Origin of the sequence: Paenibacillus shenyangensis (assembly GCF_000346635.1) — a bacterium.
Taxonomy (GTDB): domain Bacteria; phylum Bacillota; class Bacilli; order Paenibacillales; family Paenibacillaceae; genus Saccharibacillus; species Saccharibacillus dauci.
Genome location: NZ_AOIG01000021.1, coordinates 1 through 57,671 on the forward strand (window position 1 = coordinate 1; position 57,671 = coordinate 57,671).

Consider the following 57,671-nt stretch of genomic DNA (forward strand, 5'->3'; position numbering starts at 1 on the left):
CTTATTACGCGGACGTGGCTCAGCGGTAGAGCATCGCCTTGCCAAGGCGAGGGTCGCGGGTTCGATTCCCGTCGTCCGCTCCAATACGCGCCCTTAGCTCAGCTGGATAGAGCGTTTGACTACGAATCAAAAGGTCAGGAGTTCGAATCTCTTAGGGCGCGCCATTTTTTATTATAATGTATATCGGGATGTAGCTCAGCTTGGTAGAGCACCTGGTTTGGGACCAGGGGGTCGCATGTTCAAATCGTGTCATCCCGATTGATGCGGGTGTAGTTCAATGGTAGAACTTCAGCCTTCCAAGCTGATAGCGTGGGTTCGATTCCCATCACCCGCTCCAATATGTGAATGAAGACCGGTAACGGTCTTTTTTTGCTATATACAGATTTATAAAAAGAGGTAATAAAACAGAGGCTCTGCTTTAATAGTTACTAATCTTATTATTTTCTCTATGAAAATAATAAGGCTTTTAAAAGGATAAGAAGTAATAATACTTTGTCGAGAATGTAGAATGTAGAATGTAGAATGTAGAATGTAGAATGTAGAATGTAGAATGTAGAATGTAGAATGTAGAAGTGGAACGGAATATTTTCTGTGAGACTTCATACAATAGGTATGGAAAAAGTATAGTATAATATTTTTGCGCAATAACGCTGTGAAGCATTATGAATGAATGATAGAATGTTTGCATAATTAATCATATTACTCAAATTAATTAAAGTAATCATTCCGGCTTTGTTGTATGATGTTAAGAAGATGTGAACCTTTAAATAGAATGAACCACCGGGAACGATAGGAGGAAGAGCATGTCTGAGTTGACAGTCAATGTGAGTAAAAATCATTCTAATAATTTGCTTCGGCGTGATGTACGTTTTTTGGGCAATATCCTGGGAGAGGTACTCGTACACCAGGGGGGCCAGGAGCTGCTGGATATCGTCGAAAAAATTCGTGAGCTGAGCAAATCGTTGCGGGCAGTTTCTTTGCCTGAGGTATTTGAAGAATTCAAAACGTTAATCAAGCATCTGGATTCGGACAACAGGCATCAGGTCATACGTGCTTTTGCGGTTTATTTTCAACTTGTCAATATTGCAGAGCAAAATCATCGTATTCGTCGTAAACGTGATTATGAACGTTCTGCTGGTGAAAATGTACAATCCGGAACGATGGAGAATGCAGTTCAGGAACTAAAAAACAATAACTTTACTGCTGAAGAAGTTGAAGCGATCTTTGCAGATCTTTCACTGGAACTGGTTATGACGGCTCATCCAACTGAAGCAATGCGCCGGGCTATTTTGGATATCCATAAGCGTATTTCTGAAGATGTCAAACTGCTGGATAATCCGACCCTAACTTTCCGTGAACGGGAACAACTGCGTGAGAAGTTGCTGAACGAGGTTATTACTCTCTGGCAAACAGACGAGCTGCGTGATCGCAAACCAACGGTACTGGACGAAGTACGTAACGGGATGTATTACTTCCACGAGACGCTGTTTGATGTACTGCCTGAGTTGTATCAGGAGCTGGAGCGTTCGCTGTCCAAACATTATCCTGAGCACGACTGGCATGTACCGGGCTTCCTTCGCTTTGGTTCTTGGATTGGTGGAGACCGCGATGGTAATCCATCCGTTACAGCAGAAGTGACTTGGAAGACTCTGCAGATGCAGCGGAAGCTGGCTATTCGTGAATACCAGCGTATCCTGCGTGAAATGATGCAATCATTGAGCTTTAGCACAACGATTATTGATGTATCAGAAGAACTGTTATCTTCTATTCAAAAAGATCGTCTGCATGTCACTATCGATAAAATCTACAGTTGGAATAATGAAAACGAGCCTTATCGGATCAAGATCGCTTATATGCTGCGCAAGCTGAGCAATATTGGGGATGATTCCAAGCAGGGTACTACAGAGCGTTACAATGATGTATCTGAACTGCTGGAAGATCTGAAAGTGATTGATAAGAGCCTTCGTCATCATTATGCTGATTATGTAGCGGATACATATGTGAAAAAAATGATCCGCCAGGTCGAGCTGTTCGGGTTCCATACGGCTACACTGGATGTTCGCCAGCATAGCCAGGAACACGAGAACTCGCTCAAAGAAATTCTCGCTAACATGGAGATTGTGGAGGATTACTCCAAACTTCAGGAAGAGGAGAAGATTGAGCTGCTCGGCAAACTGCTAAGCGATCCAAGACCAATTACCTCACCTTATTTCAAATATAGCGAGAGTACCGAAGAATGTCTGGCCGTCTATCGTACGATCCATAAAGCGCAGCAGGAGTTTGGTACTAACTGTATCTCCAGCTACCTGATCAGTATGACACAGGGAGCCAGTGATATTCTGGAAGTCATGGTGTTCGCCAAAGAGATGGGATTGTTCCGTCAATTAGCTGATGGCAGTGTACAATGTACATTGCAAGCAGTTCCGTTGTTCGAGACGATTGACGATCTGCACGAAGCACCACGGATTATGCGTCAGGTACTTGATTTGCCTGCTTATCGTAAAGCGGTCGCTGCGATGAATGATCTGCATGAGATTATGCTTGGTTATTCGGACAGTAACAAAGACGGCGGCGTGGTTACGGCGAACTGGGAATTGCGTCTTGCCCTTAACAACATTACGGCGATGGGCCAGGAATACGGCATCAAGCTGAAATTTTTCCATGGTCGTGGTGGAGCACTCGGTCGCGGAGGTATGTCGCTGGATCGCAGTATTCTCGCACAACCGCCTCATACAATTGGCGGCGGGATCAAGATTACCGAGCAGGGTGAAGTATTATCTTCCCGTTATTCTCTGCAAGGAATTGCCTATCGCAGTCTGGAGCAGGCTATCTCCGCGCTGATTCGTTCGGCTACTATTGCCAAGACCGGAGCACCTGCAGGTGAAGGAAATGAAGAGTGGGAAGAAATTATCCGTGGTATTTCGGAAGTGTCGCTGGATAAATATCAGCAGTTGATTTTCCGTGATCCGGACTTTATGAGTTTCTTCAAGCAATCGACACCTTTACCGGAAGTAGGCGAGCTGAATATTGGCTCTCGTCCTTCCAAACGTAAAAACAGTGATCGATTTGAGGATTTGCGGGCGATTCCGTGGGTATTTGCATGGACACAGAGTCGTTATCTGCTGCCAGCATGGTATGCTGCCGGTACGGGACTACAACATTTTTATCAGAATCAGCCAGAAAACATGGCTGTTCTGCAAAGAATGTACAAAGAATTCCCGTTCTTTACCACACTGATTGATACGCTACAGATGGCTATTGCCAAAGCGGATCTGACTATTGCCAGGGAATATGCAGGAATGTGTCAGGACGACGACTCTCGTACACGCATCTTTGGATTAATCGAATCCGAGTTTAACCTCACTCGTGATCTGGTACTGCAAATTACCGGACAGCAGGATATTTTGGATAATGTTCCTGTTATTCAGGAGTCGGTACGTCTTCGTAACCCGTATGTAGATCCTCTGAGCTATTTGCAGGTTCAACTGCTCAGTGAACTGCGCCAGATTCGTGAAGAAGGCGCAGATGATCCTGAATTGCTGCGTGAAGTATTGTTGACGATCAACGGTATTGCAGCAGGGTTGAGAAATACGGGCTGATATCACTAGTATTTGTTTAGAAGCCGAGTAGACTATCCGGATAGCAGATAGCAGATAGCAGATAGCAGATAGCAGATAGCCAAACAGAATTGATTTGATTTGGTTTAAGTTAATGGCTATCATCATGAATCTCTCAAATTATAAAAACAGTATGATAAATATCTCCATATAGACTGTATACATCTCTGGTTGTATCAAGACCGGAGAGTGGATACAACTCAAAAGGCTGACATTATTGTTTGGAAATAATGTCAGCCTTTTATTATGGAGAAAAATTAGTACGCACAGAAGATCATTAGCATGGAGAAGATCATTATGGAAAAGACTAAACTGATTTGTAGAAGATTTGCGGATGTTTATTTTACTATTTCCCAAGAAATAAAAGAAGTTTGAAAGAAACAGACGATTAAGATTGCAATTTAAGGTATCATCCAGTACGATTTTAATTGGATTGTAAAATGGTTTTACAGAATACTATACATACCGGGAACTGAGTCTGGGGGAGTGATGGTGGATAATCTGGATACGAGATTAGTCAAATTGGCGCTAAAAGGTGATCAGCGTGCATTTGCCGAAATCGTTGATTTATACAAAGACAAGATATTTCATTTGGGTTACCGTATGCTGAGTAATCGTCATGAAGCGGAAGATGTGGTACAAGAGACATTTTTGCGAGTCTACAAGAGTCTTGATCGTTATGATCCAAAGCAAAAATTCTCGACCTGGATTTACCGGATTGCTACCAATCTGTGTATTGACCGGCTGCGTAAGCGCAAACCGAGCTTTTCACTGGATGCGGAATTGAATGACCAGGATAGTGCAGACGGCTATGCCCTGATCCCGGGCGATGAGCGTACACCTGAGAGTGAATACCTGCTTACAGAGACACAGCAGCTGATTCATCAGGCAATCGATTCTTTGCCGGATAAATATAAAACGGTCATGATTCTGCGTTATCTGCAGGAATTGTCTCTGCAGGAAATCAGTGACGTTATGGATATGCCGGTAACGACAATCAAAACGCGTGTCCATCGTGGCCGGGAATTTCTTCGCAAAAAATTGGAATCCAAGCTGTAAAATTAAAAGTGCAATAAAAATGCTAAGCTGGATTTCAAGTCGAGATGAGTATAAAAGCAGGAAAATGGGCAGTATTGCATACATCGTGTAAAACAGGATGATGGACTATTTAAATCAATAGCAGGACCTCTCCAAATGTTCTTACATTTTTTATGATGTTTGTATGCAATAAGGCGTGTATAATGATTTATCAGTGTAACTGTTGGATCATCTTCGATAGGAATATCTTGTGATTCTTTCATCAACTGCTATAGAATGGATCTGGAGTCCGGGTACCGGCAGCAGCCGGTATTTTGGACTGTTTGCATGCCTGAATAGCATAAAATGATAAGGTGAGATTGTTTATAAGGCGATTGACTGAGTTTATGATTTGCACAGATTAGCGAGGATGTTCTATTTGCCTGGTATCAAGAAGTCCCATTATTTTTAAAAATTGTTATGAAAATCAAAAAAAGCTTCAGGTTTATGAAACGGTTTGAAACCTACAGCGTATTTAACAGAGTAATCGCAGTTCCAGACATGGTCCGGCTGTGATATGATGCTGGAATAATTATATACAAGAAAGGAATGGCTCATATGGATTGCAAACTGGCCGTCTCATTTATACATGAGTACCTGGACGGCGACTTACCTGATGAACAGGCAAATGAGCTCAAGCAGCATATGGCTGAGTGCTCAGAGTGCCGTGCAGTTTTTAAAGAATTGGAGCAGACTGAATTGCTTCTGTTTGCCGTCAATCACCGCAAGCCGCCAGTATCTGATGAGCTCACCGACCGGATTATGCAGGCTCTTCCCAAAAAGAAACAGCCTCCTGCCTGGACGACCTGGTTAAAGAGACATCCGGCGCTAACGGCAGCAGCAGCATTTTTCGTGATTCTGCTCGGTACACTTCCATTCTGGAATGAAGGTCCTGAAATGATCGTCAAAGGGCAGAATCTGGATCAGGTTGTGATTGAAGGAAATACGGTGATTGTACCGGAAGGCAAGACGATTGCCGGTAATTTAACGATAGAAAAAGGACAAGCCAAGATTTATGGCGATGTGGAAGGCGATGTAACAGTTATCGACGGCAGCATATTCCAAGCAAGTACAGCCCATATCTCCGGACAGGTTCAAACGGTAGATCAAGCAGTAGGCTGGCTCTGGTACAAAATTTCAACTGCATTCTCGGAAGTCGCCTCTACTAATTAAATGACTTTTTGTAAGGCGCCTCTTATTTAGAAGGCGTCTTTTTTGCATGTTCACGGATAAAACGTGTAAAATAAGGCAGTGGACTTCGATCAACATAAATAGCAGTCTGCAGCAGTCAGATGAAAAGTTATAGGTGTTTTGTGAAAAAAGGTAGTAAATTTAAGGGCAGGTTAGGGTAATATTATATATTATACTGCTAATAAGTACGGGAATGGTGTGAGTGTTCATAGTACGCGTAGTCCTGGCCAATGATGCAATATAGCATATACAGTACACTAACAGCCTGAAGCGAGTCTGTACGCATTAAAAGATACAGGCAGCGGATATGCCAGGTTAAGGGTCCACCAGATAGAACATAACGGGGGTTGCAGTATGGAGTATTTTGCGGACTTGACTTGGAAAGATTCCATTAAAGATATAATCGACATATTGATTGTAACGTACATTATTTATCAGCTTATTCTTCTGGTACGTGGTACCCGGGCAGTACAGCTGCTAAAGGGTATTCTCGTGCTTGTCGTCATCTGGGCGCTCAGCACCTGGTTTGACTTGTATACATTAAAGTGGCTGATGAACCAGGCATTTACTTTTGGAGTACTGGCCGTGTTTATCATTTTCCAGCCGGAACTTCGCCGGGGGCTGGAGCAGCTGGGACGTGGTAAAATATTTGGACGCACGATAGCGGAAGACGAAGAAATTACCCGGATGATTAACGAGGTGATCAAGTCTGTCAATTATCTATCCAGACGAAAAATTGGCGCGTTGATCGTATTTGAACGGACTACAGGGTTGAATGAGTACACCGAGTCTGGCATCAAAATGCAATCTGTCGTCAGTTCGGAGCTTCTGATTAATATTTTCATACCGAATACGCCGCTGCATGATGGCGCAGTGATTATACAGGGACAGCAGATTTCTGCAGCAGCCTGCTATCTTCCGCTGTCCGAGAATCCTTTTATCAGCAAAGAACTTGGAACACGTCATAGAGCAGCAATCGGCATCAGTGAAGTGGGCGATGCGCTGTCGCTGATTGTATCCGAGGAGACCGGACAGGTATCCCTTGCAATGAATGGACAGGTTATTCGTGATATTAACGAAGAATCTCTAATCTCCAAACTGCATGAAGCTCTCAAACCCAATGTAACCACCAAGGAGAAAAAGGGCCTGTTCTGGAAGCGAAAGGGGGATAACAAGGATGATGGACAAATGGATTAGTAATAACACGGTAGCCAAAGTGCTAGCATTGGTTGTAAGCATACTGCTGTGGATTATGGTCCATATGGATAACAATACTCTTCCTATGCAATCCTCAGCCTCTCAGGTCGGCACCAGTGTCATTAATGATGTGCAAGTGCAGCCATATGGATTTGATGAAGACAAATATGTATTGAAATCGATTGAGCCTTCGACAGTCAGTATTGAAGTCAGAGGTACGCGCCCGGATCTTTTGCCTTCGGACAGTTATAAGGCAAAGGTCGATCTGAGCCAGATCAAAGGAGCAGGAACGGTTAGTCTTCCGCTGATCACCGATACACCGGCTAGCGTACAATATGTCTCTTCTACACCCAGTGTGGTCAAAGTAACGATTGAAGAGAAGACTTCTAATGCCTTTGTTCCTGAGATTATCACGCAAGGGGAGCCTGCTGCAGGTTATCAGAAGGGTACACCGGTTATTACGGATGGAACAGACAAGGTTAGTGTTACACTGCCGCAGAGCCGCCTTGAGGACGTGCAGAAGGTGCAGGGTGTAATCAGTGTGGCAGATGCAACCGATACCGTATCCAAAACAGTAGCGCTGGCTGTCTACGATAAGGCAGGAAATGTAATGAAGGATGCTGTTATTTCTCCTTCTTCTGTCAAGGCAGAAGTACCGATTGGAGCAGCCACCCGAACGCTGCCGCTCAATCTTAGTTATACCGGTCAGCTGCCGAATAGCCTGGTGCTGGCTGGGACAGAAGTGAGTGCAGATCAGATTACCGTATATGGCTCCGAGTCTGCACTTGCTGCACTCGGTGATTCGATTACCGCTTCTGTGGATCTAAGCTCTATCGAACAGGCAGGAACGGTAACATTGACTGCCAAGCTGGATCTTCCAGAGGGAACTGAACGTATCTCGCCTTCTTCCGTACAAGTGAAGATCACTACAGAAGAATTCTCCGAACGGGTTATCCAGAATGTACCGATTGGTCTGGTAGGAACAGGTTCAAATCTGGAAGCAGTAATTACGAAGCCGCAGAGCAAGCAGGTCAGTCTGAATATCAAGGGTTCCCCAGAAGCACTTCAGGCTGTGAAGCCCGAAGATATTAAAGCGACAGCCAATCTAAATGGCCGTGGCCCGGGTACCTACACGATTCCGGTGCAGATTGTACTGCCGGAAACGGTCAGCCTGACCGACCCGGGAATCAAGCTGAATGTAACGGTCACTATTACAGAGAGTGCCAACAGTTCAGGAGCAGGCAATGGTACTGGAGACAATGGACAAAGTAATGGGGCTGGTACTACAGAAGAGGGGGAGGCTGAGTCAGGTGCAGGAACAGGTACTGCTGTACCTGACTCCTCCAACCCGGAAGAACAGCCTGGCACAAACTCTGGTACAGGTAATGAACAGCAACCGGACACACCTCCAGCAGAAGGAGAACAGCCGGAAGCGGGGACTCCACCTGTATCCAGTAATGAACCGACAACACCGGCTACTCCATCTACAGAAGAGAATACCGAGCAAAAGCAGGGTGCTGTAAGCAAGAATGGCGAGACGACAACAAGCGCCAAAGCGGTTTTTTCCACAACTTATCATTAATTTGGTATAAATGATCCGAATAGCTATTGACAGTAAGGTAGGGAAGACGTATAAAGAAATGGTTGTCTGATGCAGTCCGGTCGGCGATAAAGATAGCAGAGTCGCCGCTGCCGGGCTGCTTTTAGACTGTCCAAACAACAATTTAATTTATTATTAATATCATAAGGGAGCACAATTATGGGTAAATATTTCGGAACAGACGGTGTACGTGGTGTAGCAAACAAGGAATTAACAGCAGAAATGGCGTATCAGATTGGCCGCTGTGGAGGTTATGTACTAACACATGGCGCAGAGAAGCCAACAGTAGTGATCGGAATGGATACCCGTATCTCCGGTCTGATGCTGGAATCGGCGTTGATCGCCGGTATGCTGTCCATTGGCGCTCATATTATTCGTCTGGGTGTAGTAAGTACACCAGCGGTAGCGTACATTACCCGTTTGCTTAAAGCAGATGCAGGTGTGATGATTTCTGCTTCACATAATCCGGTAGAAGATAACGGCATCAAATTCTTTGGTGGCGACGGATTCAAGTTGTCCGATGAAACCGAATTGCAGATCGAAGCACTTATGGATGCAGAAGTTGACCAGCTGCCACGTCCGGTAGGAGCAGATCTGGGAACGATCGTTAACGATGATACATCCAAATACAAATATCTGGAGCATCTCAAGTCTACTCTTACGCACTCTTTTGAAGGTGTAAAAATTGTAATGGATTGTGCCAACGGTGCAGCCTATGAACTGGCGCCTGCTTTCTTCAAGGAACTGGGTGCGGAAGTTATCGCTATTGGAGCAGAACCGAATGGTCTGAATATCAATGACCACTGTGGATCTACACATCCGGAAAAGTTGAAGGAAGAGGTTCTGCGTCATGGTGCACAGATCGGTCTGGCTTTTGACGGCGATGCGGATCGTCTGATTGCTATTGATGAAAAAGGTGAAGAAGTCGATGGCGATTATATCCTCTGTATCTGCGGCGATGCGATGAATCGCGCCGGCAAGCTGAAAGACAGCACTATCGTATCCACAGTTATGAGCAACATCGGCTTCTACAAAGCGACAGAAGCTCTGTCTCTGCGTACTGCACAGACAGCCGTAGGCGATCGTTATGTCATGGAAGAGATGAGACGCGGTGGTTATACCCTGGGTGGCGAACAGTCCGGTCATGTTATTTTCCTCGATTACATCACAACCGGAGATGGCATCCTGACTGCCGTTCAGCTGGTAGATACACTGGTAGGATCCGGCAAGTCGCTCAGCGAACTGAAGTCCATGATGAACAAATATCCACAGGTGCTGGTGAACGTGCGCGTCGAAAGCAAAGCTCGTTATGAAGGCAATACAGCCATCGCTGCTGCTGTCAAAGCGGTTGAAGATCAGCTGGGCAGCAATGGCCGTGTGTTAGTACGTCCATCCGGTACCGAGTCGCTGATTCGTGTAATGGCAGAAGGACCGGATAAAAATGAACTGGAGCAGTACGTTGCCCAGATCGTGGATGTCGTGAAAAAAGAACTGGTATAAATCTCATTTATCTGGTTATTCGTTTATTCAAAAGTGTGCGGAGTGTTATGAAGACGATCGATTCGGCAGCTTGGTAATAACCGAAATGCAGCTTTTCAATAATATGTTTAATGATACAAGTAAAGTAAAAGACAGTAAGCCTGTTCACGCAGACTCGCTGTCTTTTTTACTTTGGGTATGTATAGTTTATTTAAATATGGTTGGTTGAGCGTTGAATATTAAACATGAAATACAGCAGAAAGAACACGACGATAGAAAATGAAGAATTTAAATGGATATAATTGTAAAATATTTTGGGTATAACGGTTAATTCTGCAAGTTGTCGTGTAAATGTAGGATATATGCAGCCAACCAGCCTATAATTATGGCTTTAATTCCATATGAAAAGCATTTGTTCTACTCATGACAATCATGTCACATTTTTATCATTGCCTTATCCGGTAAACATGCATATAATGAAAAAGTTGCTATTTGTAATATAACTGTAACATTGCAGAGCTTACAATAGCACTACTTTGAAAAGGAAAGTGAGGACTGTGATGTTACCAGGCAAGACCAAGCGCCAGAGCTCGAAGAGACGGAGAAAGTAAATATCGAGCTGACGAGGTGAAGGTGTTCGAAACATTCGGCGGGGACCTTCCGGTGATGCATCAGGCCGTAAATTGGAATCCAAATGCAGAGAGTGATCTCTGCCACAAAGATCCATTCGATGCTAGCTTTATACTTATAAGAATGTGCATGTGACATGAATAGGAATACAGCATTATCAAGTGTGCATTCATTACGAATCTATAATTGCATAGTACTGATTTCTATTCCTCATGTACAACCAACGTCAATGGACGTACTATCGAACGGAGGAATATAAACATGTGTGGTATTGTTGGATATATTGGAGATAAAAATACGCAGGAAATTTTGGTAGACGGGCTTCGCAAACTGGAGTATCGCGGGTATGATTCCGCAGGTATCTCTGTATTTACAGACACTGGTCTGCAGGTTGTAAAAGCACAAGGTCGCATGGCTAACCTGGAATCCAAACTGGAGCAGCATCCACTGATCGGCAGAGCGGGTATCGGACACACGCGCTGGGCGACTCACGGTAAACCATCTGATGTAAACTCTCATCCACATACAGACGAGAAGCAAAAATTCTCTGTTGTACACAACGGCATTATCGAGAACTATCTGGAACTGAAAGATGAACTGATTCGTTCCGGAATCCACTTTGTATCCGAGACCGATACTGAAGTTATCGCGCATCTGGTTGCTCGTGAATACGAAGGTGATATCGTCAAAGCTGTACAAAAAGCAGTAACTTACATGCGCGGTGCATTTGCACTGGGCGTTCTGACAGAGCATGAGCCGGACAAACTGGTAGCTGTACGTCAAGCCAGCCCGCTCGTTATCGGCGTAGGAGAAGGCGAGAACTTTATCGGTTCCGATATCCCGGCTATTCTGAAATATACACGTAACGTATACATTCTGAATGATGGTGAAATGGCTGTTCTGACCAAGGATGCTGTTGAACTGATGTCGATTGAAGGTAACTTTATTTCTCGGGAAATGATCCATGTAGACTGGGATGCAGTAACCGCAGAAAAAGGCGGATTTGACCATTTCATGCTGAAAGAAATTCACGAGCAGCCAAAAGCGTATCGTGACACCATGCTGGGCCGTGTGAATGATGACGGTAAAGGCGTTCACTTCAGTGACCTGAAACTGACAGCCGAGCAGATTCGCAATATCCGTAATGTACAGATCATTGCATGTGGTACAGCGTATCATGCAGGTCTGGTAGGACGTAACATTATCGAGAAGCTGGCTCATATTCCGGTTGAAACGGATGTGGCTTCCGAGTACCGTTATCGTTCTCCGATCATTAACAAAGATACACTCGTTATTGTGGTGAGCCAATCCGGTGAGACTGCGGATACACTGGCAGCACTGCGTGAGGCACAGGCCAATGGTGCACACGTTATTGCAATCACCAACGTGGTAGGTAGCTCGATCGCCCGTGATGCAGATGATGTCATTGCTACACTGGCAGGACCGGAAATTGCTGTAGCTTCTACCAAAGCATACACTTCGCAGCTGATCGCATTCTATCTGTTCGGTCTGTATATGGCTGAGATTCGTGGCACACAGACAACTGAAGAGATTACACGTACACTCGCAGCGATGGATTCTCTGCCGGAACAGGTAGAAAAAGTGCTGGAAATGGCACCGGAAATCAAAGAGTATGCAGAGCATATCGCTCAGCACAAACACCTCTTCTTTATCGGACGCGGTGTGGATTATGCGGTTGTACAGGAAGGTTCTCTGAAACTGAAAGAGATCTCCTACATTCACTCTGAGGCTTATGCAGCAGGTGAACTGAAACACGGTACACTGGCTCTGATCGAAGACGGTATTCCTGTTATTGCCCTGGCAACACAGGAAGATGTAATCGAGAAAACAGTCAGCAACATCAAGGAAGTCAAAGCTCGTGGTGGCGAAGTAATGGTAGTCTCTTATGAAGAGAACCGTGAAGATCTGCTCAAATCGGTAGATACCGTGATGACGATTCCAAGAACTCTGCCAATCCTGAGTCCTGCACTGTCTGTTGTTGTACTGCAGCTGCTGGCTTACTACGCTTCCCTGGCGCTGGAGCATGATGTGGACAAACCACGTAACCTGGCGAAAAGCGTAACGGTTGAGTAGTAGTTTACGAGTTGAGCATATTAATAATATGTAAGGGATAATTAAGTGTAGCCCTGCATAGAATCATAAATAGAAAATGCACCCTTTCCCTCAACAGGCAGACCTTTTACAGGTAAGCAGTTGAGTCGGAATGGGTGCATTTTTATATGCATTATGGTAAAGGTAAATTCTCAAAATAAATATCTATTTGAGAGCGAAATGTATAGGGATAGTGAATGTATACTTTGAAGTGAAGAGTACATTTGAAAATGAAATTGGATAGGTAGCAGCAGAATACTTACGGTTGAAAACGATAGCCAGCTCCCCATACCGTCTGAATGTAACGGGGATTACCAGGATCGTCTTCAATCTTCTCACGCAGTCGATTAATATGAACAGCTACGGTAGCATTGTCACCTACCGAATCAAAGCCCCAGATACGTTCATACAGGGTATCTTTGCTAAATACAATATTGGAATTGAGCACCAGAAAATGCAGCAGATCGAATTCCTTTTTCTTCAGTTCCAACTCGCGACCCTGAAGATAAGCGCGATGGGCATGGGTGTTGATCACAAAACTTCCCATCTCGATGGTGCCGCTTTGCTGGGCTGCGCCCATGCCTTTTTTGAGCCGGGCGTACTGTGCCAGATTGGATTTGACCCGGGCAATCAATTCATTGGGGGAAAAGGGTTTTACAATGTAATCATCTGCCCCCAGTCCCAGTCCACGAATCTTATCGATATCTTCCTGTTTGGCAGTTACCATCAGGATTGGAATATCGAGCTTCTCCCGCAGCTGCCGACAGACGGCAAATCCGTCCTGACCCGGCAGCATCAGATCAAGTAAAATCAGCTGAAACTGGCCGGATAATGCTCTTTCTGCACCGGTAATGCCATTGTCTGCGATCTCGACAGCAAACTGGTTGATCTCCAGATAATCCCGTTCAATCGCTGCGATGGCTTCGTCATCTTCGATAATTAATATCTTGTTCATTATCATTCCTCCTGCTGAAGCACTGGCAGAATAATCTCTATACAGAGACCGCCTGCTGGTGCGAGTCTGGCTTCAATATGACCACCCATGCGTTCTACAGCTTTGGCAGTGATAGCAAGTCCCAGTCCGCTGCCCTTATGGGGAAGATTGCGTGAAGGATCACTGCGATAAAAAGCATCAAATAACTTGCCAAGCGATTCCTCTGGTACACCGGGACCATTATCGGTCAATGTAATGACCAGCTGGTCTTGATGAAGTCGGGTGCTGATCCGAATCAGGCAGCGTTCCTTGTCTTTGTAATTCAGACTGTTCTCCAGAATATTTGTAAAAATACTATCCAGCTGTACCTGATCAGCCACAATTATAGCAGAATCATTAGAGATATCCATTTCGATATCAAGACCTCTTGTCCGGTATTCCTCAGCGGTCGCCCGGATCAAGGACAGTAGCTCCTGATTGACATCCAGCCTTTCGGGATCATAGGGATAGTCACCCATATCCAATTTGGAAAAAAGGAATATTTTGGATACCATGCGATCAATATCTTCCGCTTTGGTCTTAATCATCGAAATATACTTCTCACGGGATTCCGGTGTGCTGGCTACACCGTCCAGCAGTCCTTCAGAATAGGCACGGATCGAGGTCAGTGGAGAACGCAGGTCATGAGATATGCTGGCGAGCAGCTCTTTGCGATTCTCTTCCTGCCTCTGGATTAGCTGCAGTGATTGCTTGAGCTGAACAGCCATATCGTTAAAATCTTTGCAGACCGCAGCAAATTCGTCATTATTCGGATAATGGATATGTGCGTCGAGATTCCCATCACGAATCTCGTGAACCGCATGAACCAGATTGTCCAGCGGCTGCCGAATATGCCTGAACACAAAATGAGTCAGAAAACGGTTGGTGAAAATCACAGTAATGATCGTTCCCAGCCCCAGCATTATGAGGAAAATATTACTCAAAAAACTGTATAGTTCGTAATTGTTGTCTATCGAATTGTAGTGATCGAATTTGCTGAAAATGGAGACGGTATAATCATCTCCATCCACCTTAACAGACTGGGTATAAATACTTTCTTTTTCCAGGGAAAGACTGGATTCTCCATCCAGCGTCCAGATCATTTTCATTATTTTGTTATCGCGATCAATATCCAGCATACCAAAGTTATAGATCAGCTTCCGGGAAGAAGTAGAATAGATACTTAGTTTCATGGAGTTTTTGTTCAGATATTCGTTTAGTTTTTGGACTTTCCGGGAATCGGGATGGGGCTGTTCATGAATAAGTTCCTTGGTAACGTTCAGCAGTCTACTAGGATCCGCATACGTACTGTTTTCGCTCTCATCAATACTTTTCCAGTATTGATCGGAGAGTAACTTGCCGGACAGAATAATAATGACAGAAATAAATACAGGTATTACAACCATAAGAATGTTAGAGATCACCAAGCGCTGTTTAATTGTCATACCTTTATCCTTTCTGTGATCATTATGGTAATGCTATACAATTAGTCGGTCCGCAGCGCATAAATCGGACGCAGCCGGGATGCTTTGTAGGCAGGGCTGATGCCGAATACAAGGCCAATAAAAAAGGAAAATAAAAAGGCGATCAGTACCATATCCCATGCGTAGGCAATCGGATTCCCGATCAATTGGCCAGCCAGTGAGGTCAGTCCGAGGCCTGCTCCGATCCCAATCAACCCTCCAAATGTACTGAGTACAATCGATTCAAACATAAACTGCATCAGAATATTGTTTTTTTTGGCGCCAAGCGCTTTGCGGATACCAATTTCCCGGGTACGTTCGTTGACCGACATAATCATAATATTCATAATGCCGATCCCGCCGACAACCAGTGAGATTCCTGCAATGCTGGCGAGAGCGGTAGACAGCATCGCAGAGGTTTTCTCCGAGCTCTCTATCATCTCCTGAGCATCAAATACATTATAGGCTTCAGGATGATTTTTAAATGTTTTACCCAGACTATTTTCCAGTTGGGCTTTGACTTCGGGGACATCCTGACGATTGGCTGCTTTGACAACAAAGGATTGAATCCCTTTGGTCTGCAGAAAACGTTCGGCAGTCGCTATCGGAATCAGGACCTTGTCATCATTGGAACCGGTTAGATCGGAGCCTTTGGGCTGCAGCACGCCGACAACTTTGAAGGAAATACCGTTCAATCGTACATCCTGTCCAACCGGGTTACCAAGTCCATACAGCTTGCTTGCAACCTCGGAACCGAGTACAGCGACTTCCTGGCGATACTGACTGTCGATATCAAGCAGGAAACGTCCTGCCCGCAATCGGTAATTTTTGAGTGGGCGGTAATTGGGTGTAACGCCTTCCAGCGAAGCATCCATATGACGATTGCCATATTTGGCAGTCGCACTGCCGGAAATGGTAGGCGAGACCAGATCGACTCCTTTTAGATGACTATAGGCATCGACTTCTTCATAGGTCAGGGAACTGGTGACACCAATCCCCATAATGGATACCATAAGCTGATTGGTACCCAGATCGTCAAATTGTCCGGTGATGGTATCGGTAAAGCTTCGACCGACAGATACGACCAGGATGACCGAAGATACACCAATAATAATACCAAGCATCGTCAGAAAGGAACGTATTTTATTACCGATGACACTGGTCATTGCCATCCGTATACTCTGAAAGAAGATCATGATTGTGTCCTCCGATCTTCCGTGACCTGTCCATCATGAATCCGGATCACCCGTTTGGCCTGCTCGGCAATCTCCAGATCATGCGTAATCAGAATAATCGTATGTCCCTGGGCATTAAGGGATTGAAGCATATTCATCACTTCTTTGCCTGTTTTGGGATCGAGGGCGCCAGTAGGTTCATCAGCCAGCAGGATAGGAGGCTGTCCAGCAAGCGCGCGGGCAATCGCTACCCGCTGCTGCTGTCCACCGGAGAGCTGATTGGGACGATGATGAATTCGTTCCTCCAATCCTACCTTGGTCAATGCTTCTGCGGCTTTTCTTTTTCTTTCGCGATAGGACATTCCCCGGTAGATCAGCGGAAGTTCTACATTCTCGATTGCCGAAAGTTTGGGCAGGAGATTAAAGTTCTGAAAGATAAATCCGATTTTCTCGTTGCGGATTCTGGCGAGCCGATTATCCGATAGCTTCCGTACATTTTGCCCATCCAGCAGATAATCCCCTTCATTGGGAAGATCAAGACAACCAATCATATTCATCAATGTGGATTTGCCCGATCCCGAGGGTCCGATGATTGCGACAAATTCTCCATGATCTATCGTAAAGGATATTCCCTGCAGAACCAGCATCCGTTGTCCTGCCATCATATAGCCATGCTCCAGATTTTCTATCCGGATCAGCGGTTCTGTACTCATTGGCTGCTTCCTCCGGTGGAAGAAGTACTATCATTCGACGTACTGCTTGTGGTCGAGGTACTATCGGTTGATGTACTATTGTCCGAGGAAGAAGTGCTATCCGTCGATGTATTACTGTTTGTGGAATCTGTACTGTCCGTCGATGTACTGCTATCGGTAGATGAACTGGAATCCGTACTTGTGGAACTGTCAGTATCTGAAGCAGTCCCTGTATCTGCTGAAGAGGTATCCATCGCCGCATCGCTGCTATCCATAGACAATCCGGTATCTCCAAACATATCAGCTTCCGGACCGATTACCTGATCGCCTTCCTTGAGGCCGCTTTTGATTTCGATCAGGCTTTCGTTATGGATGCCGACTTTGACTTCCTTCTCGACCGGGACAGGGGATGTGCCTGCTGGTGCCTGTGGGTCAGGCTTACCTTGCAGCTGAACAAAGTATTTGCCATCTCGCTGATTCACGGTCTCTAAAGGAAGTACAGGAATATTCTTTTTTTCCTCTACAAAAATTGTAGCCTGGGCAGACATACCTGCCTTGGCATTGGGTGCCCGATCCAGATGAATAGTTACAGCAAATGTAGATACTCCGTTTTTGATCGAACCTTCATTGGCTATAGCCGATACACGCCCGGTATAGGTCTGATCGGGTAGTGCATCCAGTTGTACAGAAGCTTTCATGCCGGTATGAATCTTGGGGATATTCATTTCGTCCACCTGAATCGTAGCGCTCAGGTCATGATAGTCCACAATAGTAAATACTTCAGCTCCATTGCTGACTGCACCGCCAGGAACAATGCTGACTTTGGTAATCGTACCGCTGACCGGTGCAACCAGTGGATTATGGGGAATCTGGTCTTTTTGCAGCTGTGCAATTTCGGATTCTGTGCTGGCGATATCGGTTTTGGCTTTTTCAATGCCGAGTCGGGCACTATCTATATCGGTTTGGGACGTACCGTCCATAACGAGCTGTTTGTACTGCTCCTGCTTGTCATGCAGATCACTCTGCTGCTGCTGAAGCGTGGTTGTACGCTGGCGCATATCCTTGGAGACATCGGTGCCTTTGTATGTCATCAGCACCTGTCCTTTTTTGACGTCCATATTCAGCTTGCCCAATACTTGATTCACATTTCCCTGATCAGCAGCATAGACGATGGTCTGTTCGGTAGCTTTGGTGGCACCGGAGCCTTTGATTTGAACAGAGATAGTATCTTTTTGGACAGTAATCAGATTGGGAACAATAATCGGCGCCGGTTCGGGCTTGGGCCAGAAATGGTATATGGCGGCTGCCGCCGCCGCTGCGACTACAACAGTCACAGCGGTGATCCAGATTGCTTTTTTACTTCTCATGCTTTGCCTCCAGTTGTATTCGATGCGTTATTTTGGCTTTTATCCGGACTGGTAGTTTTACCGGCATTGCCAGCAGTAGCGGAACCGTCTGTTGTACCAGGTTTGCCGGTATCAGGAGTCTCGGGTGTGTCCGGTATGGATGGGACAGGTGACGAGCTGCCCGTATTGGATGAAGAGTCGATAGTCGTCAGAACCATTTCCAGGTTATAGCTCTGGCTTCCCAGCTGGATCCGTTCACCCTGGAATTCATCATAGACATTCATAGTGAATTTTCTGGATTGGGTCGTTTTGTATGCATTGCTCGTCAGGGAAGTAGAGTAGGCGAGCGATTGACCTGTGGTCAGATCGGTACCCGGAACCATTACTTTTTCCTGAATTTGTCCGGATGGATCAACCCACTGCAGGATCAGGCGATGACCGGTATCTCCTGTCTCATAGTTGTTATTTTTGGTCAAATTATAGGTCATGTTAAAGGAAACGGTATCCTGACCTTCTACCAGTGTGCCTGTAGCACGTGTTATGGCAAACGTATACGGGAACAATTCCATATTGCTGCTGAGCGTAGTAACCGGAGTCGCTGTTTGCTTTTTCAAGGACAGTTCAACAGCATTGATATAAGCAGTTGGTGTATCGCTTGCCTGTGCCAGTTGGCCTTCTTTGACGCCTTCACCAATATATAGGGTCAACTGGGACATGTTCACATCGGCAGGAAGCTGACTCCACACCGTAACCAGATTTTTACCTTTTGGACGAATTGCTTTGCTCGATTGGATTACTTCTGCTTCGTAGTATTCGTTATCCTGTGTTTTGTAGTAGGCGACCAATCGGGATGGATTGGATGTACGTGTCTCTTCGCTGCTCATCTCCAGCTCGGTATAGGCGATATTCTGTCCTGCGCCTGTATAGGTTACAGTACGACGTTCCTTGACTTCGGCACGTTTCCCGGCTGTCTGGATATGGAAGGATGCACCGCCGCCAATTCGGGAAACGGCAGAGCTGATTGGTCCGGTACGCAGTGTCAGGAACGACTCGCTGGCATCTGCAGTAGCATCTGATTTGTCGGCTGCCGTATTCAGTTCAAGCTGAAGCTGATTCAGATTGTGGTCGTACGGGAATCTTCCGATGACGTAATAGACTGCACTGTCTCCGGCTGCCAGTGAAGAGGTCTCGCTATTTTCGGCTACCAATTGAATTGGACTGCTCGTACGATTGTTCTCGGCTCTCATCGATCCGGTTAGCTCCGGTAAAGTCACAGAAGAAGAACCGGCATTGCGCAGACGGATCTTGGCCACTACCATATCTTCTGTAGACCATGGCATACGCTGGATCGACTCCAGGGTCACACCAAAGCTGCCATAACTGTTATCCACCGTATATTCGGCCTGCTCGGATTGGGTCTGCTCTGGTGTATACGGAATTTTGTAAAAGGCGGTAGGCAGATCAATCGACTTTGCAGCAGGTGCAGCAGCTGTCTTGGTATCGGTATCGCTGGAACTGTTGCTATCAGCTGGTACGGAAGGTTCCACCAATTGCAACTGCAGCGCGCTTTGTTTAAGTTTGAGCGGCACTTCGGCAGACAGCTGAATGACTTTGTCTTCCAGGGGCTTGAGTGTAAGGCTGCCCAGTGCTTTGGTACGGATCGGGAAGGCATAACCTTCGGACGATTTGAGTGCCAGTTCATAAGCAGGCAGCGCAAGTGCCTGGGTGCCGGTGTTTTTGACGCGGAACTGGATCATCCATGCAGCTTTGTCGCCACTGGTGGACATACTGGCCTGCTTCAGCTGTGTTTCGATTGTGCTGCTGCCAATAGTCAGTGTTTTGACCTTGCCCGCAGGTACGACCAGATTGGATGCCGTCACATCAGGCAGCTGAAAAGAAGCGACCGGAAGTTCGGTTTGTAATGTCTGCTCGGTACGCGTGATCAGCAGTGACATTTTTTTCATTTTTAGCGAAGCTGGAATCTCGGTGAGATAAGTGACAGTCTTACTGCTTCCAGGGGCAATATCATATTCACGACCAGCATGATCCAGACGAAGTTCGAATGTGGAGCCACCCGGGGACTCAAGGTAGGTTTTATAATTGGGGGAGTCCAGTGTCTCGGCACCCTTATTGGTAATATTCAGCATAACGACAGCATAGGATGTATTGTTGAACCGGATGGTTTGTAATTTTGCCGGTTTCAGAACGATGGGGAGATTATCGATAACTACTTTTTGGCTGTGTCCCTTGGCAGCAGCAGGAGAATAGGAAGCAGGGATATTGAAGCTGCCCAGCTTTTTCTCATAGTTCGAACTGTTAAAGTCCCAGCCGAACATAGTGATTCGGGTACCGTTCAGACTGGACGTGGTCTCGGGCTTGATATAGTAGGTAACAGACAGCTGGTTATGAGCAGGGACGATCGTTTTGGTCTTGTCTTCCGGCAGAACCGTACCGCGGGTCGTGATTCCCTGTGAGGTTGTCACTTTGGAAAAGGCATTGAGCAGCTTGTACGGGCTGGATGTATTATTAGTATAAGTCAGCGTGTATACGAGAATACTGCCGGTATTTTTGCGGGCGATCTGCAGATTACTCAGTTTGGCGCTGACACCGGACTGCAAAGCAACCGAAGAGACGGAACCCAGTGAGCTTACATGCTGTACCTGGATATGAGGTGTAGTAATATTGGCAGATACCGGGGTAGCTATACTCTGACCGGCGGTTACGATTCCGGCCAGAAGTAAAAAATACGTTGGATAATTCTTCATTTATATTCCTCCTGATATGTAGAACTCTGTCTAGGACGATCTTCATGTGCCGAGCTACTGACTTATCATAGAAGAAGGTTCTAACACATCGATAAATAAAAGAATGCCAATGATAGACAGAATCTAAAATAAAGTTAAACTTTTCTTAAACCGGATGATTATAGTTTATATAAGATATATTGGATTGAAGATATAGCACAACAAACCTGGATCGAGTATGGTATGTGCTCAAATAAAAATCCCCATACGGTCAACAATGACCATACAGGGATATATGCAGTAGCTGCCGGAGCTGGGGGAACATCATTTATTCGTTAGCGAATAGTCGGCCCACCCAGTTTTTTGAGGTAAAAGAAATACGGCAGCGGATGATTCTTCATATCCATCATGCCCATAACAACATCTACACTGACCTTGCGGAAATGGTCCATAATCGGTAAATGGTCATAGATCATCGTCGCAGTAATTCGTCCACGGTGTTCCACCATACGCAGTCGGGCTTCTCCGCCATCGCTGGGTACCAGTTTCATTTTGTCCACCAGGCGACCGGGATCGGCAGGGAAAATGCTGCCGTTCTTTTTATAAAAAAGCAAAGGATCGACATTGTCCACCGAGTGAAATGCCTTGCCATACCAATGCATTTTCTCCAGTATTCCGTCCATCGGATGACCGGTGCGCAGTTCAAATCCGCGCCAGGTTCCTATCATTTCTTCCAGTTCTACGGCATCCAGTTCATCATAGAAGTTCAGTGCTTCTTCTCGGGTAATCTGATCCTGATAGGTCATACTCCAGAATTGTGGTTCCATTGTCTCGATCATACGATTTCCTCCCTTAATGATATTCTTGCTGGCTGTATCGATAGTTCCATAGCAGAGGAATGCGTCTAGCTATTAGATAGAATAATAGGTCTTATTTAATACTTATACTGGTTCGGAGGTCTTTAATCGCCAGTTCCATAAAAAGATATACATAGTCTGCAAAAATGCTAGATGGATCATGAAGAAGGCTGAAATAAGACTGTGATTCCCTGATTTTTATTTGTAAACCCTGCTTGATTGTTATAAAATGTAAAAAATCAAAAACAGAAAGGAGAAAGCTCAATGAACCGCATCCACAAGCAATCCGAAGCACGACAGAGAAAATATACTCAGTACCCAGGGGAGTTATTTAAATCAAGCTTCATCAGGCGGCAGAAAAGAGGAGCTCCGGATCATTTCTTGAGAATAGACCTTAGAAGAATATGATCCATTTCATGGACTTCCGGCATATATAGCCGAAGAAATTATTCCGGATATCTCCATGAATCTGCCCCTGATCACGAGAGGGGTTACTAGGAATGAAATACATAAATCGATCGAACTGGAAAGAACAGTTCTCTTTTTGGAAATATCCGTCGATTCTGCTGACGGGTATCGGCATTGCTTATACCGGTGACTGGATCTTCCTGATTGCTCTGAATCTGACGGTACTGGATATGTCGGGTTCGGCGCTGGCTGTTGCCGGATTGTATATGCTTCAGCCTTTTGCCACGTTATGCATGAATAGCTGGGCAGGTAGTCTGATTGACCGTATGAACAAGCGTAATCTGATGATTCTGCTGGATCTGACCCGGTCGGTGCTGTTGTTTGTACTTCCTTTTGTAGACAGGATCTGGATGATCTATGGAGTGGTCTGGTTTATTTATATGGCCAGTGCTGTTTTTCGTCCTTCATCAATGGGATATATTGTACGGTTGATACCGGTAGAGCATCGCAAACGATTCAATGCAATTCAGGGGCTGATCAGTTCGGGAGCTTTTTTAATTGGGCCGGCGATAGCGGGGCTGCTGTTCCTGATTATGAGCCCGCAATCTGCCATTATTTTGACAGCATGCGGATTTTTGTTTTCAGGGTTGATTACGATGATTCTGCCTGATCTGGAAAGCAATAAGGCTGATCAAACGTCATCAAGTCAAGCTGGAGCCAATGGGCGTGGGTTACGAGGCTGGTTGCGGCTGAGCACAAACAAACATGAAGATGGACAACCTGTATCTTCCGGTTTATCATGGACGGTATTGAAGCAGGACTGGAAAGAAGTGGCCGGGTTCAGCAGTCAGCACCGGATACCGACGCTGATTTATCTGCTGTTTTATCTGATTCTGGTACTGGCCGCCGGACTGGATTCCCAGGAAGTAGCGCTGACCAAACAGGTACTGCATGTCTCTGACAGTGAATACAGCTATCTTGTCAGTATCGCCGGTGCCGGTCTGGGTGCAGGTGCATTGGTCAATATGCTGATCGTCAAGCGTCTGTCCATAGCCTGGCTGCTTGGAGGCGGAGCGATAGGAACAGGAATCGGTTATGTACTTTATGCTTTTGCAGGTTCATTTATGATGGTGGGAGCGGGATTCTTTTTGCTGGCTTTCTGTCTGGCCTTTGCCAATACCGGATTCACTACGTTCTACCAGAATCATGTACCCACACATATGATGGGACGGATCAGCAGTATATATGGGCTGGCGATGGCTGTACAGCAGATCATCTGTGTGTTCCTCGTTGGAATGGCAGCTGAGCTCTGGTCCATATCGGGAGCGGTACAGATTGGTGCTGTTATGATGATCGTAATTGCGGTCATTCTCCATATGGTGAGCATTCGTCATTTCAAAGATCAACCCGAACGAGCATCGACAGCAGTTGTTGCCGGTTCGAATCATACAGGGAACTAGGATGAAAAATATAGAAGATCATCATTATTGTGCAGAAATATCATTCCAAGAAACAGCTTATACAGACAAAAGCAGAAAATATTAACAGTTTATCCACGTTATCCACGGCATATTTACTTTTTTGAGAGTTATCCACTGTGGATAAAATAATAAAGAATCCCCGGTGCATGGATAGTTGGCAGCCGGGGATTTATTTATGATCTGATTGTAATCCAAAAAGGATTATTCTGCTTTTGCAGGTATTTGCCAGTATAATGGCGCTTCTTCGCCAAGCGTACCTTCTACTGTGCCGCCTTCTTTGCGCCAGTACTCCATGCCACCGGGCATTTCCTTAACCGCAAATCCTAGCCGGGCAAGCGTAGCAGCTGCGCGTGTGGCTCCATTACAGGCAGGACCCCAGCAGTACGTAATAATTGTCTTTTCCCGATCCCATGAGGCGGTCGTCTCTGCATTAATCCGGCGTCCGGGCAGTGAGATAGCGCCAGGAATATGACATTCTGCATACGACTGTTCATCTCGTACATCCAGCATCATAAAAGAAGTAACACCTTTACCCAGATCCGCAGCAACATCGGCTATATCGGTCTCATAGGCGAGACGCATAGTAAAATGGCGATACGCCTCTTCGGGTGCAGCCGCCGGTATTTCTGTAACGGATGAAAAGCGTGAGCGTGTATTCATATTAGTCATCTCCTTTATATTATCTAGATTATTGATCTGAAGCCATAAAAGGATCAGGTATATTCCTGCTCTGTCTGTCTTCTCTACGGATTGTACAGGATCACGAAGTGCCTGGTACGGTGAAGTTATGAATAGCAGCTATCGATATGATCGATAACGTAGTTGGAAAAGAATTAATTTAAGGCTCTATTCTCTATGAAAGTAATTATTTGCTGCAATACAGTGCTTATTTATCGTAAGCTAAAGCATATCTAATATCGGGGAGAAGGTACGGAAATGGAGCTGCTTTATTTAAAAACTTTTTGTGCGCTTGTTCAGTGGGGGAATTATACGCGAACTGCCCTGGAACTGGATTATGCCCAGTCCAGCATTACGAATCATATTCAGCGGCTTGAACAGCTCTATGGCGGTCAGCGTTTGCTGCAGCGGAGCGGCAATCAGGTGGTGCCAACAGAAGCGGGTCAGCGGTTGCTGCCCTATGCCCGGCAGATGCTGGAACTGCAGCAGCAGGCCAGAGAAGCAGTGACTGATCAGCATCCGGAGGTACCGGTGCTGACAATTGGTACGATCGAATCACTGTCGCTTTATTACCTGCCCGAGCTGCTTGAAGCTTTTCGTCATCGTTATCCTGCCTACAAAGTCAAAATTGTTCTCGGGCAGGAAGCTGAGCTTATGGAGCAGGTCAGACAGGGCAAGCTGGATCTGGCACTGATCCTTGATCAGCCTTTCACCCATACAGGCATCGAGTGCATGTTGCTGTTCGAAGCACCGATGATGATCGTTATGCATCAGCAGCATCCACTTGCTGGTTCAGCATCTCTCTCGGCGACGGCACTGGCAGAGCAGCCGCTGATTCTTACAGAAGAAGGATGCACGTACCGTGCCGGACTACTGGAGACGATGCAGCAGGCATCATTATCTGCAGATGTACGCTGGGAACTGAGCAGTATTGAAGCGATCAAACAAGCTGTGCACAAACAGTGGGGAATCGGATTTTTGCCTTCATTTACAATAAGGGAAGCAGATCGGCTGCAGGGAATAGCAGCTATCCCCTGGATCGAGCAGGGACGCCGATTGTATGGGCAGCTTGTGTATTCCGGACAAGTGTCGGTAGGTGCCCGGGCATTTATGCAGCTGGAACAGCTGTATTCACATGCCGCTTCACCAGCTATTATGCATAGTGTGAGTACAAAGACGGATACAGCACGCCAATAAATATTCATTTATTCCTATAAACTTAGTCTGGATTAACTTCATTTTAATTTGGAAACAAGGTATACTATTGAAGAAAACGGGCAAGATAAGATATACTTTTCCCGCAAACCCTATATCGCTAAAGGAGTGTCATTATGCCACAAGTATTGGTTTTTGGTCATAAAAATCCGGATACGGATACAATCACATCCGCTATCGCCTATGCAGCACTGAAAAAAGAACTGGGTGTGGATGCGGAAGCTGTACGTCTGGGTGAAGTAAATGGAGAGACTCAGTATGCACTGGACTACTTCAAAGTAGCTGCCCCTCGTCTGGTAGAGAAAGTAAGCGAAGTGAAGGAAGTTATCCTCGTCGATCACAACGAACGCCAGCAAAGTGCAGATGATATCGATCAGGTTACCGTTACCGAAGTTATCGATCATCACCGTATCGCCAACTTTGAGACCAGTGCTCCACTGTACTATCGCGCTGAGCCTGTAGGCTGCACCGCTACGATCCTTAACAAACTGTACAAGGAAAATGGCGTAACCATCACCAAGGAAATCGCTGGTCTGATGCTGTCTGCGATCATCTCCGATTCCCTGCTGTTCAAATCGCCTACCTGCACCGAACAGGATGTAGCTGCTGCGCGCGAACTGGCTGAAATCGCTGGTGTGGATGCCGAGAAATACGGTCTGGATATGCTCAAAGCCGGTGCGGATCTGAGCCGGAAAACGGTAGAACAGCTGATCTCCCTGGATGCCAAAGAATTCCAGATGGGCGATGCCAAAGTGGAAATCGCACAGGTAAATACAGTAGATGTAAATGACGTACTGTCCCAGCAGGCTGCTCTGGAAACAGCAATCAATGCCGTTATCGAGAAAAAAGGTCTGGATCTGTTCCTGTTTGTCGTAACCGACATTCTGAACAACGATTCTGTAGGCCTGGCACTGGGTAAACGCACGGATGTAGTAGAAAAAGCATACAACGTATCCCTGGACAACCATACCGCACTGCTCAAAGGTGTTGTATCCCGTAAATCCCAGGTTGTTCCGGTTCTGACCGATACATTTGCCCTGTAATCTACTTGGTAACTGGATCGGCAGTTGCTTCACCTGTTATTGAATACATAAGGTGACGCTATCGATCATATATGAAAAAGCTGCTCCGCCAGCGCAAGCCAAAGAATTCCCTCTGAGACATTCGGGATAGTTCTTTGACTTTCGCGGTGGAACAGCTTTTTTGTTGTGTGTTTATAGAATGGTTAACTGGATATTAGAAGATGATGACTTATCCTGGCTCCTGTCAGCTGCGTGAAGGTTCGTGAGCCGGAGCAGGAGGTCCGCCTGGCAGTACATGCGGACCGGGCGAGCCGGAAGTTCCCGGCATGCTGCCTGCTGCAGAAGATCCGGATGACGAAGGAGGTGCGCCGGATCCGGGTGGCCGACCTGCTCCCGGCGGCGGACCACCAGGGAAACCGCCAGCCGGTGCTACTGCAGCCTGTTTGGCCAGCTTTTGCTTTTCCCAAAGACCACGGGCAATGACGAGCATAGCCAGTACACCGGTATACAGCATCATGGAGCCAAGCTCTGGCAGCATCTCGCTGAATGGTGCGCCGCGAAGACCGAGGCTGCGCAGGAATTTGAACATCCATACAAATGGGAAAAAGTCACTGATCTGCAGCGCGAGTGGAGGGAACAGCGCTCTGGCCATCGTACCACCGGACAACACAAAAGCAGGCATGAAAATAAAGATCATGCGCGAGACCGCAATCCCCGGATGTGCTGCTCCCCAGGCGACTAGAATATTGATACATACCGATCCAAATACATACAGCATGACCGGAATCATAAACAGAAACGGACTGCCGACAAAGCGGGTATCATCAAACAGCTTCAATACACCCATCGCAAAAATCAGACCGGCCGTAGAAAACAGCAGATACGGTATAATCCGGAACAGCAGATTAAATGGATTCTGCAGCTCGCCTGCCAGACGATGCGATACACGCAGCCGGGCGACGATCGGCAGACTGTTAATATTCAACATCATAAACGAGAACATGCAGACAAATGTCAGAATCGTCGTGTTCTGATAATTGCTGGTCGGATTGAACAATGATCGGACTTCAACCGCCAGATTACTTAGCGTCCCTTGCGCCTGAGTACTGCTCATTCCGGTTCGTGCCAGAGCCGGTACAGATAGCTGCATATTTTCCGTAGCGGTAATCTCTTGCATCGCTGTCCGGATAAAAGTAACCGACTGGCTATTCGTATTATCCAGAATCAGCCCCAGACGATTCGATATTGCCCGGTTGTGATTATCCTCCAGTCCCTTGGGCAAGGAGATCACTGCCAGATACTGCTCGTGATAAAAGTATTCCTCCGGGTGCTCGGCATAGGATACGACCTGAGCCACATGAATATACTGGGACGAATCGATTTTCTGAATCAGCTGCCTGCTGTAAGCCGTATTGTCCTGATCGACCACTACGACGCGGGATTCGTTAATCTGACTGCTGGGCAGCAGCAGGGTATAAGCGAGTACCGCGACCAATGGGAACATAATGGCGATAATCGGATACTTGGATTTGATCAGGTAGTTCCATTCATCAAGAAGTGATTTCATCAGTATTCACCTCAGCGGTCATGCCCGGCAGCAGTGCACCGGTTTTTGGTACATAGATGCGAACCTGGAAGGTGGCGATATCCGCTTCCCCTTTTTCACGGGACATACGCAGGTTGGCGAATTGCGGTGCAGAAGTAACATAGCGTACCTTGCCCTGTATGTCCTGATTGGTAGCAGGAAGATGAACTGGTACCTGCTGATTGGCTTTGAACTTGCTTGCCTGATCTTCGCTCACATAGAGATCAAAGTACATTTCATTGGTTTCGAGCGTAATCACAGGAGTGCCCTGAGCGATATTTTCACCGACTTTGGTACTGACTGCGGTGATTTTACCATTTTGCGGAGCTTTGAGTACCAGACGGGATTTTTTGAGCAAAAGGGTCTTGAGTTCGACTTGCTGTGCGGCTTTTTGCTGCTTCAGCAGTTTGACGGATAACTCCTGGTCAGCCAGCTGTTGCCGGGTCTGAGCAACCGTATCGAGCTGGGTCGCAGAATTCTCGGCTGCGATCCGGGAAGCTTCGATCTCATCTTGCGCCTGGGTGATGCTTACTGCAGCCTGACCGACCTGTTCGGTCGCCTGATTCGCCTGCTCGGAAGCCTGACGGGTACGTTCATTTGCCTGTTGGCGTTCTTCAGCAGTAGCGCCGTTTTTCATTTTGGTCAGTGCTTCCTTCTGCTGGCTAAGCTGGTTTTTGGCTAGTGTCAGCGCATTGTCGGCGCTGTCCATTTCAGCCTTGCTGCTCAGACCGGCGTCATATAGCTTTTTGGTGCGCTCATAGCTGGTCTGGGCAGTCTGCAAGCTTTTGGTAGCAGATTGGACAGCGATTTGCTGCTGCTGCAGATCTTCTTTGCGGGAACCGTCATTGACTTGTTTCTCAGCTGCTGCAGCTTGGCGCTGGGCAGACTCAGCCTGACGGCGTGCCGCTGCAGCTTGACGCTGGGAAGCCTTGGATGTCTCCAGAGCGGCCTGACTTTTACTCTGATTTACCTGTGCCTGTGTAATCGCCAGTTGTGCCTGCTTTTCCTGAGTATTGGCTTTGGCATAACCCAATTGGATCGATTGCTCCTGTTGCTGGATCTGGATGTCAAACTGCTGAATTTGCTTTTGTAACTGCTCGATCTGCAGATCCACATCGGTGCCATCCAGTTTCATTAATACATCGCCTTTTTTGACGACTTTTTCTTCCTGATAGGGAATGGTGGTCACTTTGCCGCCTACCTGTTCAAAAGATACATGAATCGTATCCGAGCTCAAGGTAGCACTGCGGGAAGACTGGGATAGAGTAACCTGATCCTGACCCTTGGCCTGCAGCAGAAATCCGCCCCCCAGCAGACAGGCGATAGAGATAACGGGGATAACGAGACTTGCGATTTGATTGCGATTCATGAATAGAACTCTCCTTGATCATTTGAATAAATACATAGCCAATCTTTGTTGTTTAACACGGGAAAAATGCAGCCCTAAAATTTCTCTTCCTGTCCATCAACAGAACAGAATCGAAATGGATACAGTTTAAATCCCGAATAGCTTTAATTTGTAAAGTAAGCCCACTAACTATTGGGCGGATAAGGGCATAGTTATGCCCGGATGAATGGAGGTTATAGCTGTTCCGTTTCCGAAATGCCCTTCTGTATTTTCTGCATCAGACTCAGCAGAACTTCACGTTCCTCCTCGGATAAATGGCTCATCATATGAGAGGTACTTGTGAAGTGAAGAGGGAGCAATTCATTCATTAATGCTGTGCCTTCATCGGTCAGATGAATAATACTCATTCGGCGATCGGTTGGGTGATCCTGGCGGGTAACTAGTCCATCACGTTCCATCCGCTCGATAAGTCCGGTTACTGTAGCTTTGGTAATACCTGCCCGTTCTGCAAGTTCCGTCGCCAGTAGCCCGGTATCCTGATAACGATACAACAGAATCAACAGCGCGAACTTTCCGCTGGAAATACCAAATTGCTCATATCGTTGCGTACTGACTTTGAAAATATTGGAGGAGGTTCTCATGAACAGCAGCATTGCCTCTGTTGCAGTAACATCAATTTCGGGAATACGCTCGGAGAACTTTTGAAGCATCTCGCGGGTAGGCAGATCACGCATATCAAAATCCATAGCTAATTCTTCCTCTTCAAAAAGATTCGCAGTCATCCCCATGTACAGATAAGTAATCTCCATGGCGGCATCGTCGCGTGTCCTATGATTATACAGGGAAAGCGCTTCTGATGTCTCGGAGGATCGCCAATTGTCCTTGACCAATTTTGTTCCTCCTTTCTGATAAAGTGGGTTTGTTAAACTTGTTAGCGAGCTAACTACAATTGTAAAAACATCCATTGATCCGTGTTTATCGGTCTTCACGTACTAGCCTGATTATGATAAGCCAGATTTTATATTTTTGCAATTTAAATTTTTGGCATCCAGTTAAGTACAAAAAGAAAGGAATGTACGAATTCGCGTTGCTTTGCCTTAATGACTGAGCTAAAATTTTAAGTTAAGACAGGGGGGAAGGTTATGACTACATCTAGAACCAGATCGATTGGACCGGCCCGCTTCAATACGGCAGTTCAGGCCTTGGCAGGGCTGGCTTGTAATGGGGGAACGGTATCGAGTTCAGTCATTGCTGCACAGGTTCAGTCACATGCGACTTTTCTGCGCAGAATTCTGGCTACACTGGCAAGCCACGGAATCGTAGATACACGTGAAGGCAGAGACGGTGGCTATTCTTTGAAAATATCGGCAGATACATTGACACTGGCAGACATTTATCAGGCGATCCGCAATGAGGAAGTGCAGCAGGAATCGCCTGCAGAATGTATGGAAACAAGCAGTACCGAGATTGGAAGCATCCTCAAAAATGTCATGATGGACGCAGAGCGACAGGCGATCGAATATCTCAAAAAGTATACCCTGTCCGATCTGCTCCACGAAGCCAATCAGAAGAAAATATCCAATATTGCCGAACTACTGAATAATTAAAACGTAATCAGGGGAAAAGCAGCAGACCGTATTGGAACAGCAGCAAGCCCGGTGGGCGATGATCGATACATCGCTTACCGGGCTTGTTGTCTGTTATGGATTATTGAACGGTAGAGGATAGCTTATCCGTGTTTGGCAGAGTGAACAGAAGTCGCATCCTGCTCTTCTTTGGCTGTCCGGCGGGCAAACCAGGTCGCGAGCAGGGAGCCGGAAATATTATGCCATACACTGAAGATAGCACTCGGTACAGCAGCCAGCGGATTGAAATGAGCAGCAGCCAGACTGGCACCGAGCCCGGAGTTCTGCATACCGGTCTCGAATACAATCGCTTTGCGCTGAGCCGGATTCATTCGGATCAAGCGGGCAAACAAATAGCCAAGCAGGTAACCAAGTCCATTGTGCAGAATAACAACCGCAAAAATTAATAATCCGGATTCTACAATGTGGGGCTTGTTTAATCCCACTACAATCGCTACGATAAGAACAATCGCCAGTGTCGATACGGCAGGAAGCGCTACAGTAGCCGCTTCCGCCTGTCTGCGGAACAGCGCCTTGACGATAACGCCAAGCACGATAGGTACGATTACGACCTTGAGGATGTCGAGGATCAGACTGCCTGCACTGACATTCATCCATTGTCCCGCCAGCAGCGAGATCATCGCCGGTGTAGCAAGCGGTGCAATCAGCGTGGAGACCGAGGCGATCGATACCCCCAGTGCTACATCGCCACGAGCCAGAAAAGTCATCACATTCGAAGCTGTACCACTTGGGCAGCATCCTACCAGAATAACTCCCACGGCAATATCCGGCGGCAGATGCAGTGCTACTGCCAGTCCGTAGGCAAGCAGCGGCATAATTACATAATGGCCGACAACGCCAAGTGCCACATCCAGCGGCCGGCGGAATACTTCACGAAAATCTGCCGAAGATAACGTCAGTCCCATTCCGAACATGACAATACCGAGCAGTAGAGAAATTTGTCCTTTAAGCCCAATAAATAAGGTGGGCAGGAAAAAGCCGAGCAGGGCAAATAAAATGACCCACACGGAAAATGTATTACCGATAAACTTGCTGATTCTTGCAACTCCATTCATGGCTCATTCTCCTCTGTTATGTCTCTATGTAGTATGCTGTTTAAATAACAGTGTCCAAAATTTTACTATAAAAAACCTTACATAGCTATTGTCCCGCATCCCAGAAAAATAAAGGTTTTTTATTATTTTATTTGTTCACGATGCACAAATAGATGCAGAAAGAATGCATGATACAGACAAGATAGAATCTGTCTCTGTATTCCGAAGCAGAAATGGGGATATTAATGACGGATATCAACGTACCTGTATACAATGTAGGCATATTTATGTTCAATGAAGTGGAAGTGCTGGACTTTGCCGGCCCATTCGAAGTATTCTCAATTTCGGTGCGCAATGACCAGAGCAAGGCTTTTCGCGTATATACCGTATCAGAGGACGGACAGATGATTTCCGCCCGTAATGGCATGCTGGTGCAGCCTGAATGCAGCTTTGCTACCCTTCCGCCAATCGATCTGCTGATTGTGCCCGGCGGATATGGGGCAGAAGAAATCGAGATTCACAAGCCGCAGGTAATGGAGTGGATTCGCAGTCATGCCGAGCAGCAGCGAGTCGTTGCTTCGATCTGCACAGGTGCTCTGTTGCTGGCTGAAGCCGGTCTGTTAAATGGACTCTCTGCGACGACTCACTGGATGGATCTGGAGCGTCTGGAACGTGATTATCCACAGGTTCAGACCCGTTCCGGTATCAAATATGTAGATCAAGGCCAGATTCTGACTTCTGGTGGAATCTCGGCTGGCATTCATTTATCCCTGCATCTTGTCAGACGGTACATGGGGATGGAGACTGCCCAGCGAACAGCCAAGCGGATGGAATATGACTGGAATGAATAAATAGGCAATCTTCCTCCATAATAGTAATAGTCAGCGGGTTGGTGCTGCTGTGGATGTCTTATGCAGATTATTGACCCGCTGTCAGCAGGATGAAATTCAGGAAATGAGTGATTACACGATGTACGAAGGACAGGCTATTTTACCGGCTGCCAAAAATATGAAGCAGTTCGAACAGCTACTGGACAGCTCTTATCAATATGGGGTGTTTCTCGATACCCATATTGCCCAGTTGAAAAGTATCTATAGAATGGCAGGCAGCCACAACAAAAAGATGTTTTTGCATGCAGATCTGGTGCATGGACTCAAAAATGACGAGTACGCAGCAGAATATCTTTGCCAGGAAATCAAGCCGTTTGGCATTATTTCGACCCGCGGCAATGTGATTATGAAAGCCAAACAAAAAGGCGTGCTGGCGATTCAGCGTATCTTCATGCTGGATACGATCGCGCTGGAGAAAAGTTATGCCCTGCTGGAGAAAACGCAGCCGGACTATATAGAAGTGCTGCCTGGTGTCGTTCCTCATATGATTCGCGAGGTCGTCGAACGTGCAGGCATCCCTGTATTCGCTGGTGGTCTTATCCGTACGGTAGAAGATGTGGAGAATGCGCTGGCTGCCGGAGCAACAGCAGTGACTACCTCTAATTCGTATCTATTTAGCCAGTATCAGCGATGATGAAGATCACAGATTTGTATGAAGAACAAATGAAAAAATGATGTTGACACCGCTTACATGTTACGATATGATGAACACAAGTTAATACATGTGACGGAGAACCGGAGAGCCACGCAAAAGCCCTTGATACATCATGAGGGAGATTTGCGATGGCTCTTTTGCGTCTGCTCACGTTTATTACTATAAAACACATACGTAATGTAACCAGACAAAAACATTTTCCCAAATCGAATGGAGGTTATATGATGTCACCGTTTATAGCTGAACTGGTAGGAACGATGATTCTGATTGCTCTGGGTGGCGGTGTCTGTGCAGGCGTATCACTTCGTAAAACGTTTGCCGAAAATTCAGGCTGGATGGTCATCGGAGCAGGATGGGGACTCGCCGTTGCCATGGCCGTATACGCTGTAGGCAGCGTGAGCGGCGCTCACCTGAACCCGGCAGTTACACTGGCACTGGCATTTAATGGCGATTTCCCTTGGAGTCAGGTTCCTTCTTATATTCTGGCCCAGATTATCGGCGCCATGGCAGGTGCACTGCTAGTGTACTTCCAATATCTGCCGCACTGGAAAGCAACACCGGACCCGGGCACCAAGCTGGGCGTGTTCTCGACTTCACCGGCGATCAAGCATCCGGTGGGCAATATGCTGAGTGAAATTATCGGTACATTTATCTTTGTCATGGTATTGTTATCTATGGGTGCCAACGAATTCACACAGGGTCTTCATCCGCTGATCGTTGGTCTGCTGGTTGTGAGTATCGGTCTGTCTCTTGGTGGTACAACCGGATATGCAATCAACCCTGCACGTGACTTTGGTCCGCGTCTGATGCACTTCCTGCTGCCGATCCCCGGTAAAGGTCCTTCGGACTGGAAATATGCCTGGGTACCGGTTGCAGGTCCGCTGCTGGGCGGATCATTGGGCGGATTATTTTACAAAACCGTATTCCTGGGACAGAGCACACCGCTGCTGTGGGTACTGCTGGCAGTAACCGCTGTCTGTCTGTTCTTCGCTCATCTGGCTGGACGCCGGATTCAGCGTTCCACTTCCGGACAGGCAGCTGCCTAAGCTGCCCTTCGGATTCCACTTTTTCATACCCAATACAACAAATTATGATATTGCAAATTCGATAGTGATCATTCTGAGGAGGAACTAATAGATGGAACAGTATATTATGGCATTGGATCAAGGAACCACAAGCTCCCGCGCAATTCTTTTTAACAAAAAAGGCGAAATTCACTATATGGCACAACGCGAATTCCCGCAGTATTTCCCAAAACCAGGTCATGTCGAGCAAAATGCAGACGAGATCTGGAGTTCCATTCTGGCAGTTATCGCTTCCTGTCTGTCCGAATCCCATGTCAAACCGGCTCAAATCGCAGGTATCGGTATTACCAACCAGCGTGAGACGACTGTTATCTGGGATCGCAAAACAGGAGATCCGGTCTACAATGTACTCGTATGGCAGTCCCGTCAGAGTGCATATATCTGTGAAGAACTCAAAGCCAAAGGGCTGGAGCAGACATTCCGCGACAAAACGGGTCTGCTGATCGATCCTTATTTCTCCGGTACCAAAGTAAAATGGATTCTGGATAATGTGGATGGCGTACGTGAACGCGCCGAGCGTGGGGAGCTGATGTTCGGAACGATCGATACATGGCTGATCTGGAAACTGTCCGGCGGCAAAGCGCATGTAACGGACTATTCCAATGCTTCCCGTACACTGATGTACAATATTTATGATCTGAAATGGGATGAGGAGCTGCTGGAAATTCTGGATATCCCGGCATCCTTGCTGCCGGAAGTTCGTCCTTCCTCCGAAGTATATGCTCATACCATCGATTATCATTTCTTCGGTCAAAGCGTTCCGATTGCCGGAGCAGCCGGTGACCAGCAGGCAGCTCTGTTCGGACAAGCTTGTTATGAAAAAGGATCGGTTAAAAATACGTATGGTACAGGCTGCTTCATGCTGATGAATACCGGCGAAGAGCCTATCCGCTCCGAGCATGGACTGATCACGACGATTGCCTGCGGTGTAGGCGACAAGATCAGCTACGCGCTGGAAGGCAGTATTTTCGTAGCCGGTTCTGCGATTCAGTGGTTGCGTGACGGACTGCGCATGTTCCGCGATGCCGCTGAAAGTGAAACCTATGCTTCCCGCGTCGAATCGACAGAAGGCGTCTATATTGTACCTGCTTTTGTCGGACTGGGCAGCCCTTACTGGGATAGCGATGTACGCGGTGCAGCCTTTGGCCTGACACGCGGTACAAGCAAAGAGCACTTTATCCGTGCAACACTGGAGTCCCTGGCATATCAGACCAAGGATGTACTGACAGCGATGGAGAGCGACAGCGGTGTAACTGTAGGTTCCCTCAAAGTCGATGGCGGAGCAGTAAAAAATGAATTCCTGATGCAGTTCCAAAGCGATATCCTCGGCGTACCGGTAGAGCGTCCGGCTGTTAACGAGACGACAGCACTGGGAGCCGCTTACCTGGCAGGTCTGGCTGTTGGTTATTGGGAAAGCCTGGACGAGATCGCGTCCACACACAGCGATCTGATCGATAACTTTGAACCGAAAATGGAAGATAAGTATCGTGAAGAACTGTACGGCGGATGGCAAAAAGCAGTACACGCAGCAATGGCATTCAAATAATACAGTATGCAGTAATATAATAAGTAATACCGTATTTCAATCATGCACGAGGCAGCGTACCCTACGCTGTGCAATATGCAAATAATACAAACCAAAAGCACTCGTTGCCCATCAGCAGCTTTTACAGTCTTGCTGAAGGACAAAGGGTGCTTTTGGTTTGCAAACATAGCTGCTTATTATGGCAACCTGTACACAGCCACATAGTATAACGCTTACATATCAGACAAAAACAGTAGCTAGACGCTGACATTTGTGCTAAGATGTCAATTGCGAATGATAATCTTTATCATTTAAAAAGATCTACCAATCCCATCAAAGGCGGTCTTAACGTATGCATAAACAAAAAAGATTCACCATGATTATAATGGCGGTTCTGCTGATTAGCATTCTGGCAGCCTGTGGCCAATCCGCAACAAACGGCGGCAGTACAACTCCTACAGCAGGTACAGATACTGCTCCGGCAGCACAAGAGAGTGCAACGATTACTTACAAAGCAGCCAATGGCGATGTAGAAGTTTCTCGTCATCCACAGCGTGTGGTTGTACTCGCAGACAGCTACTACGGCTATCTGTATTCACTCGGTATCAAACCGATTGCTACAACAAACAAGCCGTTTGACAGTATCTATCTCAAAGACACAACAGAAGGTGTCACCAATCTGGGCGAAACGCCTGAAGTAGAAAAAGTGCTGGCACTGAATCCCGATCTGATCATCGTTTGGGATGGAGACGCCAATCTGGACAAATTCGCCAAAGTGGCACCAACAGTAGCGATCAAGTATGGTCAGTACACGTACAAGGAACAGCTACAAGAATTTGGTAAAATGACGGGTACCGAAGACAAAGCCAAAGAAGTGGCAGCTGCCTGGGAATCCAAAATCAATGAAGTCAAACCACAAGTACAAGCAGCAGTAAGCGACAAAACGGTCTCTATTATCCAGCCTTATGCCAAAGGTGTATACGTCATGGGCGACAGCTTTGGCCGCGGCGGAGAGATTATCTATCAGGAGTTAGGACTCAAAGGTACAGAAATGACGCAAAAAGAAGCGATCGATAATGGTCCTGGTTATGTGAGCATCTCTTTGGAGAATGTTCCCGACTTTGCAGGTGATTATATCTTCACCGCTCCATGGGGCGGGGATGCCGACAAGGAAGGCACCTCGCTGTATAACAGTAGTCTATGGAAGCAGCTGCCTGCAGTGAAAGCCAATCATGTGTTCAATATTGATCCGATTGCCTATTATTTTAATGATCCAATCTCCATGAATGCACAGCTCGACTTTATCGTGAAAAGCCTGACAGGCAAGTAAATCAACGAGAAAGGTCAATCAGGTTAATGTGGAGGTATGGAGATAACAGTGACTCGCAGTCGTTATACGACCACTACTCTGTCAGCCGTACAGTTAAGAACCGATTTTTTCTGCTGTAAATTGTAATAATCAAAAATAATTATAAAATTTAAACGTTTTCTTTGCCTGAGTACAGTGCGGTATGTTATAATCGGATTACAAGTTAATAAATTCGTCATTAGACTTTGGAGAGACCACGAATACACGCGGCAGCAGCCGTTTATGTGTAATGTTCGTGGTCTCTTTTTTGCGGTTTTAACTGGGATAATATAGCAATTTAATCGGCTGAACAGCCACATACAAATGAACTTATTACAGGGAGGAAATAATAATGAACACGATGTTTGCAGCACAGGAACGAGCAGCCGTATTACAGAAAATGAGTCAGGAACCACTGGATGTACTGGTAATCGGAGGCGGAATTACCGGATCGGGGATTGCACTGGATGCTGTGACCCGCGGTATGAAGATTGGATTGGTCGAGATGCAGGACTTTGCAGCCGGAACATCGAGCCGTTCTACCAAGCTGGTGCATGGTGGACTGCGTTATCTGAAGCAATTCGAAGTGAAAATGGTTGCCGAAGTCGGCAAAGAGCGCGCGATCGTCTATGAGAATGGACCCCATGTGACGACACCGGAGTGGATGCTGCTTCCTTTCCACCAGGGTGGCACATTCGGCAGTTTCAGTACATCGATTGGTTTGCGGGTATATGATTTCCTCGCTGGCGTCAAAAGCAGTGAGCGACGCAAAATGCTGAGTGCCCAGGAGACGCTGAACAAGGAACCTCTGGTGAAGCAGGATGGACTCAAAGGCGGCGGTTATTATGTCGAGTACCGCACCGATGATGCACGCTTGACGATTGAAGTGATCAAGGAAGCCGTTAAGCGCGGAGCAATGGCTGCCAACTATACCAAAGCTGTTGATTTCATTTATGAAGATGGCAAGCTCAAAGGCGTTAAAGTCAAAGACACCATCAGTGGCAAAGAATACAAAATCTTCGCACGCAAAGTGATTAATGCAGCAGGACCATGGGTCGATACCCTGCGTAAAATCGATAACTCCAAGAAAGGCAAAACCCTGCAAATGACCAAAGGGATTCATCTGGTCATCGACCATGAACGCTTCCCGCTGGAGCAGGCGGTTTACTTTGATACACCGGATGGACGGATGGTATTCGCGATTCCAAGAGATGGCAAAACCTATGTGGGTACGACCGATACGGTCTACAAAGCCGATCCGATCCACCCGCGTATGACCACAGCCGATCGTGATTATGTAATCAAAGCGATCAACTACATGTTCCCGACTGTCAAAGTGACTGCTGAAGATGTGGAGTCCAGCTGGGCAGGAGTACGTCCGCTAATTCATGAAGACGGCAAATCCCCATCCGAGATTTCCCGTAAAGATGAGATCTGGCAGTCCGACAGTGGCCTGATCACAATCGCTGGCGGCAAGCTGACCGGTTACCGCAAAATGGCTGAGATGGTCGTTGACCTGGCAGCCGAACTGCTGCAAAAAGAAACTGGTCAAACCTTCAAGGCTTCCCAAACCAAGCACATGGCAATCTCCGGTGGGGATGTAGGCGGCTCGGCCGGTCTGCCAGCCTTTATCCGTCAGCATGCCGATGCCGGGGTCAATGTAGGTTTGACTCGCGAGCAGGCAGAGAAGCTGGCTGGTTTCTATGGCTCCAATGTGACCCAGCTGTTCGCTCGTGTGAACCAGCAGGATGCTATTGCCGAAGAACTCGGTCTGCCAGCCGATGTGCGTGTACGTCTCGTATACGCGATGGAAGAAGAAATGACAGCCAAACCGGTTGATTTCTTTATCCGCCGTACGGGTGCTTTGTTCTTCAATATCGCCTGGGTACAAGAGTGGAAGCAGCCGGTTATCGAGTATATGGCAAGACGCCTGAACTGGAATGCCGATCAGAAGCGCCGCTATACCGATGAGCTGGAAGCTCAGCTGCATGATGCGGTAGTGCCTTCCGATGCGGAAGCTAGCAGTGAGTTTGCGGTATAAAATAGGTGGCCCAGTATTTTGATAAACTGAATCACCGCTTACAATGATTGATATCAATATCAATATCAATATCAATATCAATATCAATAGACGGCTCTCCTCTTTGGGGAGCCGTTTTGCTATATCCGGAATCAAAAGAAATAATCAAAAAAGACATCCCCGACCAAAGTCCAGGTGCAAAATCATCCAGAGGCTGAGGTTAACTCGTATAATCCCATGGTATGCTGGATATACTCAGGTATACCATAAGGATAAAGGGGAGAAATAATATGATCAAAAGGGCGATTCTTGCGCCGGTGTTGCTGCTGCTGGGCGTGTATCTGTTTTTGAATCCGGGAGGTTCTGGCGGAGCGGGCGAGATTTTTGCGACATTCTGGCCGACGCTGTTCGTTATACCGCTTGGCCTGCTGTTTCAGTGGATGTATTTTTCACTGGTTGGGCCCAAAGGAGTCGGACTGTTGGTGCCGGGAGGTATACTGCTGACAGCCGGAGCGGTGAGCCAGCTGGCACAGATGTTTGGTATCTGGAGTTATATGTGGCCGGGCTTTATTCTAGCGGTAGCTGTAGGGCTGTTCCAACTATACTGGTTCGGTTCGCGTAACAAATGGCTGCTGATTCCAATCAATATTCTGACTGTACTGTCGCTGCTCTTTTTCGCCGTATTCTCGATTGATTCATTGTTGTCACGACTTATATTTGTTCAGCCTCTGGTCGCTATTGCACTCGTACTGGGCGGAGCCTGGATGCTGCTTGAACGCAAAAAAGAATGGTAATGCATCCGACAGCAGCTCCGCCATGTTACACTCGCAGATCGTAGAATGGCGGAGCTGCTGTCAGCACAATGTACATATCAGCATCTCGATCAGACATTTCCTATAATGTACAAGCCATACTGAAAAGCTGCCCAATCGGCAGCTTTTTTGACGTTTACCCATTCGGCAGCATATTCACGAAAACAGAGTCGGTAATTTTGGGTAATGGTATTCAGTGAATGCAAAAGCATACATATAATCAATATACATATACGTGGAAGGTACATGTACCCGCTATCGTCAATGGAAAAGGAGGCATCACCCCGCCTATGGAAACACTCAATGTCATTATCGTGATTTTACTTATTCTGCTCACATCCTTTTTTGTCGCATCAGAATATTCAATTATTCGGGTGCGGATCTCGCGGATTAATCAGCTGGCAGAAGAAGGAAACAAAAATGCCAAAGCCGTACAGTATATTATTTCCAAGCTGGACGAATTCCTGTCTGCCTGTCAGCTGGGCACTACGCTCACATCACTGGCACTCGGCTGGCTCGGGGAGTCGACGATCGAGGAACTGCTGCATCCGCTGTTCGTCTGGCTGCAGATCCCTGCATCTCTCACGTCGGTACTGTCTTTCCTGATCGCGTTCCTGCTGATGACGTATTTTGAAGTCGTTATTGGGGAGCTCGTGCCCAAATCATTTGCGATTCAGGTGGCTGAACCGATGGCACTGTTCTTTGCCCGTCCGATGATTATTTTCTACAAAATCACCTTTCCGTTTAACTGGGTGCTCAGCCGTTCGGCTCGCCTGATCACTGGACTGTTCGGAGTAAAGCCGCTGTCTGAACAGGAGGTAGCACAGAGCGAAGCAGAGCTGCGATTTGCCCTCTCGGAAGGATACAAAAGCGGCAGCATTACGCCAACCGAATATCGTTATCTGAACAATGTATTTGATTTTGATGAACTGGTCGGCAGTGAAATTATGGTACCGCGTACAGAGATTATCTATATTGCACAGGATGCTTCTCTGACCCAATTTTACGATATTATCCGCGAAGAGCCGTACAGCCTGATTCCGGTAGCGCTTGGCGGAGACAAAGACCGGATTATTGGTCTGCTCAATGTGAAGGAAGTACTGCGTGATGCAGTGAACCGGCCACATGCGCCAACCGATCCGATAGCTCCTTTTATTCGTCCTGTGCTGCAGCTGATCGAGACGGTCCCGGCACGTGAACTGCTCGGACAGATGCAAAAGGAAAATATTCATATGGCTGTTCTGCTGGATGAGTATGGCGGTACAGCAGGTATGGTTACACTGGAAGATATCCTGGAAGAAATCGTTGGCGATATTCCTTCCAAATCGGATATTGAGCCGCTGTCCACGCCAGCGATCAGCAAGCTGGGCGACAAGCATTACAAACTGCAGCCACAAGCTTTGATTCATGAAGTCAACCGCCGCCTCGGTACAGATATTGAAGCAGGCGAAGCCTATACCATCGGTGGCTGGATTCTGTCACGCAAATTCAATATTCGCGAAGGTCAATCGGTCGTGGAAGAACATTATGAATTTACAGTCACACGGATGGATCAGCACCATATCCGCGAGATTGAAGTACAGCCCTATGAACCCGAGGAAACAGAGGAAGAGAATGACTAAACATTAGAGACGTCCTCGATAAATACAAGCAGCTTCTATCGTACAAATCACTATCTTGGAAGCAGACGTAGTATAAACAGCTGTGTGACAGGAAGCAAGCCCAATAAACAGCCGTGAAATCAATACAAAAAGAAACTGGTGACCTAAGCATAGGCATAAGGGAAAAGTATAAAATTAGCTTGCCTCTTCACTGGAATCACCGGGAAATGATATAATATAATGAATGCCAGCCTTTACGGATCAATAATCATACATGACCGAATGCGGCTGATATTCCAACTCTGGATAACGGGGGAATACAAGATGGCCAAGAAAAATAAAGCTTCGGCAAGACCGGCAGCAGCACAGGATAAACCGGCTACACTCAAGGATCTGTTGAGTGCAGATGTACTCGATAAGCTCAAAGCCCAGGCCAACGAGATGCGCGAAGAAGAACAGCAGCGCCAGGAGCAGGAGCGTCAAAAGGCGGAAGACGCCCGCAAAGCCGAGCAGAAGCGCAAAGATAATGATTTTGAGTATCTGCTGGAGAACAGCAAGCAGGATTGGAAAAAATACAAATAAGCTGGTTATAGCGCTGCATAACAAGCCATTCGAGGCATCGAGAAACCGTATTCGATGTCACCGAATGGCTTTTTTAATGATCTTAATGATAATGATTATCAAAAAAAAGGTTGATCAATGATAGATAAGTAGCTACAATGATACTTTGTAATCTATTGATAATGAATATCATTATCGAATGTAAAAAATTCCATATTACATAACAGGTCAGGCATCAGGAGGGAGGATTACCTTAAAAAGGAGCATACAGACACGTATATCGCCTTTTTACAGGACTATATCTGCATATGAAATTAAGAACACTTCTTATACTATTTGCTCTTCTGGCGATCAGCTCTTTGTTCGTAGGGGTTAAGGATCTTCGTCCATGGGAAATGTTCAGCTGGACAGCCGAGCAGCAGCAGGTATTCTGGATCAGCCGGATCCCGAGACTGATCAGTATTATTATCGCCGGTGCCTGTATGAGTATAGCCGGACTGATCATGCAGCAGCTCAGCCGCAACAAATTTGTCTCTCCGACGACAGCAGGAACGATTGAATGGACACGACTCGGGATCCTGGTCTCGATGATGCTATTCGCAGCGGCAGCACCACTGGTCAAGATGAGTATTGCTTTTGTATTTGCTCTGGGTGGTACTTTCTTGTTTATGCAAGTAATGAATCGGATCAAGTTCAAAGATACGGTGTTTATCCCGCTTGTAGGGCTAATGCTCGGTAATGTGGTCAGCTCGATAGCGACTTATTTTGCCTATCGGTACGATCTGGTACAGAATATTTCTTCCTGGCTGCAGGGTAATTTCTCGTTGGTATTGCAGGGACGATACGAGCTGCTGTATATCAGCGTGCCTCTCGTCATTATCGCGTACATCTATGCCAATCGGTTTACGCTGGCAGGTATGGGAGAGGATTTTGCCACCAATCTGGGACTGAATTATAAAAGGGTAGTCACACTCGGGCTGATCATCGTCTCACTGATCTCGGCATCGGTTGTATTGACGGTCGGCTCGATACCTTATCTTGGATTGATCATCCCGAATATCGTCAGTATTTATCGCGGCGATCATCTCAAGAAAAGTCTTATGCATACCGCATTGCTTGGGGCGAGCTTTGTACTGCTGTGCGATGTGCTGGGACGAATTATTATTTACCCTTATGAGATTCCGATCGGGGTGATGGTGGGTGTCATTGGCAGCGGCATTTTCCTCTATCTGTTGTTAAGGAGAGATGCATATGCGGCTTCAAGCTAAAATCTGGTGGATGACCGGAGCCTCGCTTGTATTAATTGCCCTGTTTTTGCTGGTCAAGCTGAATCCGGTCAATCTGGATTATGTACTTCCCCGGCGGGGAGCCAAGATTACGGCGATTGTACTGACCGGTACAACGATTGCATTTGCCTCGGTTATTTTTCAGACGATTACGAATAACCGGATTCTAACGCCGAGTGTCATGGGACTGGATTCGCTGTATGTGTTTATCCAGTCGGTGATTGCTTTTGTGTTTGGAACATCGAGTCTGTTTATGCAAAATGCGAATGTGAACTTCCTGCTCTGTGTGATCGGGATGATCGCCTTTTCCGGAGTGCTGTACCGGCTGATGTTCCGGCGGGAGAATCAGAATATCTATTTTCTGCTGCTGATCGGTATGATCCTGGGCAGTTTCTTCTCCAGTCTCTCGACCTTTATGCAGGTGCTGATTGATCCGAATGAATTCCTGATTTTGCAGAACAAGCTGTTTGCCAGCTTCAACAAGGTCAATACGGATCTGCTCTGGCTCGCCCTGATTGGTACGGTAGCGGTCTTCGTATATGTGTATCCGTATATCAAGTACTTTAATGTACTGGCACTGGGCAAGGATCATGCGGTCAATCTGGGCATTGATTATGACCGTGTCGTCAAACGATTACTGCTGGCAGTAGCGGTACTGGTGTCGATCTCGACAGCATTGGTTGGACCGATTCTGTTCCTTGGACTGCTCGTGGTCAATCTGGCACGGGAGTTCCTGCCGACCTATCGGCACAGTTATCTGATTGCAGGCACTGTACTCATTGCCATTATCACGCTGGTAGGTGGGCAGTTCATTGTGGAGCGGATATTTGCTTTCTCGACACCGCTCAGTGTGATCGTGAATTTCTTTGGCGGCAGTTACTTCCTGTATTTGCTGCTTCGGGGCAATATCGCGAGATAGACGGCTGCAGGACAGAAGATCACATCACGAATCTGCGCAGAACAGGAAAACCTGATCGACGTGGTCATGAAAGGAAGAGAAATCATGCTGGAAGTCAAAAACCTGTCCAAAACCTATAACGGCAAAAAAGTGGTCGACGATGTCTCCCTGACCATTCACAAAGGGCAGATCACTTCATTTATCGGTCCGAACGGTGCAGGCAAAAGTACCCTGCTCTCCATGATCAGCCGCCTGATTACGAGAGATCAGGGTGAGGTATGGCTGGAAGGCCGTGAAATTAGCAGCTGTGACAGCAGAGAGCTGGCGCGTACGCTGGCAATTCTCAAACAGGCCAACCATATCGAACTGCGACTGACGATTCGCGAACTGGTTGCTTTTGGCCGGTTTCCCTATTCACAGGGCCGGCTGAAAAAGGAAGATGAGCATCATGTTAATAAAGCGATTGCCTATATGGGACTCACCGAGATGCAGCACAAGTATCTCGACGAACTGAGCGGCGGGCAGAAGCAGCGTGCCTATATTGCGATGGTGCTCGCCCAGGATACGGAGTATATTCTGCTCGATGAGCCGCTTAATAATCTGGATATGAAACATTCGGTCCAGATTATGCAGACGCTGCGCCGGATGGTACAGGAACTGGGCAAGACGATTGTGCTGGTCATTCACGATATTAACTTTGCCTCCTGTTACTCGGATCGGATCGTTGCACTCAAGAATGGCCAGATTGTACAGCAAGGCAGTGTGGAGGAGATTATCGATACCGATGTACTGCGCGGTATCTATGATCTGGAGATTGGTATCCAGGAGATTGAAGGACAACGTATTTGTACATTTTACGCCTGATATTTGTATGGGAAACACTAGGAAAACTGCTGCGATATAGCAGGTAACGATGCACAATTCGCAACTGTCTACACGAGTAATAGAAGAACCCGCTATCTGCAGGCCGCTATACGGCTCAGAAGAAACTGCAAATGGCGTGCCCAATTTGAATAAAGTATCTATGCAAGAACCAATATACGTATTAAAGGGGAGTTTATAATGAAAAAATGGACACTGAGTCTGACACTTATTCTGGCAATTCTGGTACTGGCCGCTTGTGGCAAAGAAGCCGGATCGACGACCGGGGCAGCCGCAGGAAGCGATACTGCACAGGCAGCTACTGTCAAAGTCGCTCAAAAAACAGGAGATGTCGAAGTACCGAAAAACCCGCAGCGTGTTGTTGTATTTGATATGGGTATCCTGGATACTATGGACCAGCTGGGGATCAAGCCTGTTGCTTTACCACAAGATGGTCTTCCTCCATATCTGAAAAAATATGCAGATAGCGAGTATATTAATGCAGGCGGACTGAAAGAGCCCGATTTTGAGAAAGTCAGTGAAGCGGCACCGGATCTGATCATTATTTCCGGTCGTCAGGCCGATTCCTATGAAGAGTTCAGCAAGATTGCACCGACAATCAACTTGAGCGTTGATACCAACAATTACATGAAGTCCTTTACCCAAAACATGAATACAATAGGTGAAATCTTCGGCAAGCAGGATGAGATCAACAAAGCGCTGACTGCTATTAATGATGAAGTCACAGCTACACAGGAAAAAGTGAAAAAAGCAAATCATAATGCGCTGATTGTACTCGCCAACGAAGGAAGCCTGAGTGCGTATGGAGCCGGTTCACGCTTTGGACTCATTCACGATGTACTGGGCTTCAAAGCGGTTGATCCCAATATCGAAGTATCTACACACGGACAAAGTGTATCTCCGGAGTATGTAGCAGAGAAGAATCCGGACTACCTGTTTGTGGTAGACCGTGGCAGTGCGATTGGTGAAGAGTCTTCTGCCAAAGCAACAGTAGAGAATGCACTGGTCAAAAACACGAATGCTTACAAAAACGGACACATTGTCTATTTGAACCCATACTACTGGTACCTGTCCGGTGGCGGTCTGCAATCCGTATCCGAAATGATCAAAGAAGTAGGCGATTCAGTACAAGGTTAAGAATGTACGTTTTGTAGAGTTCATATAAATGGAACTCCGTGAAAACAGGAAAATAAGCAAAAATATGCCAACAGTCCTGTAAAGCTGGTTATACGGATCTATTTCCAATTCATATTCTAGTCTAAAGGAAGCTACGAGTCATATCGTAGCTTTCTTTTTGTTATATAAAGTGACATGAAAAGGTGATTAGAATGTTGGATATCCGCTAAAATTCGATTTTTACAGCTGAAAATTAATTTTATTGATCAGACCAATTAACTATTTTAATAACTACATTACATAAAAAGAGAACTATACTCTAGAAATTAATCATTATTTCATTATAATGATTATAACAACAGGTGCTGCTCACAAAACTTTCAAGGAAAGAAGGTGGATGATGGTGTCTGAAAATACACAGGTCATTACAGGTCAACAAACCACAGCCGTCCGCAAAAAATGGCTGCGTTCCACCGATATCGCCGGCTGGTGCTTTGTCCTGCCGCTGCTCGTCGGAGTACTGGGTTTCTCCCTGTATCCCATGGTCTCTGCACTGCTGACAAGCTTCCGCGGTAATGGCGCTGCCTCTGCGCAGTGGGTAGGATTGACCAACTATTCCAGGGTGCTGCAGGACGATCTGTTCTGGGGTGCTCTCTACAACACAATCTATATTGGCGGGCTGTCGGCCATCCTTGGTATTGTGTTCTCCTTTATTCTGGCGAGCCTGGTGCATCATCTGCCCTGGCAGCGTACACGCAATTTGTTCAAGGCGATTTTCTTTCTTCCCAATGTAGTTTCTGCCGTAGCGACAAGTCTTCTGTTCAGTCTGTTGTTTCATCCGGGCAAAGAAGGTCTGATCAACTATGCGCTGAACTGGTTCGGTATCGATCCGGTTGGCTGGTTTACTGATCCTTCGATTGCACGTCTGAGTGTGGTCTTCATGATTCTGTGGAGTGCACTGGGATACAACACGATCATATTCCTGGCTGCGCTGCAAAGTGTACCGCGTGAACAGTACGAAGCTGCGGATATCGATGGAGCGAGTGCACTGGGCAAGTGGCGTTATATTACGATTCCGTCGCTGCGTCCGATCTTCCTGTTCATGATCGTAATGGGTGTGATTAACGGAATGAAGCAGTTCACCAACGTATGGCTGATCGGCGGCAGTGCCGGTAATCCATCCGGTGCGTTGATGACTTCGGTGCTTTACATTTACCGCAATGCCTTTTTATCTTCCCAGCTGGGAATTGCAACGGCAGCGTCGTATCTGCTGTTTGTATTCATTCTGCTGCTGACACTGGTTATCCTCAAGGTAAACGCCAGAAACCAATTGAACTAGGAGGCTGACGACATGGATAAAACTGCACCATCCCTCCCCAAAGCTCCGATAAAGCTGGGACATCAAACCAGTCGCAAGTTCACCAGCTTTGCGATCATGTTCATTCTCTGCGCCGCCTCTGTGACGATGGTATTACCGTTTATCTGGATGGTTATGACCAGCTTTGACTGGGGAGCACGGCTCAATATTCCATTTCCGCCAAGCTTCTGGCCGGAAGATCCGTCACTGCGGACATACCGTGCAGCACTGACCAATGTCGATCTGATCCGCTATATTCTCAATTCATTTGTTGTCGCGATCGGTGTGATTGTAATCAGTCTGTTCTCTGCACTGCTGTCGGGTTATGCACTGTCCAAGATCCGTTTCAAAGGAGCGGGCATGGTGCTGGTATTGGCACTCAGTACGATGATGATTCCTTTTGAAATGACGATGATTCCGCAGTACATGCTGTTTAACCAGATCCATCTCCTGGATACATATTGGGTTTTCTTTTTGCCGGCACTGAATTATGCGTTTGGGACTTTCTTGTGCAAGCAGTTTATTGACGGACTGCCGGGTGAACTGCGCGAAGCGGCATTGATCGACGGAGCGAGTGAATATGGCATCTTCCCTCGGATTTATCTGCCGCTCTGTATGCCGATTTTTGCCACGATGGTCATTCTGCAGTTCCTGGGTGTCTGGAATGAATTGATTTGGCCGCTGCTGGCGCTAAATAATCCGGACAAATACACGATTCAGCTCGGTCTGGCCATGTTCAATTACAATAACGGTTCCCGTCAGATGCCATCGATTATTATGGCTGCAACCTGTATCAGTCTGATTCCGGTACTGGTGCTGTATATGTTCCTGCAAAAATATATTGTAGAGAGTATCGCAACAACAGGTCTGAAGCAGTAACCAAATCCGACAAAGGTGGTAATCCGATGAGACGAAATTGGCAAACGGTATGTATTGTGCTGCTGGTGATGATCCTGACAGCGTGTAGTTCCTCGGCAGAAGGTGAAGCGGGTTCGCAGACGTATAGTACGGAAAATGTAAAAAAAGTGTCCGATGTATCTGGCACGGTACGTCTTTCCCTGGCGGGCTGGCAGCTGGAGAATGGTATCGATCCGGTGACCGGACAGGAGACGACCGGATTTAACCAGTATATTGACGATACATTCAAGAAGATGTATCCGAATATCAAACTGGAGATCACCCAGGTGCCGTGGGAGAATGCCCAGGCCAAGCAGCGTGCTCAGCTGATGTCCGGTGATGTGGACGTTATTTATACCGGCGGAGCTTTTGCTGCCCAGTATTATAATGAAGGATTGCTGCGCGATCTGGATGATCTGATCGAGAAGGACAAGACTTTTGATCCAGGTATCTATCTGGAAGGAATCTGGAACAGCTCTTACAGCACACGTTCGCCGGATGGAGAGCATCAGTACGGAATCCCGGCTATTCTCGGCAAACGCGTCACCATCTATGACAAGCAGATCTTCGCCGATTGGGGCGTAGAGCCACTGTCCGAAGTCCCAACCCCAGAAGAAATTCTGGAAAAAGCCAAAAAAATGACTGGTACCGATCCGAAAACCGGCGAGCAGACGTACGGTCTGTGGTTCTCCGGTAACTCGATTAACCAGTCCACCTTTGTCGCACTGAGCTACTATTTTGGTGAAAAAGGTGGCGAAGGCACACTCGACAAACCCGGCGATATCAAATGGTCGCTGAATACACCGGGTATGGTCAAAGCGCTGGAATGGATGGGCGAAGCAGCCAAACTGGCACCACCGGCATTTGTAAATGGTAGTGGCGAAGAAAACTTTGGTCTTGAAAAGAACAATGTCGCCATGGTACTGGATAACAGCGGGACTACAATCATGAGTGAATTCCGTGCCAATGGAGACAAGGAACTGCTGGATCGTTATGTACCGGTCATGAATATTGGTAAAGACGGTACCGGATGGGTAGCGGTAGACCCATTTATTATGGCCAAAAAAGCCCAGAACCCGGAAGCTTCGTGGGAAGTGATGAAGTTCCTGGCGAGCTATGACACCCAGAAGTGGGCGTATCTGAATTTTGACTATACGCCGACACTGAAAAAAGCAGACTTTATCGAAGAAAATAACGGCTACGTCAAAAATGCCATGAAGATGGCGGACATTACCAAGCCAACACTCATGGACGAAGCCAATCCATTCTACAACAGCGAAATTGTACCCGCGGTCAACGGTTATCTGAGCGAGTCGGCCAACGGCAAGTCACCGGATGCCAAAGCACTGCTGGAACGGCTGCAGTCGCGGGCAGAAGACTGGTCGGCTAATCAGAAGTAATAAAATAACATAGATATTCTATAAGCGAAAATTAAAAATTTTAAAGAATACCTTAGCGGAATTTAACATTCGCTTTTAAAAGGTATTCTTTTTTTTGTATGATTTGTTCTCGAATGAGGGTAAAGTTGAAATCCAAAATGTGGTTTGTTAATATAACAAACAAATAATAATCATTATTTAAAAAATACAGTGACTAACAATACTTATACCACAACAGATCAATTAAAAAGTAAAGATGTTGAGGCTATACTATCTGCTCCTAAAAAAATCTAACTTTTCTTAAAGGTGATTTTGAACATACGGATCATTTAGAATATACGTATACACAAAATGAAAATAAATATAAGCTTATTGAAGATACGTATGGAGACTCGCTTGGCACAGACAGTGTCCTATATAAAGAAGAAACACCAAATAATTATAAGGCGATTGGAAAATATAGACTTAGAATTGTAAATGGAAATGCGAATTATACTATTTCCACTATAGATTCAAATACAAATATGCTTAATACCTTACAATCCACAACTGAAGAAAAAAGCAGTCAAAGTGATACAATTACAGGTACTATTGAATTAAGCAAATTAGAAAAGATAGAAAATGAACCTTCTGCGATATCGACAGAAACTAATACATTATCTGTAAATAATCCTTCTGGATTACCTATTTCAGATTGGCAGCACCAAGGTAATTTTTTCTATACTACTACCGTTCCTATTCACACCGTTAATGCAGTAAATATTTTAGTGGGGTATATTGTCAATAAAACAGATGGTTTGGGAAAAAAAGCTACTGCAAGAATTACATCAACTTTAGCTATTGTTACTTATATTGTAAATAATTTTATTCCTAAAATTTGGTATACGGATAAGGTTTATTACAAAACAGTAGTGCCTAATGATCCTAATAAATTTAAAATGAAAGTGGCTGAGAAACGAATTCATACATTTTATGAAGATGCAGGACGTACAAAGAATATGCAAGGAAGTCCTGTAACCTCGGAAACTTGGCTGGAAGGGTATAGTGGTAATTGATGAGTTGGTTATATCTTTTTGTGAGTGTATTAATAACTATACTGATATGTACAATCTTCAGTTTGATTATGTATAATGGAGATTGGGAAAAAATCAATTGGGTTTCCATGTTGTTTTGGGTTGTTATATTGCAATTTATCCCTCTTACAATAAGTAAATTTAATAAAAAAAACCATAAATAGATATTTTTAAAAGGAACGATAAAAATAAATTTTATCGTTCCTTTTAATTTATTCAAGTCTAAAATTGTGTATATAATAGAAACATTAAAATCACTTTAGTTCTAGACTTCTATTTTCAAGATAAAATCAACAAAAATAAAATGTTTTGATGCGAAAGGAAACACACTTATGAATGGACAGACACGCGCCAATATCAAAGCAGGCCTGGAAGTGGATATTGTGCTCAAGCAGGATCAACGTACAGGCAAGCTGACCCGCGGGGTAGTCAAGGATATCCTGACCAACTCTCCAAACCATCCGCACGGAATCAAGGTCAGACTGACGTCCGGCCAGGTAGGACGGGTAAAGAATATTATTGCTCCTTCCTGAACATCGCAGATCGATTCAGCTGGAAATAGGCTTTGCCTTATTTTCCATAAGAAGTTGAATAGAGCTCACCACAGAATAGAGACTAGGAAGCAGTATCATACACTAAATAAAATACAAGAGAGGAGCACACATAATGAAACAGAACAAACTGGGAGGTACCGATCTGGTAGTCGGTGAAATTGGAATGGGCTGTATGTCGCTCAGCACCGAAGAGAGTAAAGCCATCGCACTGCTGCACGAAGCGCTCGATCTGGGCGTCACGCTGCTTGATACAGCAGACCTGTATGATGAGGGACGCAACGAAGAAATTGTCGGCAAAGCAATCAAAGGTCGCCGGAGCGATGTTGTACTCGCTACCAAAGTCGGCAATCGCCGTATTCCGGGCCAGGACGGCTGGGTATGGGACGCATCCAAGGAATATATCCTGGAGGCGGTCAAGGACAGTCTGCGCCGCTTACAAACCGATTATATCGATCTGTATCAGCTGCATGGCGGTACGATGGACGATAATATCGATGAGGCTATTGAAGCTTTTGAACAGTTGAAAAACGAAGGACTGATTCGCCAGTATGGCATTTCTTCGATTCGTCCCAATGTTATTCGTGAATACGTGAAGCGTTCGCATCTGGTCAGCGTGATGAGCCAGTACAGCATCCTGGATCGTCGTCCGGAAGAGGAGGTTCTGCCATTGCTGGCAGAGAACGGTGTCAGCGCTATTGTTCGTGGTCCGGTAGCCAGCGGAGCTCTTGCAGACGGACGCGAAGACAAGGCGCAAAAGGGCTATCTCGGTATCGATGGAGCCGAGATTATGGATCTGCGTCGTCAGCTCGAAGCGTTATGCGGATCGGAGCGCAGCATGAGTCAGCTGGCAATTCGTTATGCGCTGTCTCATCCGGCCGTTGGTGCTGTGATTCCGGGAGCGAGTTCCTCGGAGCAGTTGCGTCATAATGTAGAAGCCGCTTCGTCACCAGCATTGACCGAGGACGAAGTACGACTGATCCGCTCGATCCGTCCGGCCAATCAGTATACCCAGCATCGTTAAGCAGGGCAGTTGTAGTCATTTGGAGCATCTCCTATGTATGGGAGATGCTTTTTTTGTAATGTTCGTGCTGCGTCGGCAAAGAATATGTCCATAATAGAATAAAGGAATGTTCCTTTGACTATCATTTCTGGTTAATAAGGGACAGGTTAGTTGTTACATAAGGAGGCGAAAAATATGTGGAGTGCGTTAATGTGGGGAGCCATTGCCGGCTCGGCGGTGCTGCTCGGAGCATTGGTAGCAATGTATTTCAAAATTCCCAAAAAGATTATTGGCTGGATTATGGCATTCGGTACCGGTACGCTGATCGGGGCGGCTTCATTTGAACTGCTGGAAGATGCGATCGAGGATGGCGGACTGGTCGCTACAGCAATTGGATTTCTGGTCGGGGCTGTTGTCTACACCGTATTCGACTTGCTAATCTCTTCCCGGGGCGGTGCCAACCGCAAACGCTCCTATTACAGCCGGGCGGAAGAAGGAGATGATCAGGATAGCAGCGGACAAGATGATTCTTCGAATGGCAAAAAAGGCAAATCCAAAGGCGGCAGCGGTCTCGGTATTTTTGCCGGTACGGTAATGGATGCTATTCCCGAGTCCATTATGATTGGAGCCAGTCTGCTGACTGGACAGGGCGTCAGTGCCGTGCTGGTCGTGTCTATTTTTGTAAGTAATATTCCAGAAGGACTGTCCAGTACCGTAGGGATGCAGCAGAGCAATTATTCCCGCGGCAAAATCTGGGGCATGTGGATCGCTGTATTGATCGTATCCTCGCTCGCTTCCATGCTGGGTTATCTGTTCCTGGAAATGCTGCCCAATGAGATCAAAGCAGGGATCGGCGCCTTTGCCGGCGGCGGCATTATCGCTATGCTGTGCTCTACGATGGCACCGGAAGCCTATGAAGAAGGTGGCCCGATGGTTGGCTTGATTGCTTCACTGGGGCTACTGACTGCGCTGGTACTGAGTATTTAATATTTGATTACAGGGTAGAAAGTAAAATGATCACAGTAAATACATCAGCTGATTTTCCGATTGAGGAATCAGCTGATGTATTTTTTGGTAAGATAAGGGAAATAAAAAATGTTATTAGGAATCATGTTATCCCGGAAGGGTATGTTTAATAAGAATGAGGTTCTATATATGGAACCAGTAAATAAAATATTCAAAAAATATTTGATATATTCATGCATAATAAGCACATCAATATTAAAATATTATAAATTGGTATTTTTGAAATAAGATTAAAGTTGTTTGCCTTTTTATAAATATTGAAGAGTTGAGGTGAATCATTTTTATATGGAGACTAATCTTATTATTGATGATGAAAATGAGTTAAGGATATTACATAATATGTTGATGGAAGCAAAATTCAGTATTAGTCCTGATGATGTAAGGGTCAGTGCCAGTCCCTTTAGTGCTAGTCTTGCTTGGCAAACATTGGAGAAATTAATATCAAAGCAAACTGAAAAAAATCCTGCCAAATCTCAAAGTTGGGCAATCTGGCTAGAAAAAAAGAAGTCATGGATATGGGAACGATCCTTATCTTATTTATTGAAGAATCCACCTTATCGCTGGGATGAAATAGATCAGGGGACAAAGATTAATTATATAAAATGGGCATTAAGTCCGTATCAGCCTACCGAAGAAGATATACATGAATTTATAAGAGAATATGAATTTTACTATAAGGAAATAAAACTGGGAAAAGAAATCTGGCTTAGGAAACTGGGCGCTACCAATCAAAATATGCTTGAACAATTAGAGCATAATCTACATGTTCGATTTTCAAATGATTATAGGGAGTTTTTGCTGAAATATAACGGAGGCACCCCTATTGTTCATTACTGCACTTTTAATGTGGATGAATTAAAAGAAGTTATACCTCTGAAAGCAATGTATGGGATTGGTTTGGTTGAACGTTATAACTTGGAATATAGAAATTCTTTTAGGAATGATATACCTAGAGGGTATTTTATTATTGGAGAAACAGCAGAAGGAGGAAAATTGCTTTTAGGAAAAGATCAAGAAAAACAGGGTGTTTATTACTGGAGTCATTTATATCAAGATGATCCAGATAGTGAAAAAGGGTTATACAAACTTGCAGATCGTTTTGATTCCTTTATGAATATGTGGAAAAAATTGACCAAGTCGCTAGGATGAATAATACTTCTGTTTAATTAAAGTAGGATAACATTTCATGAGTCTGCTATTGTCTATTGTATAACTGTCTTATCAAAGTCTATGTTGATTTATGTGTAATCGTTATTCGTATCTTACAACTTTCAGTTTATATCCATATATGCAAAAGGAGAGTCGTAATGAAAGGAACACTGTTTACCGAAAGACATGCCGGTCGTGAACTGTTGATTTATTTGCCTCCTTCCTATGATCAGGCGGCCTATCCGTTGCCGGTGGTCTATGTGCAGGATAGTGGCGATCTGTATGACCCTTTGCTGAATGCCAATCTGTATCATCTGGAGCTACGCTTTGCAGCCGGAACTTTACCTGAATGCATTCTGGTCGGCATTATGCCCCATGACCGGATTCATGAATATACGCCGTGGACGGCCCAGAAGCTATTGCCAGGACGAAGATATGATGATTTTGGTGGCAGAGCCAGCCAGTATCTGTATATGATCGTCCATGAGCTCAAGCCGTGGATCGATCGCAATTTCTATACTGACCCGCGCCCGGAAAGCACCGGCATCGTCGGCAAATCACTCGGCGGTCTGGTTGCCTTGTTCGCCGCCTATGTATATCCGGAGGTATTCGGCCGCATTGGTGCGATGTCGGCTTCCCTCTGGTACGAAGGATTCGTGGAGTTTATGGAAGAGCGCCAGCTGAATCCCCACCTGCGGATCTATATGGATATCGGCTCTCTGGAAGGCACAGCCAAGACCAATCGACAGCGAATGATGCAATCCCTTACCGATGAAGCAGCAGCCATTCTGGCGCGCAGTGAGCTGCCTCCTGAACAGCGACAATTTGTGAGGATTGAGGGAGAAGATCATAACGAAGAGGCTTTTCACCGCCGATTCCCGGAAATGATGGACTGGCTGTATGCCCGTCATAGCATCCGGCTGCTGCAATAGATACCTTGCCAAATTTAACTAAAAAGCAGATAATGAAGACAGAGAATTCTTTAAATTAAGATAGCTGGAAAGATCGCAGTCATTCATTGCTACTGATTGGACAGTCAAATAAATCGATTTGGAAGGAGCGATTCTCTAATGGAAAGAATAGAATCCGCAGAGCAGTACCAGCAATTGATCGGTGAACAAGAATATACAGTTATCAAGTTCGATACGAACTGGTGCCCGGATTGCAGAACGTTGGATCGCTTTATGGGCGGGATCATTGAACAGAACCCGGACAAACGCTTCTATGCGATGGATGCAGAGAAATTCCAGGATCTGGCCGAGCAAAATGAAGTACGCGGTATCCCGAGTCTGCTTGTGTACCGTAATGGAGAGAAAGTCGCCCATTTGCACAGCAAATTTGCCAAAACACCAGCACAGGTATCCGAATACCTGGCCGAAGTTAAATACCCATATATCAGCAAAAAACCCGGTACAGGATGATCATCCTGCCGGGCTTTTTTTGTGGTAAGGTATATGTTAAGCAGCTAAAGCATATGTGAAATGTAAAATAACATCATTACATTATTATCTTTGCTTCGCAACCAGCTCTTTACGTTTGAGAATAAGATGCTCTACACTGCGCAGATGCAGCAGCAGCTCATCCGCGTCTTCGTCATTGAGTTCACGGATATTCTCGACCAGTTTGCTGGCCATGATACCAAAAATTTTATCCAAAGCTCTTCCGCCTTTGCGGGTGATGGAGATACTCACATAACGGCGATCTTGGTCGGAGCGGGTGCGTTCAATCAGTTCTTCCTGTTCCAGTTTGTCACAAATTTGAGTTACAGCACTTGTTGTCAGGCCGGTTGCCTTGACGATGTCAGTACCATATTGACTGCCGTTGTTCAGCAGAAAGTGTAGAATAAAGATCTCGGTCGTATTGGACTTCAGCTGACGCATCAATGTAGGTAGTTCCATGATCCGCGGCATACGGTCTACAAGTAATAAATAACTCTTAAGCATTTCACCAGACGTTTCCAATTGTTAAATCCTCCTCAATAATATAG

47 protein-coding genes and 4 tRNA genes are annotated in these 57,671 nt (G+C 46.2%); 38 read left to right on the forward strand and 13 right to left on the reverse strand.

The genetic code is table 11. The annotated features are described in order from the left end of the window. Positions 1–8 precede the first annotated feature (8 nt). The 11 genes from H065_RS0116590 (at position 9) to glmS (ending at position 12,885) form a co-directional block, all read left to right on the forward strand. A tRNA-Gly gene (locus H065_RS0116590) sits at positions 9–83 on the forward strand. Between the two features lie 4 nt (positions 84–87). Next, positions 88–164, forward strand: a tRNA-Arg gene (locus H065_RS0116595). A 20-nt stretch (positions 165–184) separates the two neighbouring features. Beyond that, positions 185–258, forward strand: a tRNA-Pro gene (locus H065_RS0116600). Between the two features lie 5 nt (positions 259–263). Further along, a tRNA-Gly gene (locus tag H065_RS0116605) sits at positions 264–337 on the forward strand. Between the two features lie 466 nt (positions 338–803). Further along, the gene (gene ppc / locus H065_RS0116610) at positions 804–3,599 is read left to right on the forward strand and encodes a phosphoenolpyruvate carboxylase (protein ID WP_017814205.1); all 2,796 of its coding nucleotides are present in this window, start codon (positions 804–806) and stop codon (positions 3,597–3,599) included. A gap of 507 nt (positions 3,600–4,106) precedes the next feature. Beyond that, complete coding sequence (gene sigW, locus H065_RS0116620) at positions 4,107–4,676, forward strand: RNA polymerase sigma factor SigW (protein WP_017814206.1); 570 nt, start codon at positions 4,107–4,109, stop codon at positions 4,674–4,676. Positions 4,677–5,252: 576 nt separating this feature from the next. Beyond that, positions 5,253–5,867 (forward strand): zf-HC2 domain-containing protein, encoded by a 615-nt coding sequence (locus H065_RS0116625; RefSeq protein ID WP_017814207.1) that lies wholly within the window; start codon positions 5,253–5,255, stop codon positions 5,865–5,867. A 372-nt stretch (positions 5,868–6,239) separates the two neighbouring features. Next, positions 6,240–7,082, forward strand: a complete 843-nt coding sequence (gene cdaA / locus H065_RS0116630) for a diadenylate cyclase CdaA (RefSeq protein ID WP_017814208.1) — start codon at positions 6,240–6,242, stop codon at positions 7,080–7,082. Next, positions 7,063–8,664: a CdaR family protein gene (locus H065_RS26145; RefSeq protein WP_017814209.1), complete on the forward strand. Its 1,602-nt coding sequence runs from the start codon at positions 7,063–7,065 to the stop codon at positions 8,662–8,664. Before cdaA ends, H065_RS26145 begins: the two co-directional genes overlap by 20 nt. Positions 8,665–8,841: 177 nt before the next feature. Next, a complete protein-coding gene (glmM, locus tag H065_RS0116640) occupies positions 8,842–10,182 on the forward strand; it encodes a phosphoglucosamine mutase (protein WP_017814210.1) in 1,341 nt (446 codons plus the stop codon). A gap of 870 nt (positions 10,183–11,052) precedes the next feature. Next, positions 11,053–12,885, forward strand: a complete 1,833-nt coding sequence (glmS, locus tag H065_RS0116645) for a glutamine--fructose-6-phosphate transaminase (isomerizing) (RefSeq protein WP_017814211.1) — start codon at positions 11,053–11,055, stop codon at positions 12,883–12,885. A gap of 277 nt (positions 12,886–13,162) precedes the next feature. Here glmS and H065_RS0116650 read toward each other — a convergent pair whose 3' ends face one another. The 7 genes from H065_RS0116650 to H065_RS0116680 all read right to left on the reverse strand — a co-directional run bounded on the left by H065_RS0116650 (position 13,163) and on the right by H065_RS0116680 (position 22,135). Beyond that, positions 13,163–13,858: a response regulator transcription factor gene (locus H065_RS0116650; protein WP_017814212.1), complete on the reverse strand. Its 696-nt coding sequence runs from the start codon at positions 13,856–13,858 to the stop codon at positions 13,163–13,165. 2 nt (positions 13,859–13,860) lie between these two features. Next, positions 13,861–15,321, reverse strand: a complete 1,461-nt coding sequence (locus tag H065_RS0116655; RefSeq protein ID WP_017814213.1) for a sensor histidine kinase — start codon at positions 15,319–15,321, stop codon at positions 13,861–13,863. Positions 15,322–15,362: 41 nt separating this feature from the next. After that, positions 15,363–16,535, reverse strand: coding sequence for an ABC transporter permease (locus H065_RS0116660; RefSeq protein WP_017814214.1), 1,173 nt, complete (start codon positions 16,533–16,535; stop codon positions 15,363–15,365). After that, positions 16,532–17,227 (reverse strand): ABC transporter ATP-binding protein, encoded by a 696-nt coding sequence (locus H065_RS0116665; RefSeq protein ID WP_017814215.1) that lies wholly within the window; start codon positions 17,225–17,227, stop codon positions 16,532–16,534. The genes H065_RS0116660 and H065_RS0116665 overlap by 4 nt, the downstream gene beginning before the upstream one ends. Then, positions 17,224–18,573 carry an efflux RND transporter periplasmic adaptor subunit gene (locus H065_RS27085; RefSeq protein WP_017814216.1) on the reverse strand — a complete coding sequence of 450 codons (1,350 nt, stop codon included), beginning with the start codon at positions 18,571–18,573 and terminating at the stop codon, positions 17,224–17,226. The genes H065_RS0116665 and H065_RS27085 overlap by 4 nt, the downstream gene beginning before the upstream one ends. Next, positions 18,570–21,317 carry a hypothetical protein gene (locus H065_RS0116675; protein ID WP_017814217.1) on the reverse strand — a complete coding sequence of 916 codons (2,748 nt, stop codon included), beginning with the start codon at positions 21,315–21,317 and terminating at the stop codon, positions 18,570–18,572. Before H065_RS0116675 ends, H065_RS27085 begins: the two co-directional genes overlap by 4 nt. 314 nt (positions 21,318–21,631) lie before the next feature. After that, entirely contained in the window at positions 21,632–22,135 is a 504-nt protein-coding gene (locus tag H065_RS0116680) for a DUF4334 domain-containing protein (protein ID WP_017814218.1), read from the reverse strand. 518 nt (positions 22,136–22,653) lie between these two features. Between H065_RS0116680 and H065_RS0116695 the strand changes: the two genes are divergently transcribed. After that, on the forward strand, positions 22,654–24,021 hold the full coding sequence (locus H065_RS0116695) for an MFS transporter (RefSeq protein ID WP_017814221.1): 1,368 nt from the start codon (positions 22,654–22,656) through the stop codon (positions 24,019–24,021). Between the two features lie 222 nt (positions 24,022–24,243). On the opposite strand, the gene H065_RS0116700 is transcribed toward H065_RS0116695, so the two are convergent. Then, positions 24,244–24,702 (reverse strand): rhodanese-like domain-containing protein, encoded by a 459-nt coding sequence (locus H065_RS0116700; RefSeq protein WP_017814222.1) that lies wholly within the window; start codon positions 24,700–24,702, stop codon positions 24,244–24,246. 276 nt (positions 24,703–24,978) lie between these two features. Here H065_RS0116700 and H065_RS26155 point away from each other — a divergent pair, with 276 nt between their 5' ends. Together H065_RS26155 and H065_RS0116710 are read left to right on the forward strand one after the other, a co-directional pair. Then, positions 24,979–25,917 (forward strand): LysR family transcriptional regulator, encoded by a 939-nt coding sequence (locus H065_RS26155; RefSeq protein ID WP_017814223.1) that lies wholly within the window; start codon positions 24,979–24,981, stop codon positions 25,915–25,917. A gap of 134 nt (positions 25,918–26,051) precedes the next feature. Next, on the forward strand, positions 26,052–26,978 hold the full coding sequence (locus tag H065_RS0116710) for a manganese-dependent inorganic pyrophosphatase (protein WP_017814224.1): 927 nt from the start codon (positions 26,052–26,054) through the stop codon (positions 26,976–26,978). A 223-nt stretch (positions 26,979–27,201) separates the two neighbouring features. Here H065_RS0116710 and H065_RS0116715 read toward each other — a convergent pair whose 3' ends face one another. From H065_RS0116715 to H065_RS0116725, 3 genes are all read right to left on the reverse strand, one after another. After that, positions 27,202–28,524, reverse strand: a complete 1,323-nt coding sequence (locus tag H065_RS0116715) for an ABC transporter permease (protein ID WP_017814225.1) — start codon at positions 28,522–28,524, stop codon at positions 27,202–27,204. Next, the gene (locus H065_RS0116720) at positions 28,508–29,911 is read right to left on the reverse strand and encodes an HlyD family secretion protein (protein WP_017814226.1); all 1,404 of its coding nucleotides are present in this window, start codon (positions 29,909–29,911) and stop codon (positions 28,508–28,510) included. The genes H065_RS0116715 and H065_RS0116720 overlap by 17 nt, the downstream gene beginning before the upstream one ends. A gap of 212 nt (positions 29,912–30,123) precedes the next feature. After that, complete coding sequence (locus H065_RS0116725) at positions 30,124–30,780, reverse strand: MarR family winged helix-turn-helix transcriptional regulator (RefSeq protein ID WP_017814227.1); 657 nt, start codon at positions 30,778–30,780, stop codon at positions 30,124–30,126. Between the two features lie 252 nt (positions 30,781–31,032). On the opposite strand from H065_RS0116725, the gene H065_RS26160 reads away from it, so the two are divergent. Next, the gene (locus H065_RS26160; protein ID WP_017814228.1) at positions 31,033–31,497 is read left to right on the forward strand and encodes an RrF2 family transcriptional regulator; all 465 of its coding nucleotides are present in this window, start codon (positions 31,033–31,035) and stop codon (positions 31,495–31,497) included. A 122-nt stretch (positions 31,498–31,619) separates the two neighbouring features. On the opposite strand, the gene H065_RS0116735 is transcribed toward H065_RS26160, so the two are convergent. Continuing rightward, complete coding sequence (locus H065_RS0116735; protein ID WP_017814229.1) at positions 31,620–32,591, reverse strand: bile acid:sodium symporter family protein; 972 nt, start codon at positions 32,589–32,591, stop codon at positions 31,620–31,622. 224 nt (positions 32,592–32,815) lie between these two features. On the opposite strand from H065_RS0116735, the gene H065_RS0116740 reads away from it, so the two are divergent. The 23 genes from H065_RS0116740 (at position 32,816) to H065_RS0116855 (ending at position 57,105) form a co-directional block, all read left to right on the forward strand. Beyond that, complete coding sequence (locus tag H065_RS0116740) at positions 32,816–33,421, forward strand: DJ-1/PfpI family protein (protein ID WP_017814230.1); 606 nt, start codon at positions 32,816–32,818, stop codon at positions 33,419–33,421. 118 nt (positions 33,422–33,539) lie between these two features. Then, complete coding sequence (locus H065_RS0116745; protein WP_036630213.1) at positions 33,540–34,094, forward strand: glycerol-3-phosphate responsive antiterminator; 555 nt, start codon at positions 33,540–33,542, stop codon at positions 34,092–34,094. A gap of 245 nt (positions 34,095–34,339) precedes the next feature. Beyond that, on the forward strand, positions 34,340–35,161 hold the full coding sequence (locus tag H065_RS0116750; RefSeq protein ID WP_017814232.1) for an MIP/aquaporin family protein: 822 nt from the start codon (positions 34,340–34,342) through the stop codon (positions 35,159–35,161). Positions 35,162–35,252: 91 nt separating this feature from the next. Next, on the forward strand, positions 35,253–36,746 hold the full coding sequence (gene glpK / locus H065_RS0116755; RefSeq protein WP_017814233.1) for a glycerol kinase GlpK: 1,494 nt from the start codon (positions 35,253–35,255) through the stop codon (positions 36,744–36,746). Between the two features lie 331 nt (positions 36,747–37,077). Then, entirely contained in the window at positions 37,078–38,055 is a 978-nt protein-coding gene (locus tag H065_RS0116760; protein WP_017814234.1) for an iron-hydroxamate ABC transporter substrate-binding protein, read from the forward strand. Positions 38,056–38,434: 379 nt separating this feature from the next. Next, positions 38,435–40,114: a glycerol-3-phosphate dehydrogenase/oxidase gene (locus H065_RS0116765; RefSeq protein ID WP_338010880.1), complete on the forward strand. Its 1,680-nt coding sequence runs from the start codon at positions 38,435–38,437 to the stop codon at positions 40,112–40,114. Positions 40,115–40,383: 269 nt separating this feature from the next. Next, complete coding sequence (locus tag H065_RS0116775; RefSeq protein ID WP_017814237.1) at positions 40,384–40,887, forward strand: hypothetical protein; 504 nt, start codon at positions 40,384–40,386, stop codon at positions 40,885–40,887. 308 nt (positions 40,888–41,195) lie between these two features. Further along, entirely contained in the window at positions 41,196–42,527 is a 1,332-nt protein-coding gene (locus H065_RS0116780; protein WP_017814238.1) for a hemolysin family protein, read from the forward strand. 303 nt (positions 42,528–42,830) lie between these two features. After that, on the forward strand, positions 42,831–43,088 hold the full coding sequence (locus H065_RS0116785; RefSeq protein WP_017814239.1) for a YqkE family protein: 258 nt from the start codon (positions 42,831–42,833) through the stop codon (positions 43,086–43,088). 287 nt (positions 43,089–43,375) lie between these two features. Further along, a complete protein-coding gene (locus H065_RS0116790) occupies positions 43,376–44,335 on the forward strand; it encodes an ABC transporter permease (protein ID WP_026136298.1) in 960 nt (319 codons plus the stop codon). Then, entirely contained in the window at positions 44,319–45,272 is a 954-nt protein-coding gene (locus H065_RS0116795; RefSeq protein ID WP_017814241.1) for an iron chelate uptake ABC transporter family permease subunit, read from the forward strand. Before H065_RS0116790 ends, H065_RS0116795 begins: the two co-directional genes overlap by 17 nt. An 84-nt stretch (positions 45,273–45,356) precedes the next feature. After that, complete coding sequence (locus tag H065_RS0116800) at positions 45,357–46,115, forward strand: iron ABC transporter ATP-binding protein (RefSeq protein WP_017814242.1); 759 nt, start codon at positions 45,357–45,359, stop codon at positions 46,113–46,115. A gap of 198 nt (positions 46,116–46,313) precedes the next feature. Beyond that, a complete protein-coding gene (locus tag H065_RS0116805; protein ID WP_017814243.1) occupies positions 46,314–47,270 on the forward strand; it encodes a siderophore ABC transporter substrate-binding protein in 957 nt (318 codons plus the stop codon). Between the two features lie 376 nt (positions 47,271–47,646). Beyond that, positions 47,647–48,588: a carbohydrate ABC transporter permease gene (locus tag H065_RS0116810; protein WP_017814244.1), complete on the forward strand. Its 942-nt coding sequence runs from the start codon at positions 47,647–47,649 to the stop codon at positions 48,586–48,588. 12 nt (positions 48,589–48,600) lie between these two features. Further along, complete coding sequence (locus tag H065_RS0116815; RefSeq protein ID WP_017814245.1) at positions 48,601–49,485, forward strand: carbohydrate ABC transporter permease; 885 nt, start codon at positions 48,601–48,603, stop codon at positions 49,483–49,485. Positions 49,486–49,511: 26 nt separating this feature from the next. Then, a complete protein-coding gene (locus tag H065_RS0116820) occupies positions 49,512–50,903 on the forward strand; it encodes an ABC transporter substrate-binding protein (protein WP_017814246.1) in 1,392 nt (463 codons plus the stop codon). Between the two features lie 503 nt (positions 50,904–51,406). Further along, complete coding sequence (locus H065_RS0116825; protein WP_017814247.1) at positions 51,407–51,937, forward strand: hypothetical protein; 531 nt, start codon at positions 51,407–51,409, stop codon at positions 51,935–51,937. A gap of 350 nt (positions 51,938–52,287) precedes the next feature. Continuing rightward, complete coding sequence (locus tag H065_RS0116830; RefSeq protein WP_017814248.1) at positions 52,288–52,488, forward strand: YwbE family protein; 201 nt, start codon at positions 52,288–52,290, stop codon at positions 52,486–52,488. A gap of 133 nt (positions 52,489–52,621) precedes the next feature. Then, positions 52,622–53,530: an aldo/keto reductase gene (locus H065_RS0116835; protein WP_017814249.1), complete on the forward strand. Its 909-nt coding sequence runs from the start codon at positions 52,622–52,624 to the stop codon at positions 53,528–53,530. Between the two features lie 174 nt (positions 53,531–53,704). Further along, positions 53,705–54,496 carry a ZIP family metal transporter gene (locus tag H065_RS0116840; protein WP_017814250.1) on the forward strand — a complete coding sequence of 264 codons (792 nt, stop codon included), beginning with the start codon at positions 53,705–53,707 and terminating at the stop codon, positions 54,494–54,496. A gap of 324 nt (positions 54,497–54,820) precedes the next feature. Continuing rightward, a complete protein-coding gene (locus tag H065_RS27090; protein WP_017814251.1) occupies positions 54,821–55,684 on the forward strand; it encodes an SMI1/KNR4 family protein in 864 nt (287 codons plus the stop codon). A 158-nt stretch (positions 55,685–55,842) separates the two neighbouring features. After that, entirely contained in the window at positions 55,843–56,616 is a 774-nt protein-coding gene (locus H065_RS0116850; RefSeq protein WP_017814252.1) for an alpha/beta hydrolase, read from the forward strand. Between the two features lie 138 nt (positions 56,617–56,754). Next, positions 56,755–57,105 carry a thioredoxin family protein gene (locus tag H065_RS0116855; protein WP_017814253.1) on the forward strand — a complete coding sequence of 117 codons (351 nt, stop codon included), beginning with the start codon at positions 56,755–56,757 and terminating at the stop codon, positions 57,103–57,105. A gap of 84 nt (positions 57,106–57,189) precedes the next feature. Here H065_RS0116855 and H065_RS27095 read toward each other — a convergent pair whose 3' ends face one another. Then, positions 57,190–57,645 carry a MarR family winged helix-turn-helix transcriptional regulator gene (locus tag H065_RS27095; RefSeq protein ID WP_017814254.1) on the reverse strand — a complete coding sequence of 152 codons (456 nt, stop codon included), beginning with the start codon at positions 57,643–57,645 and terminating at the stop codon, positions 57,190–57,192. Between the last annotated feature and the right edge of the window lie 26 nt (positions 57,646–57,671).

What these genes read in the sequence shown, in the direction of transcription:
- ppc (WP_017814205.1), top strand. Translation starts at nt 804, where the DNA reads ATGTCTGAGTTGACAGTCAATGTGAGTAAAAATCATTCTAATAATTTG.
- sigW (WP_017814206.1), top strand. Translation starts at nt 4,107, where the DNA reads ATGGTGGATAATCTGGATACGAGATTAGTCAAATTGGCGCTAAAAGGT.
- H065_RS0116625 (WP_017814207.1), top strand. Translation starts at nt 5,253, where the DNA reads ATGGATTGCAAACTGGCCGTCTCATTTATACATGAGTACCTGGACGGC.
- cdaA (WP_017814208.1), top strand. Translation starts at nt 6,240, where the DNA reads ATGGAGTATTTTGCGGACTTGACTTGGAAAGATTCCATTAAAGATATA.
- H065_RS26145 (WP_017814209.1), top strand. Translation starts at nt 7,063, where the DNA reads ATGATGGACAAATGGATTAGTAATAACACGGTAGCCAAAGTGCTAGCA.
- glmM (WP_017814210.1), top strand. Translation starts at nt 8,842, where the DNA reads ATGGGTAAATATTTCGGAACAGACGGTGTACGTGGTGTAGCAAACAAG.
- glmS (WP_017814211.1), top strand. Translation starts at nt 11,053, where the DNA reads ATGTGTGGTATTGTTGGATATATTGGAGATAAAAATACGCAGGAAATT.
- H065_RS0116650 (WP_017814212.1), bottom strand. Translation starts at nt 13,858, where the DNA reads ATGAACAAGATATTAATTATCGAAGATGACGAAGCCATCGCAGCGATT.
- H065_RS0116655 (WP_017814213.1), bottom strand. Translation starts at nt 15,321, where the DNA reads ATGACAATTAAACAGCGCTTGGTGATCTCTAACATTCTTATGGTTGTA.
- H065_RS0116660 (WP_017814214.1), bottom strand. Translation starts at nt 16,535, where the DNA reads ATGATCTTCTTTCAGAGTATACGGATGGCAATGACCAGTGTCATCGGT.
- H065_RS0116665 (WP_017814215.1), bottom strand. Translation starts at nt 17,227, where the DNA reads ATGAGTACAGAACCGCTGATCCGGATAGAAAATCTGGAGCATGGCTAT.
- H065_RS27085 (WP_017814216.1), bottom strand. Translation starts at nt 18,573, where the DNA reads ATGAGAAGTAAAAAAGCAATCTGGATCACCGCTGTGACTGTTGTAGTC.
- H065_RS0116675 (WP_017814217.1), bottom strand. Translation starts at nt 21,317, where the DNA reads ATGAAGAATTATCCAACGTATTTTTTACTTCTGGCCGGAATCGTAACC.
- H065_RS0116680 (WP_017814218.1), bottom strand. Translation starts at nt 22,135, where the DNA reads ATGATCGAGACAATGGAACCACAATTCTGGAGTATGACCTATCAGGAT.
- H065_RS0116695 (WP_017814221.1), top strand. Translation starts at nt 22,654, where the DNA reads ATGAAATACATAAATCGATCGAACTGGAAAGAACAGTTCTCTTTTTGG.
- H065_RS0116700 (WP_017814222.1), bottom strand. Translation starts at nt 24,702, where the DNA reads ATGAATACACGCTCACGCTTTTCATCCGTTACAGAAATACCGGCGGCT.
- H065_RS26155 (WP_017814223.1), top strand. Translation starts at nt 24,979, where the DNA reads ATGGAGCTGCTTTATTTAAAAACTTTTTGTGCGCTTGTTCAGTGGGGG.
- H065_RS0116710 (WP_017814224.1), top strand. Translation starts at nt 26,052, where the DNA reads ATGCCACAAGTATTGGTTTTTGGTCATAAAAATCCGGATACGGATACA.
- H065_RS0116715 (WP_017814225.1), bottom strand. Translation starts at nt 28,524, where the DNA reads ATGAAATCACTTCTTGATGAATGGAACTACCTGATCAAATCCAAGTAT.
- H065_RS0116720 (WP_017814226.1), bottom strand. Translation starts at nt 29,911, where the DNA reads ATGAATCGCAATCAAATCGCAAGTCTCGTTATCCCCGTTATCTCTATC.
- H065_RS26160 (WP_017814228.1), top strand. Translation starts at nt 31,033, where the DNA reads ATGACTACATCTAGAACCAGATCGATTGGACCGGCCCGCTTCAATACG.
- H065_RS0116735 (WP_017814229.1), bottom strand. Translation starts at nt 32,591, where the DNA reads ATGAATGGAGTTGCAAGAATCAGCAAGTTTATCGGTAATACATTTTCC.
- H065_RS0116740 (WP_017814230.1), top strand. Translation starts at nt 32,816, where the DNA reads ATGACGGATATCAACGTACCTGTATACAATGTAGGCATATTTATGTTC.
- H065_RS0116745 (WP_036630213.1), top strand. Translation starts at nt 33,540, where the DNA reads ATGTACGAAGGACAGGCTATTTTACCGGCTGCCAAAAATATGAAGCAG.
- H065_RS0116750 (WP_017814232.1), top strand. Translation starts at nt 34,340, where the DNA reads ATGTCACCGTTTATAGCTGAACTGGTAGGAACGATGATTCTGATTGCT.
- glpK (WP_017814233.1), top strand. Translation starts at nt 35,253, where the DNA reads ATGGAACAGTATATTATGGCATTGGATCAAGGAACCACAAGCTCCCGC.
- H065_RS0116760 (WP_017814234.1), top strand. Translation starts at nt 37,078, where the DNA reads ATGCATAAACAAAAAAGATTCACCATGATTATAATGGCGGTTCTGCTG.
- H065_RS0116765 (WP_338010880.1), top strand. Translation starts at nt 38,435, where the DNA reads ATGTTTGCAGCACAGGAACGAGCAGCCGTATTACAGAAAATGAGTCAG.
- H065_RS0116775 (WP_017814237.1), top strand. Translation starts at nt 40,384, where the DNA reads ATGATCAAAAGGGCGATTCTTGCGCCGGTGTTGCTGCTGCTGGGCGTG.
- H065_RS0116780 (WP_017814238.1), top strand. Translation starts at nt 41,196, where the DNA reads ATGGAAACACTCAATGTCATTATCGTGATTTTACTTATTCTGCTCACA.
- H065_RS0116785 (WP_017814239.1), top strand. Translation starts at nt 42,831, where the DNA reads ATGGCCAAGAAAAATAAAGCTTCGGCAAGACCGGCAGCAGCACAGGAT.
- H065_RS0116790 (WP_026136298.1), top strand. Translation starts at nt 43,376, where the DNA reads ATGAAATTAAGAACACTTCTTATACTATTTGCTCTTCTGGCGATCAGC.
- H065_RS0116795 (WP_017814241.1), top strand. Translation starts at nt 44,319, where the DNA reads ATGCGGCTTCAAGCTAAAATCTGGTGGATGACCGGAGCCTCGCTTGTA.
- H065_RS0116800 (WP_017814242.1), top strand. Translation starts at nt 45,357, where the DNA reads ATGCTGGAAGTCAAAAACCTGTCCAAAACCTATAACGGCAAAAAAGTG.
- H065_RS0116805 (WP_017814243.1), top strand. Translation starts at nt 46,314, where the DNA reads ATGAAAAAATGGACACTGAGTCTGACACTTATTCTGGCAATTCTGGTA.
- H065_RS0116810 (WP_017814244.1), top strand. Translation starts at nt 47,647, where the DNA reads ATGATGGTGTCTGAAAATACACAGGTCATTACAGGTCAACAAACCACA.
- H065_RS0116815 (WP_017814245.1), top strand. Translation starts at nt 48,601, where the DNA reads ATGGATAAAACTGCACCATCCCTCCCCAAAGCTCCGATAAAGCTGGGA.
- H065_RS0116820 (WP_017814246.1), top strand. Translation starts at nt 49,512, where the DNA reads ATGAGACGAAATTGGCAAACGGTATGTATTGTGCTGCTGGTGATGATC.
- H065_RS0116825 (WP_017814247.1), top strand. Translation starts at nt 51,407, where the DNA reads ATGCTTAATACCTTACAATCCACAACTGAAGAAAAAAGCAGTCAAAGT.
- H065_RS0116830 (WP_017814248.1), top strand. Translation starts at nt 52,288, where the DNA reads ATGAATGGACAGACACGCGCCAATATCAAAGCAGGCCTGGAAGTGGAT.
- H065_RS0116835 (WP_017814249.1), top strand. Translation starts at nt 52,622, where the DNA reads ATGAAACAGAACAAACTGGGAGGTACCGATCTGGTAGTCGGTGAAATT.
- H065_RS0116840 (WP_017814250.1), top strand. Translation starts at nt 53,705, where the DNA reads ATGTGGAGTGCGTTAATGTGGGGAGCCATTGCCGGCTCGGCGGTGCTG.
- H065_RS27090 (WP_017814251.1), top strand. Translation starts at nt 54,821, where the DNA reads ATGGAGACTAATCTTATTATTGATGATGAAAATGAGTTAAGGATATTA.
- H065_RS0116850 (WP_017814252.1), top strand. Translation starts at nt 55,843, where the DNA reads ATGAAAGGAACACTGTTTACCGAAAGACATGCCGGTCGTGAACTGTTG.
- H065_RS0116855 (WP_017814253.1), top strand. Translation starts at nt 56,755, where the DNA reads ATGGAAAGAATAGAATCCGCAGAGCAGTACCAGCAATTGATCGGTGAA.